Annotated in this window: 43 protein-coding genes and 1 tRNA gene (1 of these 44 running past the window's edge); 21 read left to right on the top strand and 23 right to left on the bottom strand. The window is 45.7% G+C overall.

From position 1 onward, the window contains the following. The 6 genes from AAC033_RS04340 to AAC033_RS04315 all read right to left on the bottom strand — a co-directional run. Positions 1-6 carry the start of a regulatory protein RecX gene (locus AAC033_RS04340; protein WP_339735776.1) on the bottom strand. 462 nt of this gene lie to the left of the window's left edge, so the window shows 6 of its 468 coding nt (coding positions 1-6); its start codon is at positions 4-6; its stop codon lies beyond the left edge, outside the window. A 35-nt stretch (positions 7-41) separates the two neighbouring features. After that, on the bottom strand, positions 42-1604 hold the full coding sequence (locus AAC033_RS04335) for an ATP-binding cassette domain-containing protein (RefSeq protein ID WP_339735774.1): 1563 nt from the start codon (positions 1602-1604) through the stop codon (positions 42-44). A 145-nt stretch (positions 1605-1749) separates the two neighbouring features. Next, on the bottom strand, positions 1750-2445 hold the full coding sequence (locus AAC033_RS04330; protein ID WP_339735772.1) for an energy transducer TonB: 696 nt from the start codon (positions 2443-2445) through the stop codon (positions 1750-1752). Between the two features lie 543 nt (positions 2446-2988). After that, positions 2989-7398 carry a hypothetical protein gene (locus tag AAC033_RS04325; RefSeq protein WP_339735770.1) on the bottom strand — a complete coding sequence of 1470 codons (4410 nt, stop codon included), beginning with the start codon at positions 7396-7398 and terminating at the stop codon, positions 2989-2991. A gap of 24 nt (positions 7399-7422) precedes the next feature. Next, positions 7423-12288, bottom strand: coding sequence for a hypothetical protein (locus AAC033_RS04320; protein ID WP_339735768.1), 4866 nt, complete (start codon positions 12286-12288; stop codon positions 7423-7425). Positions 12289-12806: 518 nt separating this feature from the next. Next, a tRNA-Met gene (locus AAC033_RS04315) sits at positions 12807-12879 on the bottom strand. Positions 12880-13100: 221 nt separating this feature from the next. On the opposite strand from AAC033_RS04315, the gene AAC033_RS04310 reads away from it, so the two are divergent. The 5 genes from AAC033_RS04310 to AAC033_RS04290 all read left to right on the top strand — a co-directional run bounded on the left by AAC033_RS04310 (position 13101) and on the right by AAC033_RS04290 (position 17884). Further along, positions 13101-13964: a M23 family metallopeptidase gene (locus AAC033_RS04310; RefSeq protein ID WP_339735766.1), complete on the top strand. Its 864-nt coding sequence runs from the start codon at positions 13101-13103 to the stop codon at positions 13962-13964. Positions 13965-13972: 8 nt separating this feature from the next. After that, on the top strand, positions 13973-15145 hold the full coding sequence (locus AAC033_RS04305) for a 1-deoxy-D-xylulose-5-phosphate reductoisomerase (protein WP_339735764.1): 1173 nt from the start codon (positions 13973-13975) through the stop codon (positions 15143-15145). A 7-nt stretch (positions 15146-15152) separates the two neighbouring features. Further along, positions 15153-16487 carry an RIP metalloprotease RseP gene (gene rseP, locus AAC033_RS04300; RefSeq protein ID WP_339735762.1) on the top strand — a complete coding sequence of 445 codons (1335 nt, stop codon included), beginning with the start codon at positions 15153-15155 and terminating at the stop codon, positions 16485-16487. 50 nt (positions 16488-16537) lie between these two features. Further along, positions 16538-16750, top strand: coding sequence for a twin-arginine translocase TatA/TatE family subunit (gene tatA, locus AAC033_RS04295; protein ID WP_339735760.1), 213 nt, complete (start codon positions 16538-16540; stop codon positions 16748-16750). Between the two features lie 96 nt (positions 16751-16846). Continuing rightward, positions 16847-17884 (top strand): DUF4837 family protein, encoded by a 1038-nt coding sequence (locus AAC033_RS04290; RefSeq protein ID WP_339735758.1) that lies wholly within the window; start codon positions 16847-16849, stop codon positions 17882-17884. Between the two features lie 78 nt (positions 17885-17962). Here AAC033_RS04290 and AAC033_RS04285 read toward each other — a convergent pair whose 3' ends face one another. Then, on the bottom strand, positions 17963-18538 hold the full coding sequence (locus tag AAC033_RS04285; protein ID WP_339735756.1) for a DUF3332 domain-containing protein: 576 nt from the start codon (positions 18536-18538) through the stop codon (positions 17963-17965). Between the two features lie 211 nt (positions 18539-18749). On the opposite strand from AAC033_RS04285, the gene AAC033_RS04280 reads away from it, so the two are divergent. From AAC033_RS04280 to AAC033_RS04270, 3 genes are all read left to right on the top strand, one after another. Beyond that, a complete protein-coding gene (locus AAC033_RS04280; protein ID WP_339735754.1) occupies positions 18750-19778 on the top strand; it encodes an agmatine deiminase family protein in 1029 nt (342 codons plus the stop codon). Positions 19779-19797: 19 nt separating this feature from the next. After that, positions 19798-20688, top strand: a complete 891-nt coding sequence (locus tag AAC033_RS04275) for a carbon-nitrogen hydrolase (protein ID WP_339735752.1) — start codon at positions 19798-19800, stop codon at positions 20686-20688. A gap of 443 nt (positions 20689-21131) precedes the next feature. Beyond that, positions 21132-21347: a hypothetical protein gene (locus tag AAC033_RS04270; protein WP_339735750.1), complete on the top strand. Its 216-nt coding sequence runs from the start codon at positions 21132-21134 to the stop codon at positions 21345-21347. A 317-nt stretch (positions 21348-21664) separates the two neighbouring features. On the opposite strand, the gene AAC033_RS04265 is transcribed toward AAC033_RS04270, so the two are convergent. Beyond that, complete coding sequence (locus AAC033_RS04265) at positions 21665-24007, bottom strand: transglycosylase domain-containing protein (protein WP_339735748.1); 2343 nt, start codon at positions 24005-24007, stop codon at positions 21665-21667. A 304-nt stretch (positions 24008-24311) separates the two neighbouring features. Here AAC033_RS04265 and topA point away from each other — a divergent pair, with 304 nt between their 5' ends. From topA to AAC033_RS04225, 8 genes are all read left to right on the top strand, one after another. Continuing rightward, positions 24312-26636, top strand: coding sequence for a type I DNA topoisomerase (gene topA / locus AAC033_RS04260; protein WP_339735746.1), 2325 nt, complete (start codon positions 24312-24314; stop codon positions 26634-26636). Positions 26637-26796: 160 nt separating this feature from the next. Then, positions 26797-27951 (top strand): formimidoylglutamase, encoded by a 1155-nt coding sequence (locus AAC033_RS04255; RefSeq protein ID WP_339735744.1) that lies wholly within the window; start codon positions 26797-26799, stop codon positions 27949-27951. 110 nt (positions 27952-28061) lie between these two features. Continuing rightward, entirely contained in the window at positions 28062-29006 is a 945-nt protein-coding gene (locus AAC033_RS04250) for a type IX secretion system membrane protein PorP/SprF (RefSeq protein ID WP_339735742.1), read from the top strand. A gap of 9 nt (positions 29007-29015) precedes the next feature. Continuing rightward, positions 29016-30374, top strand: a complete 1359-nt coding sequence (locus AAC033_RS04245) for an SUMF1/EgtB/PvdO family nonheme iron enzyme (protein WP_339735740.1) — start codon at positions 29016-29018, stop codon at positions 30372-30374. 21 nt (positions 30375-30395) lie between these two features. Beyond that, on the top strand, positions 30396-31367 hold the full coding sequence (gene gldL / locus AAC033_RS04240; RefSeq protein WP_339735738.1) for a gliding motility protein GldL: 972 nt from the start codon (positions 30396-30398) through the stop codon (positions 31365-31367). A 22-nt stretch (positions 31368-31389) separates the two neighbouring features. After that, on the top strand, positions 31390-33003 hold the full coding sequence (gene gldM, locus AAC033_RS04235; RefSeq protein WP_339735736.1) for a gliding motility protein GldM: 1614 nt from the start codon (positions 31390-31392) through the stop codon (positions 33001-33003). Between the two features lie 2 nt (positions 33004-33005). Continuing rightward, positions 33006-33860, top strand: coding sequence for a gliding motility protein GldN (gldN, locus tag AAC033_RS04230; protein ID WP_339735732.1), 855 nt, complete (start codon positions 33006-33008; stop codon positions 33858-33860). Positions 33861-34020: 160 nt separating this feature from the next. After that, positions 34021-35331 (top strand): SUMF1/EgtB/PvdO family nonheme iron enzyme, encoded by a 1311-nt coding sequence (locus tag AAC033_RS04225; protein ID WP_339735730.1) that lies wholly within the window; start codon positions 34021-34023, stop codon positions 35329-35331. Between the two features lie 55 nt (positions 35332-35386). Here AAC033_RS04225 and AAC033_RS04220 read toward each other — a convergent pair whose 3' ends face one another. Continuing rightward, positions 35387-36475 carry a mannose-1-phosphate guanylyltransferase gene (locus AAC033_RS04220; RefSeq protein ID WP_339735728.1) on the bottom strand — a complete coding sequence of 363 codons (1089 nt, stop codon included), beginning with the start codon at positions 36473-36475 and terminating at the stop codon, positions 35387-35389. Between the two features lie 302 nt (positions 36476-36777). Between AAC033_RS04220 and AAC033_RS04215 the strand changes: the two genes are divergently transcribed. Further along, positions 36778-37515 carry an ABC transporter permease gene (locus AAC033_RS04215; protein ID WP_339735726.1) on the top strand — a complete coding sequence of 246 codons (738 nt, stop codon included), beginning with the start codon at positions 36778-36780 and terminating at the stop codon, positions 37513-37515. Further along, on the top strand, positions 37515-38282 hold the full coding sequence (locus AAC033_RS04210) for an ATP-binding cassette domain-containing protein (RefSeq protein ID WP_339735724.1): 768 nt from the start codon (positions 37515-37517) through the stop codon (positions 38280-38282). The genes AAC033_RS04215 and AAC033_RS04210 overlap by 1 nt, the downstream gene beginning before the upstream one ends. Positions 38283-38362: 80 nt before the next feature. On the opposite strand, the gene AAC033_RS04205 is transcribed toward AAC033_RS04210, so the two are convergent. From AAC033_RS04205 to ricT, 7 genes are all read right to left on the bottom strand, one after another. Continuing rightward, a complete protein-coding gene (locus AAC033_RS04205) occupies positions 38363-39919 on the bottom strand; it encodes a bifunctional response regulator/alkaline phosphatase family protein (RefSeq protein ID WP_339735722.1) in 1557 nt (518 codons plus the stop codon). Positions 39920-39999: 80 nt separating this feature from the next. Next, entirely contained in the window at positions 40000-43683 is a 3684-nt protein-coding gene (locus tag AAC033_RS04200; protein ID WP_339735720.1) for a tetratricopeptide repeat protein, read from the bottom strand. Between the two features lie 367 nt (positions 43684-44050). After that, positions 44051-45166: an Mrp/NBP35 family ATP-binding protein gene (locus AAC033_RS04195; RefSeq protein ID WP_339735718.1), complete on the bottom strand. Its 1116-nt coding sequence runs from the start codon at positions 45164-45166 to the stop codon at positions 44051-44053. 11 nt (positions 45167-45177) lie between these two features. Beyond that, entirely contained in the window at positions 45178-45510 is a 333-nt protein-coding gene (locus AAC033_RS04190; protein ID WP_339735716.1) for an MGMT family protein, read from the bottom strand. A gap of 7 nt (positions 45511-45517) precedes the next feature. Beyond that, complete coding sequence (gene trmB, locus AAC033_RS04185; protein ID WP_339735714.1) at positions 45518-46258, bottom strand: tRNA (guanosine(46)-N7)-methyltransferase TrmB; 741 nt, start codon at positions 46256-46258, stop codon at positions 45518-45520. 106 nt (positions 46259-46364) lie between these two features. Continuing rightward, positions 46365-46820, bottom strand: a complete 456-nt coding sequence (locus tag AAC033_RS04180; RefSeq protein ID WP_339735712.1) for a gliding motility lipoprotein GldH — start codon at positions 46818-46820, stop codon at positions 46365-46367. Next, positions 46817-47950, bottom strand: a complete 1134-nt coding sequence (ricT, locus tag AAC033_RS04175) for a regulatory iron-sulfur-containing complex subunit RicT (protein WP_339735710.1) — start codon at positions 47948-47950, stop codon at positions 46817-46819. The genes AAC033_RS04180 and ricT overlap by 4 nt, the downstream gene beginning before the upstream one ends. A 221-nt stretch (positions 47951-48171) precedes the next feature. On the opposite strand from ricT, the gene AAC033_RS04170 reads away from it, so the two are divergent. Continuing rightward, complete coding sequence (locus tag AAC033_RS04170) at positions 48172-50562, top strand: PAS domain S-box protein (protein WP_339735708.1); 2391 nt, start codon at positions 48172-48174, stop codon at positions 50560-50562. A 54-nt stretch (positions 50563-50616) separates the two neighbouring features. Here the strand turns inward: AAC033_RS04170 and AAC033_RS04165 are convergent, their stop codons facing one another. Continuing rightward, on the bottom strand, positions 50617-51741 hold the full coding sequence (locus AAC033_RS04165; RefSeq protein WP_339735706.1) for a DNA polymerase III subunit delta: 1125 nt from the start codon (positions 51739-51741) through the stop codon (positions 50617-50619). A gap of 276 nt (positions 51742-52017) precedes the next feature. Between AAC033_RS04165 and AAC033_RS04160 the strand changes: the two genes are divergently transcribed. Further along, entirely contained in the window at positions 52018-53214 is a 1197-nt protein-coding gene (locus AAC033_RS04160; protein ID WP_339735704.1) for a phosphoglycerate kinase, read from the top strand. Positions 53215-53286: 72 nt separating this feature from the next. Here AAC033_RS04160 and AAC033_RS04155 read toward each other — a convergent pair whose 3' ends face one another. Beyond that, positions 53287-53964 (bottom strand): TIGR02117 family protein, encoded by a 678-nt coding sequence (locus AAC033_RS04155; protein ID WP_339735702.1) that lies wholly within the window; start codon positions 53962-53964, stop codon positions 53287-53289. A gap of 113 nt (positions 53965-54077) precedes the next feature. On the opposite strand from AAC033_RS04155, the gene AAC033_RS04150 reads away from it, so the two are divergent. Further along, complete coding sequence (locus tag AAC033_RS04150; RefSeq protein ID WP_339735701.1) at positions 54078-54530, top strand: hypothetical protein; 453 nt, start codon at positions 54078-54080, stop codon at positions 54528-54530. Between the two features lie 14 nt (positions 54531-54544). Here the strand turns inward: AAC033_RS04150 and AAC033_RS04145 are convergent, their stop codons facing one another. From AAC033_RS04145 to AAC033_RS04125, 5 genes are all read right to left on the bottom strand, one after another. Continuing rightward, positions 54545-54829, bottom strand: a complete 285-nt coding sequence (locus AAC033_RS04145; protein ID WP_339735699.1) for a hypothetical protein — start codon at positions 54827-54829, stop codon at positions 54545-54547. 59 nt (positions 54830-54888) lie between these two features. Beyond that, a complete protein-coding gene (locus tag AAC033_RS04140; protein ID WP_339735697.1) occupies positions 54889-55575 on the bottom strand; it encodes a hypothetical protein in 687 nt (228 codons plus the stop codon). Between the two features lie 90 nt (positions 55576-55665). Beyond that, the gene (locus tag AAC033_RS04135) at positions 55666-55950 is read right to left on the bottom strand and encodes a hypothetical protein (RefSeq protein ID WP_339735695.1); all 285 of its coding nucleotides are present in this window, start codon (positions 55948-55950) and stop codon (positions 55666-55668) included. A 773-nt stretch (positions 55951-56723) separates the two neighbouring features. Beyond that, entirely contained in the window at positions 56724-57065 is a 342-nt protein-coding gene (locus AAC033_RS04130) for a hypothetical protein (protein WP_339735693.1), read from the bottom strand. Position 57066: 1 nt separating this feature from the next. Next, positions 57067-57258: a hypothetical protein gene (locus AAC033_RS04125; protein ID WP_339735691.1), complete on the bottom strand. Its 192-nt coding sequence runs from the start codon at positions 57256-57258 to the stop codon at positions 57067-57069. Between the last annotated feature and the right edge of the window lie 413 nt (positions 57259-57671).

Below are 57671 nucleotides of genomic sequence, written 5' to 3'. Positions count from 1 at the left end.
TTCCATAGTAAAAAGATTCACTGGTTTAAATAAAATCAAAATTAACGATTCCATTGAAAAGCCGGACGATCAAACACTCCATTGCTCTTCACCTCGCCATTGTCCAAATGCAACAGGTGAGTTACGCAGCCAGGGATCTCCTCTTTGCGGTGAGTCACATAAATCAGTGTCGTTTTTAACTGGCTACAGAGAATATTGAGTAAATGAACGAACCGATTGGTTTGCTGCGAGTCGAGGCCCTGGCATGGTTCATCGAGAATAAGCAAGGGAGGCACCTTTACGAGGGCCCGGGCCAGCAAGACAACACGCTGCTCGCCCAACGATGCCTGCACAAACAGTCGCTTTTGCAAGTATTCCAATCCCAAAACAGCCAACCATGATAATGCATTTTTCAACTGATCGCCCGTTGGCAATGAATTAAATCCCACTTCATCGTGAAAGCCCGATAGAACAACATCGTTGCAGGTCATTGAACTATAAACCTGCCTACCCGAAGCGGCCAGCCCCGGAATCGTATTGTAGATGCCAGCTCCCCGCAGAAAATACAGGTGAAGTTCGGGTGATACAAAACCAATGCGCTTTTTAATGTCCCAAATACTTTCGCCGGTTCCACGCTGCCGATCAAATAAACACAGATCGTTCGCATACCCTTGCGGATTATCAGCGGTAATCAAGCTTAGCAAAGTGCTTTTCCCTGCTCCGTTTGGACCAAGCAAAGCCCACTGCTCGCCGAGGTTCACTTGCCAGTTGATGTCTTTTAGAATTTGCTTTCCACCCAATACCACATTCACCTTGTTCATTCGCACGACGATGCCGAACGCTTCGTCTGGCAATGGCAAACGGCCAAGGAGTCGCGTATCAATCTCAGTTTTATTTCGGACGCAGTCTACGTTCCTAGGTTGATAGGCTTCGGGCTTGACAAGCCGGCTTAGGCTTCCTTTATTCAATTCCGCTACGTAAGTTCCTGAATCCGGAATATGCTCCGGATCGGTCATGACAACCAGGCAAAGGCCGGAATCCATTTGCTGTTTTAACAAGCGACTCAAAGTAGCGCGCGAGTGGAAATCCAGCCCTACGAATGGTTGATCCAGCACCAGCAAGTCGGGTTTTTGCAATAGTACGGCCGCCAACTGTGTCCGTTTACGCTCGCCATTGCTCAATTGCAGGAGTTTCCGGTCAGCCAGGCGCTCAATCTCCACCTGCTTCAGCACGCGTCGCAAAGCTGCTTCTGAAACTCCAGTTTCGGTTTTCGCCTGTACCCGAGCCAAAAACTCCCAAACAGTTGGAACCATCTCCATGCCTTGGTTTTCATAGCGAAGCCCGTCGTGCATACTTCTTCGCCCCGAAAAAGCGACGAAATAATCCTGCTGATCAACCATCAGCCGCCTGATTTTCGGCTTGGTAATCAATTGACCCGAAGAAGGCGAAAGCTGCCCCGCCAGCAAACGCCCCAGCATGGTTTTGCCACTCCCCGAAGCACCGGTAATTACCAGTGATTCACCCTCTTTCAAAGCAAAACTAAGGGGATGAATAAGAGTTTCGCCCGCTATTTTCAAACCCAGACTAATCGCTTCGAGTACGTTTGTTGATTCCGGCTGCTTCATTTAGTGGATCCAATTTAGAATGAAAAACAAAGATAGGGAATCCAGCTGACGAAGCTTACCAGTCAACGCGGGCCGTAAAAAGAAAGACGATCTGTAGAGAATCGTCTTTCTAAAAAAAATAACCAGACAAACCGATTGACGGTTTTTATTGTAGCACGAAATGAATGGGAACGCTAAAAGCAACCCTCACCGGCTGTCCGCGCTGCAAGCCTGGTTTCCATACCGGCAGACTATTAACCACACGCAAAGCTTCTTTATCAAGCGAAGGGTCGACACTGCGTACGATCCGGGCATTGGTAACCTGCCCATCTTTCCCGACGACAAACGACACATAAACTTTACCTTCAATCCCATTCTCCTGGGCAATCACCGGATATTTAATGGCATTGGCCAAGAATTTTCGCAGGGCCAGTTCTCCTCCCGGAAACTCAGGCATTTCTTCTACAATGTAAAACACCTGCTCCTCATCTTTTTCCTTTTCCTCCTGTGCATAATCAATAACAATCGGGCTCACATCAATTTCGGTCTCCGCGTCAGCTTCGGTATCCTGAATTTCCAATTCATCTTCAATTTCAATGTTGTCGGATACAATGTTGAGCACTTCGACAACTCGCGGAGGAGGGGGCGGAGGCGGAGGTTTCACTTCTTCCTGCCGCGTGATCGGGATTACTTCACTCTCAATTTCCTGGGCGACAACGGCACCAGTAATTTCCGGTTTCTTCACATTGGTTTTAAATTCAAAAGCCAGTAAGATAACTCCAAGCGCCAAAACCAGCCCGAGTTCAATAAAAAGATTCCGGTAGCAATTTAAATCACAAGATGGATATTTCTTGATTTCCATAACTTTTGGTTTTATTTGAAATGAATAAGCAAACAAGGCTTGTGAAAAGTAATTTTAGACGGCTTTTTTCAGGAATATCCCCTGCTTAAAGGGTATGAACACGGTTCATGGCACAAGACGTCAACAGCCTTGTTTAATAAACTTGATTTCAATAATTTATACGAATATTACTGAGCCATGTTTCTATTTTGAAAGCTCATTGCACGAAACTAATCGCGTTATGCCGGGCAGAGCCCAGACCTCGTCCGATGGCATTCATCCCTTGACTAATGGAGCTTGCGCTCCCGCCTATGACATTTGACTTTCCAGGCTAAAGGAATTTTCGCCTCAGCTGGCAGAGTTCTCACTTCATGCGGAAAAACCCACGCCCAACCTTAAATATTTGGGGTTTGCCTGCTGGAATACGGGAGCATTTATGGCCGAGTGGTCGATGTTGTTCGTCTTTATTCAGCAAGAACCGAATGACGCCGAGAATAGCACAGAAAGGGCCGGTCATAGGATTGAACACATTCGACCGGCCCCTTTCTTTGTTTCGGTGAAAAGTTACAATTTCAAATCGTTTGATGCCGCCCCGGTTGCATTGACATTAAACACATCGGCATAGATCAGTCGGTCGGTTTCCTCCGACTGTTCCAGACGGTCTTTGTAGGCATTGTCCAGTCCGCTGATCTTATTCGGTCCACGTTCGTACTCTTCGATAATGATCTGGAATGGCGACCTTTTGTATCCTCGCGGCAAGCGAAACTCATTACTGATCGAATACCGGTTATTCTCAATATTGCGTTGGCTGATTTTGATTTCCACGCCTCTGTCGGTCAGGTCCTTCTCGTTGGAGCCATCGCTGACTGTTCCGTAAATGGGTTGCGCCATTTTATTGTCCAGGAAACTGATTCGCAGAAAGTTGTAATTGCCATACGCCGCAAGGCGTTCGTTGTAAATCGTACCCTCCACGGTTACTGTAAACCTGGAATTGACATCGTCGCGTTTAAACCTAACGGTTGTTTGGCGATCCGGCATTAGCTGGGTAAAACTGGCTGCAACCACCGGCGACAGGCAAACATCTTCTTCCTCCTTGCGTACGGAGTAGGGCTGATAGCGGGCTAAAATCAGTTTGACAAATGGGAAATACATGCTTCCGGGGTTAATGTTTAAGTCGCAGAACCAGGTCTGCCGGTCCTCGTCGAAATGAACCGGATAGGCTACGGCTTTGGCTTTTGCCGATCCCCTGCCCGGATATTGTAACTCTTCATCGATCACAGGATTCATCCTGAAATCAGCGGGTTGCGGAGAAAAACCAGCTGGCTGTACTGAATAAAGTAGTGGATCGATCCCCCAGTTGGTATAATAGTCCGAATAGCCGGGCGATAGCAAAGTCAGCCGGTTTAAATTGGCTTTACTGTCGGGCAAAATGACGGCCAGCATTTCATCATCGCCCGATGAAAACCAAGGTCGTTTCAGAAAAATACGTATTCCGCCACCGACTCGTTGGTGGCGAATCGCATCGTCCGACTGGGTTTTGCGCCACTCGAAGGTTGGGATGAGGTAGTCAATTTCGGGCGCTTTGGGCCGTGCCGAACTTGGGATATTATGCTTTTCTTTCCATTCGCTTTCACGTGTGGTGGTCAAACCGGAATCAGCCGCGAGTATTTTTCCGAAATATTCGCGGTAACGCGAAGCAGCCACCAGTTTGTAGTCCACCCACCGGTGTTTGGTGTCGCCAAACTGCTGCATGAGCGGCTTAATCCGCAATTTTATCGCTTTGAATACCGGAAACTTCAACTCCTGTACGTCAAACTTCACTTGGTTGACTAAGGTTTTGGGGGCGACTTTCCTTTGTTGCTCCAAGTTCTGAAACGAAACCGCCTGAGCCTTGTAGATGGCACTGATCTTTCGGGATTGAGGCTGCGGATCCGCTTCAAACTCCACCGGCGTGCGCATCTGGAATTTCTTGATGGGCATGATCTGTAAATTTTGAATTTGCGGCTGAATTAAGACGGCCGGCTGGGGAGTCGTTCCCTTGGTAATCACGTCATCCTGGTAATTGACCACAATATCGGCGATGCTGTTACGCCCCTGTTTCTCCTTGATCGTAACCGAAATACCATCGTCCATCGGCTCGGTCCACCGCGATTGCAGTTCTACCTTTTCGGTGCTTTCGCCGTGCACTTTGTAACGAATGTTGATGTTGGCGAAGGTATCGTTAAAATCGCGGTCGGGCAGTAATTGCTCTATTACGGGTTCTTCCAGCGGCTGTTGCAGCGCATGCACCAGCTCCATCTCGCGAGAAGGACTTACCATCCAATGCTGGCCCGTAAACGCCAGATCGGTCAACTCGGACAAGTTTCCGGGTGACTCATCTTTCACCAACTGCCAGATGGCGGCCAGCTCTTTCAAATCCGATTCGCGCCAAAATGTACTGAAGCGGATTTTTGTTCGCAGGCCTTTCGGCATGAAGACCGTGAGCTGACGGTCTGAAGCGCTCCACTGAACATCCTGCTGTTCACCTTCTTCCAGTCGGATCCGGATGTGGCCGGCGTTGTACCAGTCTTCCGGCCGGGGTACGGAATCCGTGTCGCCAGGCTGAATTTCCGCGTTGCTGAAAAAGCTAAACATACGGGGAGCAAAGTCCTGGGAGTGGGTATATTCGTAACCTTCAGAAAGAAAAAGAGCAACACCCGCAGCCATTGGATCAGGCAAATAAATAATTTCGACCTCGTTGGGTTGGTATACTTTTTCCTTGTTCTTTTCATCCTGCTGATACAATTCCTCGTGACTGGTGATGATGCTGTAAATTTCCTGTGCCTGTTGCGGATTGCCAAACGCATTCTCAAACATGCCATGGGTTTCTGCCATCAATTGGCTGTTTTTGGGTGGCAGCAAGTAACGCAGCGAGTAGTCGTCCAGTGTTTTCCCATCCACCGGATGAGCGCTTTCATAATCGGCCACCGACTGGTCGAAATTGGAACGAATAACCATGCTTTCCAGAAACTCGCCATCTTTCAGCTCGTTGCCGACCAAAACAATCGGGCTAGCCAGGGGATCGTACCGCAAATAGCGGATATTGCTGCGGATCGTCAGGTTGGGGGTTTCGGGCTGACTCCCGAGCGGGACGCTGTTTCCGGCCAGATCCACCGACCGGATGCGGACCCGGTAATCTTTTCCGTACCGAAGTTTTGGTAAGGTACCCGGCACAATCTTGGACTGCGCATTGATCCGGAATTCTACATCGGTATTAAATGCGTATTTCCGAGCTTCGTCGGTTTTATTTTTATACACAAAGTCTCGCTTAGTTTCTTCACCCGGCTTCAGTTCGTAGTCGTCCGACTCGTTGATGGCGTAGCCCGGCTTTCTAACCGACAGACTCCAGCCTTCCCAGCGGGCCAGCGTTTCCGGGATAAACACATCATCGGGATCATCAGGGTCTTCGGTAATTCCCAGCTGGATAAAACCCTCATCAGGTTCAATCCCTTCAATCGGATGCGGGATGTTTTGTTCGTCAAACCAAGTGTAGGAATCGTGCCGCTGGTGCAGCGAATACCAGGTGTCAGGTTCATCTTCATAGGCAATATCCATCTGGTATGCCTGAATAACATCGTTGGAATAAAGCACCTGGCTGGGTTGTTTCACTTGCAATTGGGTCATTTGAACCGTTTCGCCTTCGGTTTGCAGTTTGGGTTGAATTTGCATCATCATGGGCGAAGTGGTTACAAAGTTTTGCTTCAGTTGCAGGTTGCTCTGCACCTGGGAATACAAATATTCCGCCATCCCGTTTTTGGTAACGGCAATCCCCGCCGAACGCATGGCCGGCAGACCCTCCTCTTCGGGAGGTTCGACCTCGTCCATTTCCTTCAACCTAAAATTATTACTCACGCGCAATTCAGACCGGAGTTCATAAAAACGGGCGATTTGCTGCACCTTGTTTTCGGCCATATTTGAAGTTTTTAGCGCCGCCCCGTCGGCATCAACCTGGATTACCGAAAACTCGTTGGTATTTATTTTGACAAATCCCTGCTTGAAAATTGCATTGTTTTTATCGCCAATGTAAAAGCCGGTCTTTGTGATTTCATAAGCGGTTGCCGGCGTCGAAACGGTCGTTCCCGGCTCGTCAAAAACCAAGGCGTTGGGCACCAGCTGAATGGTGCCCTTGTTTGGGATCGCTGAATCATAAGGAATGGTGAAATCAAGCACGATGGCCAGCTTCCGCATGATCTGCGGATAACTGTTAACCACCGCCAAGATGTCATGAAATTCGAATGAAGGTTTTTGCAACTCCAGCTTGGGCTTGGTCCGCACCCGGTCAACCTGGTGAAACTGCCGCAACTGAGTGAAATCGTCCTTCGGGTTCATTTGTAACTCAAACCGCTTGAATTTATCCTGCTGCAACACCCGTTGGATCGTTTGATCCTCATCGGTTTGCTTAAACATCATTCGTGACGCCTGTATTTTTGTCGTCCGGCTCGGCTGAACAGCCTGTTGAACGGCCTGCAAATTCAGTTTCATCCGCGAAATCGCACCAAGGTTGGTTTCATCCACAAACTTTTCGGGTGTCACCCGCTTCCTGGGCTCAACAATCGCTTCCTGTTTATACGACTGGATTATAAAATCCTGAATGTGTTTGGACGGAAACGAATGGATGCGTTTTTCCACCAGGTTCTCTTCCTCTTTAAAATCATCGACCTTGACATCCGGGTGAAAAATATGCTGAAAAAGTTCCGGATCGATCGGTCCGTCAAGCATGGCCGGATCGAGCACGGTACCGTTTTGCAAACGGAACTTAAAATCAGCATTCAACACTTTTTGCGGCCAGTCCAAAATGTCTTCAAACTGGGAGAGCGTGGTGTCGCTTGGCGTGTTTAGTTTGATGGAAACAAACACAGAAAGTTTCAATATTTCTTTGCCCTCAACCGTGGTTCGCTGATGAGGTAACGTGGTAAATATAATTTCTTGTGGCATATCGTTTGATTTTCTGAATTCAATTTAACTTGCAAAAGCCAGACAGTATTCCTGCCAGTCATCCTGGTCAATCATTTCAATAAACTTCGGATCGGCATCAGCGCCCTTCAGTTCGCGGCGCACGGTAACCGAAACGGTTTTGCTAAAGAACAGCACTTCTACTTTCACTTTCAGCGTAGCCAGGCCTTCCAGCTTTTCAACCTTGTCGCCACTGAATACGGCGGTGAATGCGAGATAGAATTCGAGCGAAACGGTGATCAGTCCAAGGATGGAAAGGTGACCGTTGATCCGCAGGTAGCCGGTCAGGGTCGATTCGGCAATTTCTTCGGTTTGCCCGTTCACCTCAATATTAACCAGCTCCATTTTGAAATAGAAACCTCCCATGACCGATACGCCGCCTGAGGCAACCCCTACATTCAAAGACATGGCTGCCCCAAACTCAAACGCCGCCTCAATGGATTGCAATCCTTTTAAGGTCGTTACCATCATGAAGAAACCGCCGCCACCAAAGCACGAAACGGTGAGCAGGAACGGATTCTCGCGTTTGCAAAAGTTGAAACCAATCGTTAGTGGCGCTCCTGTGAACGGTAGTGTAACGCTAGCACCCAGGCTGATGTTGGAGATCATACAAATGCCCACTTCCACATTGGGAATGCTCATGTCGAAACCGGCAATAACCCGTGTCGGTTCCAGCTTGATGTAAGGGCCGTCATCGGAGAAGCCAGTGCTGGGAATGATGTTTTGCAAGTTATTGACAAAACTCAGCACTCCTTTAAAGGCAATTGGTTTGTCCTGGTCAATATCCACTTTGACGTCCGCTTTCTCCGAAGCGCCGGTTTTAAACTCGAGGTAATTGAAATTGACTTCGAGCAAGGGAACCAAATCGATCCCAAACTTGTTGAAGCGGGCCGAGCCATTCATTGTGGCCGATTTCGAACTGTCAAAAGGTTTCTCGAACTTGGTGGTGATGGTCAGGGCCTCATTCGGGTTACTGACATTCACATGCAAAATATCCGGAATTACCTGGATCGGATTCTGTTTGAACTCCGGCTGCCATTTGTATTCGGCGTAAAAAGCCTCTGTGGTTACATAGGTCTTAAAGTTTGGGATCTTGGGAATGTTCCCGTTCAGGGCATCCAGCAGTTCCTGCACTTTATTCTGCAATTCCTGTTTCAGGTTGTTCACCTGATCCTCGACATTTTGTTTCGTTTCCCTGGCCAGGTTTTCCAGATACAGAATATCATTCTTGATCTCCTCAATTTCTTTTTTTACCTGGTTAATGGTGTTGATCAGCCCGTCAAATACGCCATCCATGTTAAGTCCGCCCAGCAACAGATCGAATATTTTAATTACCCCGAAAATTTTGGCCACAGGAAATTCTTCCAGCGCTTCGAAAAACTTTTCCGGATTGAATGTCAAGGCTTTCATATCACTCACCTCACCACCAACCGGCCCCTGCAACTTACTCAGAGCTGTGATCGCCATATTGGGTGACAAAAATCCGCCGGACTTGTCGGATCCACCACTAAAATCGACTACGGCATCAGCCACCTTGGCAAACACCATACCGGCGTTTTGATCGTCCTCCAGCGTAATGTGAGTCGGCTTGCGCACACCGGTCATTTCATCCAGTTGTTTGATGAAAACCTGGGCTTCCTGCATCATCGGATGGAATTTCAGGTCGGCTTCGCCACTAGCCGGATATGTTTGCGCTCCAAAATTGAGCCATTCGGTTTCAAAAGCGGTATCGCCATCCACCAAGCTTTCAGCATAAGCCACATCCTGCCCAAAAAAATCCATCTGGGTGTAAGCGGTATTGTTCGGATTGTATTTGGAAATCACCTGCTGCATCAGGTTGATGTCACGGGCAATGCGGTTTTCCATAAACGCCAGCGGCATTCGAATGGCATGATCAATGCCCTCTTTGTCGGTAACCAGCAGATCAAACGGAAATCCCTTGTTTCCCACATTGATATAGAAATTGTAAACTGTATTTCCTCCAGTAGCTGCCCTGATAAAGCTAATCATTCGGGTTCCGCCGGACGGTGGAACCGTGATGATAGTCGAATCTGCCGGATTGTCAATATCAGGTGTTGTGCTATTTTTTACGCGGACAGCCTGAAACGGAAACTCAATAAATGCATTCTGCGGATCAGTTCGCGAGTACAATACCTCCTTTTCGAGCACCACAATGTACATGCGCTGCCGGTTAACCGCCGATTTAGTTTGCTTGTGGAACTTCCGTTCTGTAATTTTTACCAAGGCAGCCCGGTGTCCAAACGGAAACAGGTAACCTTCGCGCACGACTTTCACGTAGTGGTCGCGCCCCAGGGTGGCCAGGTGTTCCCATTCAATGATGTTCAGGTAATTGTCGGCCGGTGACGGCACATCAAAAAAGGCATGCCAGTCAAGATAAGCTCCCAGGCTGGTCAGCATCAGGTTATTGACGGGAACCGCCTTGGGCGAATAGTCGGGAATGGTATAATTGGAAGTGGTATGTACCAGGATGTGCCGATCACTGGCATCCAGCGAAGTCATAAAAGGTTTGCCCAGTTCAGCCAGCTTTTGGAAATCTTCATTGGCTTCATCAGCCCATAAGGCACGAATGGTTTTAAAGTTTGACAGTGTGCGGGTGGTTTTGCCGTCCTTTAGGCGAACCCCCAAAGTTGTGTGCCATAATTCGGCAACCTGTCCTTTGTTCGTCGACAAGGGATCCAGCACCCGGAATTGGGTCGAAATAACCTGACCTTCCAACACTTTTTGCTCCTCGATATCCCGCAACTGAACTTCTTTTTGGTGGAAGAAATCGTTGATTTGGTTTGGTGAAATGTAAAGGAGCGTCGGGGCTTCGATGGAGGTATTGAAATCGGGGATGGGTTCAACCTTCCAACTAATATTTTGGATAACAGCTGCATTAAATGAGGGCCTCACCGTTTGCATTTCCATGGGCTGCAACACCTTGGCCAATTGCGTTTCATCGTAAACGGTGCGCTGGCTGGCTTTCACCTTCGAGTGCTGCACCAGCTTGATTGCATAGTCTTTGGTGTTGGAATCCAAAAACCGGCTGCTTGTTGGTGCCTCAACAGCCTGGGTTCGCCCTTCCAGATACACGGGCGTTTTGAGCCGCGTAATTTGTGGAATTTTAATCCAGGCTCGCGGATGAACCTTCAATTTGAATTTTGACCAGTCGAGCAGTTCTTCCAAAATAACAGGAAATCCCCCATGACCTGCGGGTAACTCATACACCAGCCGGCTTCTACGGGCTCGCAAATGCTTGGCCGGCAATTTCACTTCGGTGTTGGTTCCGGTTCCCGGGATCTGATTCGACTCAAAAAACGCTTCTTCCAAAGTATGCTGGCTCGTAAAATAGACGATTACGACTCCTGCTTTTTTGCTGTTGTCCAGCTCCAGATAGGGCGACTGCCCCCGGTTGGTATAGTTGAAGTTGTGAAATTCAAACTCAAGCAAAATCAGGTCTTCCGGACGAAGAATCCTGATTGTCAGCGCCCGCTTGGGACGAAATCGGATTTGTTCAAATTGCAGGTCTAGCTGAGGCTGCCCCACGGTGGCCTTTCGGATTGGTTCCTGAGTTCCGGGTTTGGCAACCGTTATTGTTGGAACGTTCCGAACCGGTCCTTGCGTGTCTATGGAATCCGTCGGTTGTGTTGCGTTGCGGGAAAGAATTGCCCGCTTAACTCGTCTTACCGGTTCCTGCATATCAATCCGGATTGTTGGTGCGTCCCGAAAGACGGAAGTCAGACTGATGCCATGTGCCACATGCGACTGAAATGCCCGCATGCGGGGCTCGATCACCTGGCCATCTAGACTATTGGCATCACCGTAGGCCTCGAAATCGGGTAATTCAGACGACGGCTCAAATTTGAATGAGCCCAATGCCGTCGTAAACCATTGCCCCTTTTTCGGCAAGCTTGCCGAAAGGTACACTTGGGGAGCTCCTGAATTGGGATACTCGGCATAGTAAAAATATTTTTCGAATTGGAGCTTAGCTCGTCCAAAGTGTTGGTCGCTGATCTCCAGTTTACCCTTTTTACCGGATACCCACAGCATGTTTGAGTCGGAGAGGAAAATGTTTACCCCCGGGAGTTCGCCAGTATCCTGAAAAACCCGCTGCCCGTTTAACTTTACGTCTTTAATCATTTGGCTCCAGCCCTGAAAATCCGCCAATTCCAGCAGGGTCCCACGCCGTACCCGCGTTTTCATAAACTCAGGCGGTGTGTGCCCGCCTGAAGATAAGCGGAGCTGATCGGTCTTGTAATTCCGATTGTTCAGTTGCACGCTCACCTTTTTTCTGCCGCTGAAGCCCAGATTCCATTTCTGATCCAGTGTGGTATTCAGTTTTCCTTCCAAGTGCACACCGTCCTTATCGTTTAGCTGAACTAACTGGCTGGCTCTGCTGACGCTTCCTTTAGCCTGGACATTTCCATCGAGCCAACTGAGAAAATTAAGCCTTTGATTAATTCCGAGTTCAGGCACGTCCAGGTCCATGAGCCAGTCGCCTTGTTTGAAAAAAACCTGCAAATCCATCGAAAACCGGAGATCTGCTCCTGGAAACCGGAGTGAATCGGCACGAATCTCAAGCTGATTCCCATCGTTCTCATAAAGGAGAGAATAACCTGGCTCGAACTGTTTAGTGGAGAATTCCCAGCACAGCTGGCCTCCACGAAAAAACTGAAGTTTGTTTTTTGCGTGTTTTATGTCAAATGCCCCCTTGGAAAGAGACCTGACGGACTCCACGACCGGATTCCAAGCGATGGCGCCCAAGCCTATTGCTTTTACAAATTTTCGCCGTCCGGGAGACCGGACACCTTCTTTGTCATCCGAAAGGACAAATTGGTGGGACTTTTTTAAGTTTAGGTAATGAAAGTTCATGACTTCAGATATTTGGGAGTTGCAATACAAGTTACTACAATTCGAGCTTTTTGTAAATAGCTCTAAAACATCTTCATGCAGACGGAATCACGAAACCCGCACAAATTAGGACTTTCAGATCCTATTTTTTTGATTTTTTCTCTCGGTTTTTAATGGGATCTGTTGATATCCTTCGGGAGGAACTCAAAAACAAGTCGTTTATGGAAAATGCTTCAGCAGAATCATTCCATGCAAAACTGAAAGCTTTTAGAGCGACTCTGAGAGGTGTGACTGATGCTTCATTCTTCTGTTTTCGTGCCGCTCAAACTCATGCTTAAAACCTTAATCCCCCAGAAATATGAAATGATCCTCTAAGAGGAGTGACAGACACTAACTTTTTCCTGTATAGAGTAGCTAAGATATTTGCCTGAAAAATAATCTCCACAGAAATTTAAAGTGAGCCATAATATTGAAGTGAGCCATGATAAGTCAATGGCTGAAAAAAAAAGGAGAACCAATTTCTTGATTCTCCTTCAATGTAGCGGGGACACGACTCGAACGTGCGACCTTTGGGTTATGAGCCCAACGAGCTACCAACTGCTCCACCCCGCAATATATTTTTAAATATTTTTTATCTGTTTTGAACGTTCATCTTTGGCGTTCCTGCCTCAAATGCGGATGCAAATATAAACCATGTTTTTCGATAAACAAAAATATTCAACTATTTTTTATTTTTTCTCCCCGAATGAATCCGTTAAAAAGTATTAATTTCAATCCGCTACAATAGGCATTCATGGAATTGTTGCTAATTTTGTTGCTTGCAAAATCGGAACATGGCAAATCAGGACAAGAAAAAAAAATTAATCGACAAACTCAAAAACCGCTACCGGTTAATCATCTATAACGATTCGACCTATCAAACGGTGTGGAGCATGAAATTAAGCCGCATCAAAGTCTTTTTCATTGTCAGTTTTGGAGGATTGCTTTTAGTCCTATTTACAGTCCTGATGATTGCCTACACCCCTATTCGCGGGTTTATCCCGGGTTATCCGTCGGCCGAAGTGCGCCAAATGATCGTACACAACGCCATGCTGGTCGATTCGCTGGAAGAACAGCTCCAAATTCGTGACAACTATTTTGAAAAAATCCGCGCTTTGATAGAAGGTGAAATTCCTCATGACCCGGATTTTGTAGCCGATACCAGCATACCATCCAGCGAGCTGCAAATTAATTACTACAACCACGACTCGGTTTTTCAGCAAAAAATTCTTGAAGAGCAACTCGACCTTTCGCTTCAAAAAGAAACTCCAAAATCAAAAAATATTGCCAACCTTCATTTCTTCTCACCCCTGCAAGGAATGATTACCAATAAATTTGACAAACAAACGGATCATGTCGCCATTGATGTAGTTGGCATGCCCAATTCCCGGATTTCAGCGGTGCTTGACGGCACGGTGATTTTTGCCGGATGGACCGTTGAAACAGGCTACATCATCTACCTTCAACATCAAAACGACCTGGTGTCGGCCTACAAGCACAATGCCGAGCTGCTCAAAAAAGTAAATGAGCATGTCAAAGCCGGAGAAGCCATTGCCATCATGGGTAACACCGGCGAACTGACTACCGGCCCGCACCTTCATTTTGAATTATGGCACCAGGGAATAGCTCTTGACCCCGAAAAATACATTGACTTTTAAACTGTACTATGAAAAAACGGATTGCCATTTTGGGGTCTACCGGATCCATTGGAACGCAAACGCTGGAGGTGATTGCGCAACACCCGGATCATTTCGAGGTGGAAGTACTGACTGCCAACAACAATATCGAGTTGCTCGTGCAACAAGCCAAGACTTTTCAACCCAACATGGTGGTGGTTGCCAATCACTGCCGCTATCAAATGCTGGTTGAAGCACTGAAAGATGAACCTATCAAAATTTTCGCCGGCAAAGAAGCATTGGAACAAGTCGTTCAGCTCGATACGGTTGACCTGGTGGTGACCGCGATGGTTGGCTATTCCGGGCTGATTCCGACACTGAAAGCCATTGAAGCGGGCAAGCACATTGCGCTGGCCAACAAGGAAACACTTGTTGTGGCCGGAGAAATTATTACACGCGAAGCCGTTAAAAACAAAGTCAACATATTCCCGGTCGATTCGGAACATTCTGCCATCTTCCAGTGTTTGGCTGGGGAACACATGAATGAAATCGAAAAAATCTACCTGACCGCTTCCGGGGGACCATTTCGGAACCTGACGGAAGCGCAACTGGAAAAGGTGACCCGTGATGATGCCCTGAAACATCCGAACTGGGATATGGGGGCCAAAATCACCATCGACTCGGCCAGTATGATGAACAAAGGATTTGAAGTAATTGAAGCGAAATGGCTGTTCGACCTTCAACCGCATCAGATTGATGTGATTGTTCATCCGCAGAGCATCATCCATTCCATTGTCCAATTTTGCGATGGATCGATGAAAGCCCAAATGGGTCTTCCGGATATGAAATTACCGATTCAATACGCGCTGAATTTCCCGTTGCGTTTGCCGTCGGACTTTAAGCGTTTCAACTTTCTGGATTACCCAAAACTGACTTTTGAACAGCCGAATACAAAAAAATTTCGTAACCTTGCACTCGCTTTTGAAGCATTGGAAATGGGAGGAAATTTACCTTGCATCCTCAATGCCGCCAATGAAGTGGTGGTTCAGGCATTTCTGAAAGAGAAAATTCGATTTGTCGACATGCCCGGACTGATTGAAGAAAGCATGCAAAAGGTGACGAATATTAAAAACCCGGTTTTGGACGATTATATTCAAACCGACAAAGAGACCCGATTGTTAACAACTTCATTGATTAAACAAAGAAGTAAAATAAAGACGTAAGAAAAGAATGGAACAAGTACTGATAAAAGCCGCTCAATTAATCCTAAGCTTATCGATTTTAGTTGTGCTCCACGAGTTTGGGCACTTCGCTTTTGCCCGGTTGTTTAAAACCAGGGTTGAAAAATTTTACCTCTTCTTCGATCCATGGTTTGCACTTTTTAAGTTCAAACGGGGCGAAACCGAATACGGAGTTGGCTGGCTTCCTTTGGGCGGCTATGTGAAAATTTCAGGAATGATAGACGAATCGATGGATAAGGAGGCGATGAAATTGCCACCGCAACCGCACGAGTTTCGCGCCAAAAAAGCTTACCAACGATTGCTTATCATGTTGGGTGGTGTAATGATGAACTTCATTTTTGCCTTTGTCATATATGCCGGCGTGCTATACGCCTGGGGCACTCAATACCTGCCAACCGAAAATGTGACCCATGGCATCATGGTGTACGAAACCGGTGAACAAATTGGCCTTCAAAATGGCGATAAGATTCTGTCGGTCGATCAGCAATACATCGAAAACTTCGACAAAATTATCCCAACCGTGATTCTCGACAACGCTCATGCAATCCAGGTTTTACGCGATGGCAAGCAAGTGGAGGTTGAAATTTCGGATGAAGACCTGGCCCTCTTAATAAAAAGCAGGGCAGTTATTGCTCCGCGACTCCCTTTTGAGTGTAGCGCAGGAAAAATAATAGAAGATTCTCCGGCCGAAAAAGCAGGACTTAAAAAAGGAGATGTTTTTGTGAATATTGATGGTGAGACCTTCACTTTTTACGACCAGTTCACGAACTACATCAAAGCCAATAAAGAAAAGGAGATTACCCTGAATATCTTACGCGACGGTCAGGCACAATCGCTGGCTTTGACTGTGTCAGAAGATGGAACCATCGGTTTTTACCCTGCCTTTTTGGAAAGCGCTTACGAATTCCTCAGCTACGAAACCATCAACTATGGTTTTTTCGAAGCCATTCCGGCTGGTTTTAATCGCGGAATTTCAACCATTAAAGATTACCTGAAACAGTTCAAGCTAATCTTTTCGCCTAAAACAAAAGCTTACGAATCCTTGGGTGGGTTTATTGCCATTGGTAATATTTTCCCCGGCGCATGGGATTGGTTTCAGTTCTGGAACATGACCGCGTTTTTGTCCATCATTTTGGCCGTCATGAACCTGTTGCCCATTCCGGCCTTGGACGGCGGGCATGTGACTTTTCTACTCTACGAAATCGTTTCGGGACGCAAGCCCGGCGATAAATTTTTGGAGTATGCACAAATCAGTGGAATGATTATTTTGCTGACTTTGGTACTTTATGCGAATGCAAATGATATTATCAAGCTCTTTACTTAAGAAGCGATTAAATTTTTCCTATTTTTGCAGAAACCATTAAACTTTGGACTATGTACTTATCGATTATTTGCGGCATGTTTGGCCCACAAGAGATTGTCATCATACTAGTCATTGTACTTCTCTTATTCGGCGGGCGGAAAATTCCTGAGCTCATGAAAGGATTTGGAAAAGGAATGAAGGAATTCAAGAAAGCCACCAGCGAAGATGATGATGATGATGATCAAACAAGTGAAAAGAAAAACACTGAAAAAATTAATAAATAATCAGTTTTGCTTGACCTGAAATCCCGTCCACAGAGGCGGGATTTTTTGTGGTAGGATTTTTGTTGGACTTGGCTACACACCAGAGCATTATTAATTATGAAACGAATTGTTACCCTTGGATTCTTGTTGGCAGGCCTTTCACTCATCCTTAGCTCCTGCCAGGATTATAACACCAACATGCGAAAAAAAATTACCGGAAAAGCCGGTGAGTTGGTTGTTATAGTTCCCACACCAACATGGGAAGGCGCCACCGGAAAACGCTTTCGCGAAGTGATGGCCCAACCTCAGCTCGGCTTGCCGCAGGAAGAACCAATCTTCGATTTAATCGCGGTTCCACCGTCTGCTTTCAAAGAAATCTTTAAGACCAGCCGAAACATTGTGCAAATCAAGATTTCAACGACCATTGATTCATCCAAAGTCGAGTTTAAGAAAGACATCTGGGCATGGCCACAAGCTGTAGTAAACATCCAGGCCCGGTCGACCGAAGACTTCCACCAACTATTTGATCAGTATTCAGACCGAATAGTGGCCTACATGCTGCGTGCCGAACGCGACCGCCTGCAGATCAACTACAAAAAATACCACGACAAAGCGGCAAAAAATGTCATCCGCAATAAATTCAATATTGAATTGAATGTTCCTCCGGGTTTTAAGGTTACGAAAGAACGCGACGATTTCGCCTGGGTGCGCTACGAAACACCTGACATTAGCCAGGGGATTCTCATTCATACTTATCCCTATACTTCCGACAGCACCTTTACGGAAAACTACATCCTGAATAAACGGGATTCAATTTTGAAGGCTCATGTTGAAGGGCCGGCAGACGGTAGTTATATGACAACCGAACACCAGGTACCAACAATCTTCAACGTGTTTGAATTGCGAAAAAATTACGCGGCCGAAACGCGCGGTTTATGGAAAGTGGAAGGCGACTACATGGGCGGCCCCTTCATTAACCTGACCGTTCTGGATGCTGCCAACAACCGCATTGTCATGCTGGATGGCTATGTGTACGCGCCGCGTTTCGACAAACGGAACTTGCTCCGGCAGGTGGAGGCCATGGTACATTCCGTACAATTGCCAGATCAGGACAAGAATGACAAAATAGCCAGTCAAGTGAAAATGGGGAATTGATACCCCCAGAACGAGCAAGAGCGGGAACTGTATCTTTTTACTATTCCCGCTCTTGTTTTATGTTTTCAACAGCAAGTTCTACGGTTGCAAAGCCATTTGCCCGGCAAGCTCCAACTGCTCTTTCACTGCCAACTGGTCAAATCCGCTTTTTACATGCATGGTTCCTTCAGGCAAAACAACGCGATAGGAAGTTTCCTCCATCGTTTCTCCCAGTTCCACTTCAACCAATTTCTGATACTTGTTACCCTTTTTCAGATACCAGCTTTGATCAAGCTCACGAAAAACCAACTCCATTGATTCCTTGTTTTCACCCAACTCTTCAATCGTCATCTTATGCTTCTCCGAAGTTAGTTGATACATTTTACCCTCTATTTCAACAATTTTTTCACGCTTCTCCCCCGCTTTCATCGACATGGGGTTTTCGTCGGTCCAGAATTCGATCGTATTCAGAACAACCGCGTCCACAAAAACAGCAACACTGTAAACCGGCACGATGTTTAACGCTAAAAACACCAACTCGTTTACGAATTTATCACCAACCGATCTGTTCCAATCTAAAACAGTCCGGGTCAAATTAAAACTACCGATACAGCTACTCAGCAAAAAAACGGCTGAAATCAGTGCCACAAAAGTAACTTTTCTAACTTTTTTCATAATTTTTAAATTTAAATGACTGACTATTTATCAAAGATATTAAAGAGTTACCAAAACAACACCTTAAAAAACATCCAACATTTCGACTTGTTCTACATCAATCATTTTTATTCTATTTTTGAAGCTGGAAATAAACGAAGTATCCGGAGACACAATTCCGCCACTTAAGGGAGGAACAATTCCATGCAACGCATAAAAAACTGTGATTACAATGAACCAACAAGTTTCTTTTTTACCTGCCGAATGGCATCAACAGAGCGGAGTGCAATTGACCTGGCCTGACGAACAGACTGACTGGGCTTCCATCTTGGAAGAAGTGCTTCCTGTTTATGAGGAAATTGCCCGGGAGGTCTTGAAGCGCGAGAAACTGCTCGTGGTGTGTCGCGACAAAAGCAAGCTACCCGCTTTTCTGCAAAAGGAAACCGCCAAGCTGGTGATCCGCGAAATGCCGGTTAATGATACCTGGGCACGCGATCATGGTGCCATTAGCTTGATCCAGAATGGAAAACCCAGTCTGCTGAACTTCCGCTTCAACGGATGGGGAATGAAGTTTGCCGCAGCCCACGACAACCAAATCACCCCTAATTTAGTGCGCCATCAATCGTTTGCCGAAGGAATCATCACCCAGGACTTATCCTATTTTACACTCGAAGGCGGAGCCATTGAAAGCAACGGCGCGGGCTGTCTGCTCACCACAAGAGAATGCCTGCTTTCAAAGAACCGGAACGAGCATCTGAGCCAGGCCGAGATAGAATTCTTTCTACAAAAAATACTGTATGCCGAAAAGGTGCTCTGGCTCAACCACGGGTTTCTGGAAGGCGATGACACCGACAGCCACATCGATACGCTGGCCCGCTTTTGCAGCACAGATACCATAGCCTACATCCGCTGCACTGATTCGAGTGACATCCATTTTGATGCTCTGCAAAAGATGGAAGCGGAACTCAAGCAGCTAACCAATCAGAATGGGCAGCCGTTTAAGCTTGTACCACTGCCTTTTGCCGATCCTGTCTATGATGAAAATGGCGAACGTCTGCCTGCCACCTATGCCAATTTCCTGATTCTGAACCAAGCGGTACTGCTTCCTGTTTATGGAGTAAAACAGGATGCCGAAGCCATCGAAATCATGAAAAACCTTTTCCCCGAAAGGGAAATTATCCCCATCAACAGCCGGGTGCTCATCAAGCAGCATGGCTCCATTCACTGTATCAGCATGCAGTTTCCCGAAGGGGTTTTGTAACTCTTAAAACGAAGCACAGATGACAAAAAATAAGCTACACATTGGATTGGTCCAACAACAAAATACCGGAAATACCGACGAGAACCTCAGCAAACTGGCCGCCAACATTGCCGATTGCGCGCGGCAGGGTGCGGAATTGGTGGTGCTGCAGGAACTGCACAACAGCCTCTATTTCTGCCAGGTTGAAGATGTCAACCTATTTGATTTGGCTGAACCGATTCCCGGACCTTCGACCCAATTTTACGGCGAATTGGCCCAAAAACACCAGGTGGTGCTGGTGACCTCCTTATTTGAAAAACGGGCCAGCGGCATTTACCACAACACGGCGGTGGTGTTCGACAAAGATGGCAGCATGGCCGGAAAATACCGGAAGATGCACATTCCCGATGACCCTGGTTTTTACGAGAAGTTTTACTTCACCCCCGGCGACCTGGGCTACCAACCTATTGATACTTCGATCGGCAAGCTGGGCGTGCTGGTTTGCTGGGACCAGTGGTATCCAGAGGCTGCCCGCCTGATGGCCATGGCCGGCGCCGAACTGTTGATTTATCCAACAGCAATTGGCTGGGACCCGCGCGACGATGAAGACGAGAAAGATCGCCAGCGCAATGCCTGGATCACCATTCAGCGCTCGCATGCCGTTGCCAACGGCGTGCCGGTTGTTAGTGTCAACCGGGTGGGGCACGAAGCGGACCCCTCAATGCTTTCCGAAGGCATTCAGTTTTGGGGAAACAGCTTTGTCAGCGGCCCCCAGGGTGAGTTTTTGAGACAGGCCAGTACCGAGGCAGAACAAAACCTGCTGGTTGAGGTCGATTTAAGCCGATCGGAAGACGTGCGGCGCATCTGGCCCTTTTTCCGAGACCGCCGGATTAGCAGCTACAGCAACCTGACCAAGCGTTTTCTCGATTAAGTATTCACCGACAAGGCGAGTTTGAATGTTGATAACGGGATTTTGACTGTTGCCCGTAAGATTTTGAATGTGGACAACAGTGAAATGATTGCGAACAGCATCTTTTTGATTGCTGACAACACAGAAATGACTGTTTACCGTACTTTTTTTATTCGTGGCAAGAAAAGAATGCATCACGGTTGATTTTCTTTATTGCGTTTCGGCCAGGTATTGGTTTTATCCGGAATTATTCAAAAAATTTGGGGTTCAATTCGAGAACGAAGGTTACGCCCTCAGATCCCGTTCGCACAAACGGAATCACAAGAGGATGTAACAAGCTGTCATTTTAATATCAGAAGGCCATGGAGAATCAACTAAATTTTAACAAGGAGGCGATCCGTCTCGTATGTGAGAAGATGTAAGAACGGGGTTGGAACCAGGCCCAACCGGGTCAGCGACTCAACATGAAACCCAGCTTCATCCATCGGTTAATCAATGCCAACACCATGATGGTCGAAAAGCGGAAGCAATTGTCCCTGGTGTTTAACCACAACTTTCTCGAAGTATTGGCTGATGAACTCAACCTGCCTGAGCCAAAAAGAAAATCATTGATCCGGTGGACTATTCCGAATGCCGGGAGCGTGTCCGGGAGCTGGAGATCCAGAACCGCACCTTGCTAAAAATCCATAAGTCGGAGGGTTGAGGGGAGAGGGTGAGAGAGTGGGAACCGCAAAGGCGCGGAGACGCGAAGTAGATCGAATGACCCCGTACCCTGGGGTTGATAAAGTTTGCTGGAGGTATTGCCGGCTTTAGTCTACGAATCGTGGAAACAGCACCGAAAAAAGGCTTTGGCAGCATTCTCTGATGCGGCTAAAGCCCCGAAAAAACAGCGCACCATCCAAGCCGCTGGATAAATCCAACGGCAACACACAAGCCCACATGTGATTCGCCTCTCAGCACCGGGGAACTTGATAATTATTTCGTAGATGCTTGTCGCCTAAAAGAAATCGTCAAACTCGGCCGGTTTTTGTTCAGGGCTGTTTTCTTCATCGCAATCCAGGTTCATAATGAAGTTCATGGGCCTTTCAAACTCGTGATCGGGCCCGTACTCCAATGATTCGTCTGCATATACTTTCTGCATGAACCGCCCCCAAACAGGTAAAGCCATGTTGGCGCCCTGCCCGGTCGAAATGTCATCGAAGCGAATGCTCCTCAAGTCGGCCCCGGTCCAAACCCCACCAACCAATTGCGGGGTAACCCCCATAAACCACCCATCGGAATGGTTCTGTGTTGTTCCGGTTTTTCCGGCTATTGGTCCTTCAATCTGTCCGTAAACCGGATGCCAGCGAACCCGGCGTCCTGATCCGCTATCGACCACGCCTTGCAGCAGATTAACCATCAAATAGGCGGTCTGCTCGTCAATGGCATCGCGCCGATCAGGCCGGAAGCGGGAAATGACGTTGCCATGCTTGTCTTCGATATGGGTAACAAAAATAGGCTGCGTGTACACTCCTTTATTGGCAAAAGTACCATAGGCTCCAACCATTTCATACAAAGTAATATCCGATGTTCCCAGAAACATGGATGGAACAGGGTCAATGCGGCTGTAGACTCCCATTTTATTCATCACGTTTACCACCGACTTTGGGTTGAACTGCTTCATCACCCAGGCCGAAATCTGGTTTACCGAGTTCGCCAGTCCCCACTTCAGGGTGACCATTTCGCCTTCGCGGTCGCTTCCGGCGTTTTTTGCTTCCCAAATGGTTCCGTCGGGCATGACAAATTGCTGACGCACATTGGGGACCTTGGTGCACGGAGACAAACCATTTTGCATGGCCAGCGTGTACAAAAAGGGTTTCACCGTTGAGCCCACCTGCCGTTTACCGCCTTTCACCATGTCGTACATAAAATGCTTGTAGTTGGGGCCTCCCACATAAGCGCGAACCTGTCCGGTAGCCAAATCCATCGACATAAATGAAGAACGAAAGAACCCCAGGTAATGCCGAATAGAATCCAGCGGACTCATAATCGTATCCTGATCGCCCTGCCAGGTAAATACTTCCATTTCTACCGGCTGCTCAAATACTTCCTTGATTTGATCAAAATTCTTTCCTTCCAATCGCAAGACCCGGTAGCGTTCGCTTTGCCGGATGAACCGATTCAACAAATCGTCCACTTCGCTGGTGCTCATATCTCCCGAGAAAGGTGGATTAGCCAGCCGTTTCAGGTGCTTATCAAAGGCTGGTTGCAAATCCAGTTTCAAATGATCTTCCACCGCTTCTTCGGCGTACCGCTGCATGCGGGAGTCAATGGTTGTATAAATTTTCAGCCCGTCCTCATACAGGTCGTAGTTAGTCCCGTCAGGTTTAAAATTCTTTTTGCACCAGCCAAACAGCGGGTTGGTTTCCCACTCCACCGAATCTTCTTCAAATTTCACCTGTTGCCACGATGCATAGCGGCTGCGCTCAGGTTTTGATGCTCCCATGGTGATTCGCAGATACTCGCGAAAATAAGGTGCCAACCCGCGCTTAAAATCTTCTTTCTGGTAATCCAGCCCAAGGGGCAAAACCTTGACCGAATCATAAGTTTGCTGATTAATATACCCATATCTCCTCATTTGAGCCAGCACAACATTTCGCCGTTGCTTGGTCAGTTCGGGTCGCCGCACCGGGTTATAAAGCGATGAATTTTTGGCCATCCCAACGAACATGGCCACCTGGTGCAACTGCAACGAATCGGGCTCGACATTAAAATAAATCCGCGAGGCTGATTTAATTCCGACGGCCAAATTCAGAAAATCATACTTATTTAAATACATGGTCATGATTTCCTCTTTGGTATAGCTTCGTTCGAGCTTGACGGCAATCACCCATTCTTTAAACTTCCGGAACACCAACTGCAGTTTATTCTCGAAATCCTGCCGCGGGAAGAGCATCTTGGCCAACTGCTGGCTGATGGTGCTACCTCCCCCCGAACTTTCATCTCCTGTCAAAACCCCTTTTGCAACACGAAGTAATCCCCGAAGATCAATGCCTGAATGCTTGTAAAAGCGAACATCTTCGGTTGCCACAAGTGCTTCAATTAATTCGGGCGGTAATTTGTCAAAATCGATGTAACTTCTGTTCTCTCTGAAATATCGCCCCAAAACAACGTGATCGCGCGAAATGACATCCGAAGCCAGCAAACTTTGAGGATTCTCCAACTCCCTGAAGGTGGGCATTTCACCCAATTTCCCTTTGGCGATAAAAAAGAAGAGGGCAACAACCACAAGCAGACCTGCCAAGTACAGTGACCAAAAGAAGTAAGCGTATTTTCCAAATTTATTTTTCTCTTTTTCCATGTGGTGTTTTAAGAAAGTTTGGGGCAAATATAACGAAAGGAATAAGAATATTATTTTTCCCCTTCGAAAACAAGTTTAGAAGGGAAAATCCTTTTTAACATCATCATTCGGCGAAGAACGTGCTCATGCCAAACTTTTATTTTCTAAGCTGATTTTTCTCATCCAGCAAGCTATCAATGAGCATCGAAGCGCAATAAAATAATCATTATCAAACAAATATGAAACTAAAAATATTCATCTAAAATTTGAAGATGGTCAAGCATTTTCTTTTATTTGCAGAAATTTTTAGAAAACAGGAGGTTTTATGCACGAGAATCTGGTTATTGTTGAGTCCCCGGCCAAAGCAAAGACAATCGAGAAATTTTTAGGGAAGGATTATTTTGTTACATCCAGCATGGGGCATATCAGAGACCTCGAGAAAAAAGATTTTGGGATTGATATGGAAAACAACTATCAACCCAAATACATTGTCTCACCCGACAAAAAGAAGATTGTAGCTGAGCTGAAGAAACAGTCCAAGGATGCCAAAATGGTTTGGATCGCATCGGATGAGGACCGCGAAGGAGAGGCCATTGCCTGGCATTTAAAAGAGGTACTGAAACTGACACCGGAAAAAACACGTCGGATTGTCTTTCATGAAATTACCAAAGAAGCCATCTTAAAAGCGATTGCCAATCCACGCCCCATTGATGAAAACCTGGTGAACGCCCAGCAAGCTCGCCGGGTACTCGACCGCATCGTGGGTTTCGAAGTATCGCCTGTTCTCTGGAAGAAAGTAAAACCCTCACTGTCTGCAGGCCGGGTTCAATCGGTTGCTGTGCGTCTGATTGTGGAGCGGGAACGCGAGATTATGAACTTTGAAAGCAAATCGAACTTCCGCGTAACGGCGGTTTTTCTGGTGCCTGATAAAAACGGAAATGCTGTTGAACTCAAAGCAGATCTGAAAAAAAGATTCGAAACCAAGGAAGAAGCACAGGCTTTTCTTGAGAAATGCAAAACTGCCGAATTCAGTATTGCCGATATTGTTACCAAGCCATCGAAAAGAACTCCGGCAGCGCCGTTCACCACTTCAACCTTGCAACAGGAAGCCAGCCGCAAACTCGGATTTTCCGTATCGCAAACCATGTCGGTAGCCCAACGCTTATACGAAGCCGGAAAAATTACCTACATGCGTACCGACTCGGTCAACCTGTCATCGCTGGCTATCAATACGGCAAAAAGTAAGATTATTCAGTCTCTTGGCGAAAAATACCATAAAGTACGTCAGTACAAAACCAAGTCGAAAGGTGCCCAGGAAGCGCACGAAGCGATCCGCCCAAGTTATATTGACCAGGAAGATGTGAGTGGCTCGAATCAGGAAAAACGCTTGTACGAACTGATTTGGAAACGCACCATCGCCTCACAAATGGCCGATGCCGAGTTGGAACGAACGACCATTAATATCGCCGTTTCAAACAGTCCTGAACTATTCCAGGCAACCGGCGAGGTGATCAAATTCGATGGTTTCCTGCGTGTTTATATGGAATCGACCGATAATGAAGACGAAGCCGACGAAAACGCCAGTTTACTTCCGCCGGTAAAAGAAAAGCAAGCCTTGCGTGCCGAACTGGTTGAAGCCACTGAACGCTTTACCCAACGTCCTCCGCGCTACACCGAAGCCAGCCTTGTAAAAAAGCTGGAAGAACAAGGCATCGGACGACCCTCTACCTACGCACCAACGATTACCACGGTTCAAAACCGGGGTTATGTCGTGAAGGAAGACCGCCCGGGTGTTGAGCGTCAATTCGTTCACATGATGCTGGTCAACAATGAATTGAAAGAAGCGGTAAAAACTGAAATCACCGGAGCCGAGCGTTCCAAGCTTTTTCCAACCGATATTGGCATGGTTGTGAATGACTTTTTGATCAAATATTTTGACAAAATCATGGACTACCGGTTTACAGCAAAGGTTGAAGTTGAATTTGACGAAGTGGCTGACGGAACCCGCGTGTGGAGCGATGTGATTGATGAATTCTACAAGCCATTTCACGAGAATGTGGAAAACGCTCTGGAAGTTTCGGAGCGCACCAATGGCGAACGCATTTTGGGAGATGATCCGAAAACCGGGAAACCAATTTCGGTTAAAATTGGCCGTTATGGCCCACTGGCACAACTGGGCGAAACCACCGAAGAAGGCGAAAAACCGCAATTTGCCAGCCTTCGCAGCGGGCAACACCTGGAAACCATCACCTTGGAAGAGGCCTTGGACTTGTTTAAACTCCCGCGTGACCTGGGTGAATACGAAGACAAAAAAGTGAGCGTTGCCATTGGTCGCTTTGGACCGTATATCCGCCATGACAACAAATTTGTATCGCTTGAAAAAGATGTAGACGATCCTTATACCATTAAGCTGGATCGTGCCATTGAACTGATTGAAGCCAAGCGTGAGAAAGATCGCAAAGCTCTGATCAAAACCTTTGACGAGGAGCCCGAGCTTCGCATCCTGAATGGACGGTGGGGACCTTACATCTCGTATAAAAAGAAAAACTACAAAATCGCAAAAGGAACCGAGGCTGAGAATCTTTCACTCGAGGACTGTATGAAGATCATTGCAGAAGGTCCGAAGCCGAAAAGAAAAAAGAAAAAATAATATCCAAAGGCAAACCTCATAATGTTTGCCTTTTTTATTTATTTTCATCCGGGCAAAACTTTAGGTCATTGGCTATTTTGTTATTCACAAAGGTCTTGGCTGATACAAAAAAGTTTTGAAACTTGAAATACGACTATAATCACAGCACAGCACTTAGCGAATGGACACGAAGCTTTATCTGAAACCGGTTGATTTCTCGAAATTTAAACTTACGCCCTGGACACAGGCAAAATTCAGTTTGGGAACGGTTCTTGAAAAGAACCAGCTCAAACTACCTCTCGATAAAGCAGAGCTAGTGCTTGTTGGAGTTGAAGAAGACCGTAACGCCGTAATCCGGGGCAGCGCCAAGGCGCCGAACAAAATCAGGCAGCATCTCTACAATTTAAATCGCATTTCGCCCCGCTTTAAGGTGCTGGATTTAGGCAACATCAAAGTGGGAAAAACGGTTAACGACACCTATTTTGCATTGCGCGACGTATGCAGCAGCTTGGTAGAGCAAGGCAAAACCGTTGTTGTGCTGGGCGGCAGCCAAGACTTGACTTTTGGGATTACCAAGGCCTTTGAAGAAAATCTCTTTAACCTGGCCAACATCGATCCAAAATTTGATTTCAAAAAAGGAGTAAAGTCCATAAATTCAGAAACCTATCTGAATTTTATCATTGAAAAACAACCAAATCTTTATGCGCAAACCATTTTAGGTTACCAGAACTATTTTGTGGATGGCCTTGAGCTGGACCACAGTTACGAACTTGGGGCCGAAGTGAAGCGACTGGGCGAGATCCGGTATGATATGAACAATATTGAACCCTACCTGCGTGATGCGGATGTGCTTAGCTTCGACATCAATGCCATCAGGCTGCTGGAGGCTCCGGGACAGTATTTTGGCTCACCAAATGGCTTATATGCTGAAGAGGCTTGCCAAATTGGACACTATGCGGGCATGGCCGATCAGCTAAAAGTGGCTGGATTTTTCAACCTGATCCCCCGACTGGATCGTGAGGATCTGAGCAGCAAACTGATGGCACAGGTAATCTGGCATTTCCTGGAAGGCTTTTACTTCAAAAAAAGTGAAGCACCCGGAGGCAACAACGAGAACTTCAACGAATTTTTACTTGAAATCGATGATATTGACTTACCACTAACGTTTTACCAAAGTCAAAAAACAGGACGTTGGTGGATGAAAATTGCGGACGAAGAAGAGACCAAAGAGCATATTATCTCGTGCACCGAGGAAGATTACCGTATGGCGGCACAAAACGAAATACCGGATCGTTGGTGGCGGAACATTCGCAAATTAAACCGGCTGGTAAAATAAAAAATGACGGAATCCGTTGAAAAACATGACAAAACGTTTAATAAAACGGAAGGGAGAAATTATTATTTTCGCTTACTTTGGCCTGAAAACACGGCAGTAACAGCCAATTTATGAAAAAAATATTTTACTTTTTATTTTTATCAATATTCATTACCTTAGCCGCATACGGGCAGCAAGACCCTCAGTTCAGTTTCAACCGTGAAACTCAGTTGTTGGTGAACCCGGGCTTTGCTGGAAGTAATGATGCAATAACTGGATTAATATTGAACAGATATCAATGGAGTGGCTTCGATGGAGCTCCCAAAACACTGTTATTCAGCGTGGAGACTACTGCTAACATATTTGGCGGAACAAGTGGGGTAGGATTGAATATCATCAGTGATGAACTGGGATATGAAAAGAATGTTTTAGTCAATCTAAACTATGCTTACCATACAACAACCAGCATCGGAGATCTCGGTATTGGTGCTTCTTTTGGAGCATTTAACAAGGCCATTAATGGTGATTGGGTAGTTCCACAAACCGATTACACCACACCTCCCGGATCCGACCGGCTTATTCCGGACGGTGAAGTAAGCCAGTTAGCGCTGGATGTAGGATTTGGTCTATTTTTAAAATCAAATAATTATTTTGCAGGCATTTCTGTCACCCATTTAAATGAGGCCAAAATTGACTTTTCTGATTTGGCTTATACGTTTTTTGTGAGGCACTATTATTTGTCTGGCGGATACAATATTAGCCTCTCTAACCCGTTATTTGAGTTGCGACCAGCGATCTATGCAAAATCGGATTTGGCCAGCACCCAAATCGATTTTACGATGGGTTTGGTTTATAACGAACGGTTCTCTGGGGGACTAAGCTATCGGTTAGATGATGCGATTGCCATTTTAGTTGGCGTTGAAATGCTCAATGGCCTGAATATAGGCTTGGCCTATGATATCACGACCTCTGCCCTGGGGCGATATGGATACGGATCGCAGGAAATATTCCTGCGATATGCTGTTGATTTTGGGAAGGGTAGATTAAAAAAATATAAAAGTATCCGATTTTTATAAGCTAAACTTATGAAAGCAATACGCGTAGCTATGAAAAAAATATTTTCTTCAGGATTGATCCTCGCAACAATTTTGGCCTTGTCCAGTTGCGGCAAATCCGGCAGTGGAGAGCTGACCGGAGTTCAGGGAAGGGGCAAATGGTTCGAACCTGCCCCTTATGGAATGACCTTTGTCCATCGTGGAAGCGTGAATATTGGTCCGAATGATGAAGATCCAACCTGGTCGTCGACCCCAACCAAGACGGTATCGGTTGATGCTTTTTGGATGGATGACACGGAAATCACCAACAATGAGTATCGGCAGTTCGTCAATTGGGTGCGCGATTCCATTGCGCGCACATTGGTAGGGGAACAATATCCGGAATTCATGATTAGCGAAGATCGTGATGGCAACATCATCGATCCGCCAAGAATAAACTGGGATGAACGACTGGAATGGGATGATCCCGACTATATGGATGCTTTGGAACCCATGTACATTCCTAGTAATGAGCGGTTCTTTGGTAAAAAGGAAATCGATTCCAGAAAACTTTTCTACACCTATTATTGGATTGATTATCAGCAGGCAGCCAAAGGTGCCAACCGGTACAATTATGAAACCGAAAGCTACGAAGGTACTATAATTGATCAGGATGGTGAGGAGCGGCCAATCGAAAACCGATCATCGTTTATTTTCGGCGAAACGGCCAATGTTTATCCTGACACGCTGGTTTGGATTCGCGATTACACCTATGCCTATAACGAACCTTGGACAACCAAATATTTTTGGCATCCGGGATTTGACGATTATCCTGTTGTGGGGGTTACCTGGCAACAAGCAAAAGCCTTTTGCCATTGGAGAACCAAATTGCACAACGACTATCTGACAAGTCACCGGGAGCCTGAAATCCAGGATTATCGGCTGCCTACCGAAGTTGAATGGGAGTATGCTGCACGAGGCGATAAAGATATTTCCATGTATCCATGGGGGGGGTATTATACCCGTGATGATGAAGGCCGATTTTTGGCCAACTTTAAGCCCCTTCGTGGAAACTATGTAGAAGATGAGGGGCTCGTTACCCTCAAAGTTGGAAACTACGATCCCAATGGTTTTGGGCTTTACGACATGGCAGGCAACGTCGCTGAATGGACCATCTCCGCCTACGATGAATCGGCCTACATGTATGTTAATGATTTCAACCCAAATTTCGAGTACAATGCCCGTCCCAACGACCCTCCGGTAATGAAACGCAAAGTCATACGCGGAGGCTCATGGAAAGACATTGCTCCCTATTTACAAGTTTCAACGCGGAGTTTTGAATATCAAGATACCGCAAAATCATATATCGGATTTCGTTGTGTTAGATCCTCTTTTGGTAATGAATTTTAGTCGAACCTTAATTCTGAAAAAATGAACATCGGTGAAATAATACAAAGTAAACGTTGGAAAGTATTTACAGGCTATGTTTATAACCTGGGAGCCTCAGTCGTCTTGCTGGGTGCATTATTCAAACTTCAACATTGGCCCTACTCGGGACCAATCCTGATTATTGGGCTGACCACTGAAGCATTTATCTTTCTCATTTCAGCCTTCGAACCACCGATGGAGATGCCCCATTGGGAGAAGGTATATCCGCAGCTGAAAGAAGATTATGTGCTGGAGGAAGATCAGTATATGGAAGAATCCAAAAACGGGTTTGGCGACTTATTTCAAAAAGCAGATATCTCTCCTGAGTTGATCAACAAGGTGACTAAAGGGCTGACCGATTTGAGCAATACAGCCTCAAGTATCAGCGACATCAGCACAGCAACGCTAGCTACGGACATGTATGTAAAAAATCTGACCTCGGCTTCCGAATCGATGAATACCTTTTCAGAAATCAGTAACCAAGCCAACCACCAAATCAATGAGTCGGTGAGTCACCTGGTGAGTTCCTACGCGACAACAGCCAAAAACCTTTCAGAAAACGGAAATCAAATGCTCAACAAGCTGGCTACTTCCGGAGAAGAATTTACCAATCAACTGGCACAAGCAAGCAACAAATTGGCTTCTTCGTACCAAAAAGTAGCAGGAACCATTGACTCGGGCATGGAAGAGTTAAGCAAAAGCTCGGCCAGTTATGGAGACAATCTTTCGAAGCTGAATAAAAACCTCGAATCGTTAAACTCATCTTACGAAAGTCAGCTCAGAGAAACGAACCAACAACTCCAGTCTTCGCAAAATTTCTTTAAAGAAATGGCCCAAATGAATGAAATGATCGCCTCATCTACAGAAGAAATAAAGAAATACAAGAACAACGCTGAAGAACTGAATAAACACCTGGAAGCCCTAAACTCCATTTATGGCAATATGCTGGGAGCAATGAACTATAAAAATAAATAAAAACCGATAAGCTCATTAGCATATGGGAACCAAGAATTGTCCGGAAACTCCACGACAGAAGATGATCAACATGATGTACTTAGTGCTGCTCGCAATGATGGCACTAAATGTTGCATCCGAAGTGTTAGATGCCTTCCGAGTGGTTGATTCAAGCTTAATGCAGACACTCAAAAGTGTTGACTCAAAAAATAACCAACTTTATGCATCCTTTGCCCAGGCATATGAAGAAAATCCGGCCAAAGTGCAAGAATGGAAAGATAAAGCCGACCGGGTTAAAGCACTTACCGATGGTTTGACCAATAAAATTACGGATCTGAAGGAAGAGATTATCATGAAATCAGGTGGTACAAACCTGACAGAAGAAGGAGAATCGGTTAACCTAAGCAACAAATCATTCATGGTCAATACCAAGGGAGATACGATCGTCATTAAGAAAGATGACGAGCTGAACATTCCTTCCGAAGTCATGATCAGGATGAAGAAAGCAGAAGACCTGAAAACTGATATCGACGAATTAAAGGGGGCTTTCCTGTCCTTTCTTGAGGAAGATTCGCCCGTTCGCAAGTCGATTGAGCAAGAATTAGATACTTCTGATCCCAAAGTGCGGCTAAAAGACGGTGCAGAAAAAAAAACCTGGGAAATTCAACACTTCGACAATAAACCATTAATTGCCGTAATTGCTCTTTTATCGAAAATCCAGATTGATGTTCAAAATGCCGAATCCAACATTTTGACCTATCTCTACAGCCAGATTGATGCCAGTTCGTTCAAGTTCAACAAGCTTGGCGCACGGGTAATTGCAAAAACATCGTATGTACTTGAAGGGGATGTTTACCGTGCCGAAGTATTTTTAGCCGCAGAAGACACGACACAGCAACCCATCATTCTAGTAAATGACAGGCCGCTGAATATTGTGGATGGGAAAGGAATATATGAAGTACCCGCGACTTCGGCCGGAACATACAAATGGGGTGGAATCATCAAATACAAAACGCCAGAGGGAGGCTTTAACTCCTACCCTTTTGAAGAAGAATACATCGTCAGCGAACCTTCGGTAACCATTTCGCCTACGAAAATGAACGTATTCTACATGGGCGTTCCCAACCCGGTTAGCGTCTCGGTTCCCGGCGTTCCTTCCGAAGATTTGCAAGTAACTGTTACCAACGGGAAGATTCAGCAAGACGGAAAAGACTACTTGGTTTTTCCAACGGCTGAAGACATCAATGGACGTAACACAAAAGTGACTGTAAACGCGAACATTGGTGGACAAATGCGCTCAATGGGTTCCATGGTCTTTCGGGTAAAACAAGTGCCTGATCCCGTGGCAACCATCGCCGGACAAACCAGCGGTGTCATCCGAAAAGAAGATCTCCTGGCGGAAGATGGAATCTTTGCCGCCTTAATCGATTTTGATTTTGACTTGAAGTTTACGGTGACCCAATTCGACATTACTTTTACCGGAGCCGGAGGATATACCAACACCTGGTCATCCACTTCAAATCGATTTACGACTGATCAGACCAGACAATTCAATACCCTGACAGTCGGTAGTATTATTTACATTGATAACATTATGGCTCGTGGTGATGATGGAACTGACCGGCAGTTGTCACCAATTAGCTTCAAAATAAGATAAGCATGAAAAAGTTTTTGATTGGGATAGGAATTGTTTGCGTTGCATTTTGCTTCTCAGCAAAAGACACGCAAGCTCAGGTAATAGATGGTGCATTTAAACGGACCAACATCGAAAACAGAAAACCCATGGCTTTTGCCCCGATACGGGAAGCTGATGTGATGTGGTCGAAAAAGATTTGGCGCATTATCGATCTGAGGGAAAAGATGAACCAGATTCTGTATTTTCCAACCACTAATATGGATGGGCGTACAAATCTGATTAACCTCTTTTTACAAGGAATTGAAAACGGCCAGCTGACTGCTTACGATGCCCGAACAGATGATGAATTTAAAGTTCCTATGACCTTTGAACAGGTGAAGGAAGCTTTTGGGGCGACAACCCGTACCCGTCAGGTTCGCAACCTGGAAACCGGCGAAATGGAGACCCGTGACATTGTTGGTGAAATCCGTGCCGAGGAAGTCAAACAGTTCATGGTGAAGGAAGAATGGTTTTTTGATAAGCAAACCTCAACGCTGAATACCCGCATCATTGGTATTTGCCCCATTCAGGAGTATTACCGCGACGAAGATATAAACCGGCAGAATGTCCAGCGCCGCCAGGTCTTCTGGATTTATTATCCCGAAGCACGCGACTTGTTGGCAACACATTCTGTTATTAATCCAAACAACACAGCCCAAAGCATGTCGTTTGACGATCTGTTTATCAAACGTAAATTCAACAGTTACGTGGTCAGAGAATCGAATGTGTATAACAACCGGGCCATTAGCCAGTATTTAAGTGGCCGGGAGGCCATGTTGGAGTCTAAACGAATTGAAGCCGAGATTTTCGACTTCGAGCAGGACCTGTGGGAATATTAAAAAAATAAGCGTGAAAAACTAAGTGCCTTATGAGTTTGCCTCGTAAGGCTTTTTTCAATTCACACCTTACAATATTAGATTTTCAGGAAACGTTAAATCAAAGCAGTTTTTTTGGTAACAGCAAATGAGCAAAAGCTTCTTCATATTAGTTTTCCTGGCTTTGATTCTTCTCGTGTCATGCAAAAAAGATCAGACCCTGAGCTACCTCTATCCCGAGGATTCCAGGCCCTTTTATGAACCTTCGCCCTTCGGAATGTCGTACATTGACCGCGGAAGCTATGTCATGGGAGCCGAAGACGACGAACTTCAAGGATTTAATACCACGACCAAACGGGTTTCGGTTGAAGCCTTTTGGATGGATAATACCGAAATTACCAACAACGAATACCGCCAGTTTGTCTATTGGGTCAGAGATTCTATTGCACGAACACTGCTTGCAGAGACCTACCCGGAGTTTATGCTGACCGAAGACGACCGCGGCAATTTTTACGAAACACCACATTTGAATTGGCGCGACCCGGTTGAATGGAGAAACCCGGAATTCCAGCTGGCACTCGAAGAATTATACATCCCGGAGGAAGAACGCACCTATTTTTCAAAATCAATCGACACCCGGAAGTTTTCTTACAGCTATCAATGGATTGATTACAAACAGGCAGCTAAAAGAAAAAACCGCTACAACTACGAAACACAGTCTTACGACGGGACAATTATTAATGCTGAAGGAGAAGAAGTTCCGATAGAAAACCGGTCTTCCTTCATTTTCAACGAGCGTGTTCCCATCTATCCGGACACCCTTTGCTGGATTCGCGATTACACCTATGCCTATAACGAACCGCTCACCAAAAACTATTTTTCACACGTCGCGTTCGACGATTACCCTGTAGTAGGCGTAAATTGGCACCAGGCCAAAGCCTTTTGTCATTGGCGTACCAAGATGCTGAACAGCCACCAGGCACTTCTGTTAGAGCCATCAACGCATGCTTACCGCCTGCCAACCGAGGCCGAATGGGAATATGCCGCACGTGGAGGGCACGAGCGCACCTTATACAGTTGGGGAAGCTATTATACCCGTAACATCATGGGTTGCTTTAAAGCCAACTTTAAACCACGCAGAGGCAACTATGTGGCCGACAGCGAGTCGAGTACGACAACCATGAAGGTTGGTAGCTTCGATCCAAATGACTATATGCTTTACGATATGGCCGGCAATGTAGCCGAATGGACCAGCACTGCCTTTAACGAATCCGCCTATGAGAATTTAAACGATTTCAACCCTTCCTTCGAATACAATTCATTACCCGGTGATGCCCCCGCAATGAAAAGAAAAGTCATTCGGGGCGGATCGTGGAAAGATATTGCCTACTATATTCGCAACTCAACACGAAGCTATGAGTATGAAGACACCACCAAATCATACGTCGGTTTTCGTTGTGTTCGCACCTCGTTTAAAGACGAATTCAGGCAATAAAAAAAAGCTTCCTCATTCCTGAAAAAGCTTTATAGAATAGGACTCGACTTGCCTTTTAAACAAATTCGGTCCCTTTAACCATCTTCACATCGCTTACAAACTGACGAATTTGCTGTTCATCTTCTTTTTTACAAATCAACAAGGTATTATCTGACTCAACCACAATGTAGCCGTTCAGTCCCTGCAACACCACAATCTTGTCATGCGGCATATTCACGATGCAATTTTCGGTTTGATAGGTAAACACATCACCCCCCTTGATCGAATTATTGAATTCATCTTTTGAACTATTCTCATACAACGACCCCCAGGTTCCCAAGTCACTCCAGCCAAAATCCGCGCACAGCACATGAACATTCTCAGCCTTTTCCATAATCCCATAATCCAACGAAATATTCTGGCATTCAGAATAAGTCTTGTTAATAAAATGCACTTCATCGTTGGTTCCATAAAGCTTTTCACCCTTTCGGAACAAACTGGAAACACCGTCCAAATACTGATCAAAAGCCGACAGAATACTTTTCAGCGACCAGATGAAGATCCCTGAATTCCAGAAAAATTCGCCACTCGACACAAAGATTTCTGCCATTTCAAGGTTGGGCTTTTCGGTAAAAGTCTTCACCTTGAACAAGTTATCGAAATCTTTGTATTTAGACTTCCCATCAACCTGAATATAGCCATAACCTGTTTCTGGCCGGCTGGGAGTAATTCCCAAGGTTACCAGCACATCGTTGTTTGCAGCAAAATCAATCCCTTTTTGAATCTCCGCTATGAACTCATCTCCTTTTAAAATGATATGATCGGACGGGGCAACAATAATATTAGCTTCGGGGTTGATACTTTTAATTTTATAGCTTGCATAAGCAACACAAGGCGCAGTGTTACGCCGCAAAGGCTCTAATAAAATCTGGTCTTCACTTAATTCGGGCAGCTGATCCAAAACCAGGGCTTTATAATCGACACTGGTAACGATATAAAAATTTTCAGAGGGACAAACTTTTTTAAAGCGGTCGTATGTCATTTGGATGAAGGTACGTCCTGTTCCTAAAATATCTAAGAACTGTTTGGGCATTGAGCTTTTACTCATCGGCCAAAAGCGGCTCCCAATTCCGCCTGCCATGATAATACAAAAATTATTCTTCATTCATTTTATTTTTGAAGTCCGTTATCAAATATACCTATTTTACCTATAAATTATGCCCAAATTCGAAGGTTTCCTGAAAATAGAAACCGGGCTTGTATATATTCAAACGACAAGATTTGCTTTTTCATATCTCTGTTTTACACAATAATCAATTTTAAATTTGTTCTGTTCTCTTCATGCTATTGTGTTTACTTTTGCTATCATTGTTGAAGTAGGCGGGATTCGTAATGACCAAAAGAGAAACTTTCTCGCATGGCTCTTTTCATACCCAATTATTTGTAACTTTATGCTAAAGTATTGCTATGAATCTTTTTTTTCATGTAGGACGCTATTTCTCGTTACTTGGCCGGGCCTTTTCGCGACCGGAAAAGCATCGCATCTATTTTCGCAAGCTGTTTGTTGAGATTGAGCAACTCGGCCTGGATTCGGTTGGGATTGTCGCGATTATTTCCATTTTCATGGGTGGTATTATTACCCTACAGGTGGCTTACAACATGTCCAGCCCATTATTTCCGAGCTACCTTATTGGCCTTGGAAACCGGGACACGCTAATTCTGGAGTTTTCATCCACCATCATGGCGCTAATTATGGCCGGTAAGATTGGCTCAAATATCACCTCTGAAATTGGAAGCATGCGGGTTACCGAGCAAATTGATTCCCTCGAAATTATGGGAATCAATTCGGCCAGTTACTTAGTTCTACCTAAAACACTGGCTGTTGTCTTTATTTTTCCCTTTCTTTTTGTGCTAAGCGTGTTTTTTGGGCTCATTGGCGGCTTAATTGTTGGCCCCGCGGTTGGAGCAGTTACGGCGCCCGATTACATTAATGGGATCCAATACCTGTTCACCCCTTACTATGTCACGTTCTCGATGATAAAAACCCTCTTTTTTGGTTTTCTTGTGGCGACGGTACCTGCTTATTTTGGCTATTATGTTGACGGTGGAGCGTTTGAAGTTGGTGCTGCCAGTACACGGGCAGTCGTCAATACCAACATCTTGATTTTGGTTTTCGACTTGATTTTAACCCAACTCTTATTCTAATGATTACAATTCAAAACATCAGTAAATCGTTTGAAGACAACCTGGTATTGAATGATGTATCAACTGTGTTTGAGCCCGGAAAAACCAACCTGATTATTGGCCGCAGCGGAAGCGGAAAAACGGTTCTGCTCAAGTCAATTGTAGGCTTACACGACGTAGATCAGGGAGACATTTTTTATGATGACCGCAACTTCACGAAAATGAACCACAAGCTTAGAAAAAAATTGCGGCAGGAAATGGGCATGGTTTTTCAAGGTGGCGCTTTGTTTGACTCATTTTCAGTGGAAGAAAATGTACGTTTCCCCCTGGATATGTTTACGAATAAGAGTCAGAAGGAAAAGCAAGAACGGGTTGACTTTTGTCTTGATCGCGTCAATATTGAAAAGGCCCATAAATTATATCCGGCCGAAATTTCGGGAGGAATGCAAAAGCGGGTGGCCATTGCACGTGCCATTGTTATGAACCCCAAGTACTTGTTTTGTGACGAACCAAACTCGGGACTTGATCCGGAAACCTCGTTGGTGATTGATGAACTTGTTCATGAACTGACCGTCGATTTCAATATGACAACAGTAATCAATACCCACGATATGAACTCGGTGATGGAGATCGGCGACAAGATTCTGTTCATTAGCGAAGGTGTGAAAACATGGGAAGGCACCAAGGAGGAAATTCTACACGCGCAGAACAAAAAACTGCAGGAGTTTGTCTTTGCCAACAAAACCTATCGCCAGATTCGCGATGTGAAAATCGAAAAGAAAAGCTAATGTACTGCACTCTAAGGCATCAGAAACCCTTTCAATTGTCGACTAATGTTCGCCCTTCGTGATAACCAACATTCAGAAAATCATCCCCGAGGTGTCATCGTTATAATGGGTATGACCATTTCCTCCAATGAGATCCCTCCATGCTGATAGGTGTCGCGGTAATACTGCACGTAATGATTGTAATTATTCGGATAGGCAAAAAAGTCATCATTTAGAGCAAAAATGAAGCTGGAACTCACATTTCGCCCGGGCAAATAAGCTTTTTCTGGATTGGTTATCTCAAACACCTGCTTGTGGTTATAGTTTAAGTTGCGCCCCAACTTATAGCGCAGGTTGGTATTGGTTTCGCGATCGCCAATGACTTTCAGCGCATTATCTACCCGAATGGTGCCATGATCGGTTGTCAGAATCACCTTCACCTTATTTTCAGCCAACGACTTTAACAACTCGAACAGCGAAGAATGGTTAAACCAGCTTAAAGTGAGCGAACGATAAGCTTTCTCGTCACTGGCCAGCTCTTTCATCATATCCATTTCGGTTCGGGCGTGCGACATGACATCGACAAAGTTAAAAACCATGACCGACAAATCATGTTGCATGATACTGCCCAGGCTGTCGCTCAACTTTCTGCCCGACCGCCAATTGGTGATTTTCTCAAAGTTTAACCGTTCACTCCTGCCCCGACGCTTCATTTGGGTCTGCATCAGTTCGCGCTCGTGAATGTTTTTATTTCCTTCGTTGTCATCATCTTCCCAGTATTCGGGGTGCAAACGTGCAATCTCCAAAGGCATTAAGCCAGCAAAAATCGCATTGCGGGCATACATGGTTGCCGTTGGTAAAATGCTGCAATACAAGTCTTCTTCTTCGGTCAGGTAGTATTGATTAAGCACCGAATTCAACACCCGAAATTGATCGTACCGCAAATTATCAATCACCAAAACCAACACTTTGTGTCCTTTGTCAAGCTGGGGAAACACCTTAGCCTTGAAAATATCGGGCGATAGCAAGGGGCGATCTTCAGCTCCCTTTTCAAACCAACGGAGGTAATTTGTTTTAATATAGCGGCTAAAAGCCTTGTTGGCCTCTGCTTTTTGCATTTTCAGCACTTCGTCCATGGTGCTGTCTTGCGAAGCGCTGAGTTCAAGCTCCCAAAAGACCAATTTGCGGTAAACCTCGGTCCAGTCTTTCCAATCGAGGCGCTCATTCAGACGCATACCAATTTTCGCAAATTCGCTTTGATAAGCCGAAGTTGTTTTTCGCGTAACCAGTTCTTCCTGGCCAACATTCTTTTTAATTGACAGCAATATTTGTTTCGGATTGACGGGCTTAATCAGATAATCGGCCATTTTGGAACCAATAGCCTGGTCCATAATATCTTCTTCTTCGCTTTTGGTAATCATCACTACCGGCACATTTGGATTGATCTCCTTGATTTCATCGAGGGTTTGCAATCCAGTTAGACCCGGCATATTCTCGTCCAGAAAAATAATATCGAAGTGATTACCGCGAACCAGGTCAATCGCATCGGCTCCATTATTGGTGGTTGTTACATCGTAACCTTTCTCTTCCAAAAAGATAATATGGGCGCGCAATAAATCAATTTCATCATCGGTCCAAAGTATACGTATTGTCTTCATGCTTTCTCTTGTTGCTTTAAAGTAAAGTCTCGCTTATAGGAACAAAAAATATTCCTAAAAGGGTATGCTCTTAACAAAGTTTAACGCGACGGGCGGGTCAAATAGCTGGCTTTGTATAGTTCGAGGTATTCGCCAATGTCTTTGGTACGCATCAAAATGTCGTAGTTCGCCGGCGAAATTACAAAGTTGCGGTAGTTCAAGTCCATCAGGGGCTGGTAAACCTGCTGATTTTGAACCACACCTCTGAGGTAATTCATCCCCGCCTCCTTGTCCTCAATTCCAGAGACTTTCAAAATCAGATTTTCGGCATCAAACTCCAACGCCTCGACGAGCAGATTCACTTCCGGGAATTCCTGTTGATGATGAGTCTCAATCGCTGTTTTTACAGCTTCTCCGTCAACACCGGTTTTTGGGATCATGAGTATAAAAAACTGCTCCCCTGCCACATTTGGGTTAAACGGACCATCGTAAGCTGGTTTGTCAGGCTCAACCGGTGCTTCATTTTCAGAAGAACCCGGTTGTGGTTGACCGGCAGTAGCATCTACTTTCGCAAAACTACCGCTGATATAATAGTCGCGGAAAAACTCGATGTACTCAGCAATGCTGCTTTCATTCATCATTTTTTCCAGATTCCGGTCTGTAATAATGAAATTTCGGTAAGTTCTGGTCTCCAGACTTTTATACAGCGCCCGATTGGCTACCACATTGCCAAAATACCCCATGGCCGCTCGAATATCACGCATCGATTTAACAACCATCAACTGGTAATCACCAAATTTCCGCTGCTCAATTGTTAGGTTCAAATTGCCAAACGTCGAGCGGTTGTAGCTTGCGAATTCGGTGACCAGGGTCCGCAGGTTAAAATCAGGATCATCGACGGCAATCACGAAGTTTTGAGGCACTTCGGTCTCGCGCGAAAACAGGCCCTCGGTTTCATCAGCCTTCACCACCACAAATGAACCCCGTTCTTGCAATTCATCCTCCTCGGCTCTCACCCGGGCCATCAACTTTTCCGGGTCATCCAAGGCATCAGATGGAAAATCACTTGTAATGAAACGACTGTAGTTTTTTACGAAATATTTCAGGTATTCCAGGTAGCTTTGATCCGACAAAACCTCGCGATAGTTGTAAGACGAAGCCACAAAGTTGATGTACTGCACTTCACCCAGTGACTGGAATACCTCGCGCTCCCGGATAATGGAGCGAAAATAAATCAGGCTCTGCTCTTTGTCGGACAACGAACGCACAACAACCAGCTGTGTTTCAGGGTTCAGGCTCTCTGTTTCGATATCAAAATCCATCCGGGTATAATGGTCGATGTTGTAGTTGGCAAGGTCAAATTTTAACCGGTTCAGATCCACGTTGGCGCTGCATGGAAAGGCAATCACGAAGTAATGCAGCAATTCATCATCATAGGAAAATTTGCCTCCAAACTCGTCATTGGCTGCCTGATTTTCCGGCAGCAATTCGGCGTTCTGAATCTGATCGTTCAGATAGCCGATTTCAACCAGCTTCTGATAATCAGCCAGCGTGCTGTCTTCGATGAGCTTCAGTACTTGACGGGCCAGGGGCACCGTTCCACTTTCAGGATAGGCCTGGATATGGTCATTCAGCTTCCGTCCAAACTGGTTCAAGTCGGAATGAACACCTTCTGCAATGGTCTCGATGAATGAAATTTTAGGCAAGAGCAAAGTATCCGGCTCCAGCTTCCTGATTTGTTGAACAAACTCACCGGCAGTTTGATAATTTCCCTGCTGATAATTGTAATACGCTTGCTGGTACAGGTTATTCACGCTATCCCGTCGAGCCTCCAGCTCAATGAAGAAATTTGGATTTACCAGGTACCTGGCGTATTTGCTATCAGGATAGTTTGCGACAATCAGGTTTTTGTAATCGTCAGAACGTTGCTGGTTACCCACCTTTTTGTATAAGTCCCACAACTCGAAATAGCTGGACAACTGATAGGTATTCGGATCATATCGTTTCAACAGTTCTTCGTACTGCTGAATGGCACGCTCGTAATTTTCAAATTCTTGTTTGAAAATCCGCCCGGCATTAAACAAGGCATTGCGGATTTGCTGATGCGATTCAGCCATGGCTTCTTCAGTCAGCGGAACATCCTGTAAATAATATTCCCTTTCCATCGGGTCGTCCACACGTATTTCGGTACTGTCAACGCCGGCTTCAATCTGCTCCAGCTCTTCCATCTCAAACTGCGAGGCCGAATTTTTGTTGCCGCGCCTCCAGTCATCTTCCAACTTCCGCTGTCCCCAAATTTGTTGGAATTCAACCTTGCCGTAGGCCACCGTTGTGGGATTGTAAAAATACCAGCCACTTCCCTGTTGGTTTCGGTTCAGCCCCATGCGCGATTGGTTCATGCGAAAGAAGTTGCGATCACTCATCTCCTGGCTGGCTAACTGGCGCTGGCGCTGTTCTTCAATACGTGCTTCATTAATCCATCGGGACACGAGTGCATTCCGCTCTGAGTCACTCAGTCCGGCAATTCGCTGCAAGCTGTCTTCCCGAACCACCGTATATAAATTATCTGTCAGACGTGTCAAGCTATTATATCGCTCGGCAATCGATTCGTACTTTGGGTAGGTTTCGTCAATCACCACCATAGCACTGTCGTAGTAACTTTGCGCATTCATGTAGAGCTTTTCCTCGAAATAGATGTCGGCCAGGGTCAGACAGGATAGCGCCCGCTGAAACAAATTGACACTGCTGGCTGAAGCTGATTGAATGTAGTGATCAATGGCCGCGCTTTTGTTGCCTTCAGTCATGGAGATATTCCCGAGAGCGAAATAAATTTGGTCACGAAATTCGTAATTTTTACTGTCGCGAAGCATTTTACGCAACTCCTTCTTTAGCTTGTCAACATCTCCTTCACCCGAGAAAGAACCAGCCGCATTGATTCGGGCATTGAAAGCCATTTCATAGGGAGGATTCATCTTTGCCACCTCACGAAAAGTCTCAGTTGCCAAATCGTGCTGCCTGGTTTCCTGGTACAACTGGGCCAGGATATACTTGAGGCGTACCTTATTTTTCCTCCAGAATGTGTTATGAATCGCCACCCTCAAGTGTGGAATCGCCTCTTCAAACGCGTTTTGCCGCACATGAAAGTCAGCCACGGCCAATGCAAATTCCTCGTCATACTTTTTGGGAAAGTCGACACTGGCATCTACACTCTGAATCAGTTCGAGAGCTTCATTGTAGCGTCCCAGCTCAGTGTACGATCGAATCAGCCAAATGTAAGCCTCAAACTTGGTGTCCTCTTCACTGAATTTACGTACCACATAGTTCATATTTTCAATGGCTGCCGGGAAATTTTTCATGTAGAAATAAGCTTTCCCCATCAAAATATAACTGTCGTCCACCCACTTGTTGTATTCCTCCTTGCTGGCCATCCGAATGTAGGCCTGGCTCCGGTTACCACGTCTTCTGGGCTTTTTGGTAATTGAGTGTACTTTAATCAGTTTCGAAGCTTTCATAATGGCATATTCCATGTCAGATTGTGCCACACGGCCGGTTCCCGGATCACTCGACTTAAAAATAGGAAGCATGCGGGTGAAGTCGTCTTCAACCGACTCATTGATGCGTTCAACCCCTGCATTCAAACTTTCTTTTCCGTTGAAATAGATGTTGTATTGCGAGGTGATGTTGTGGTAAGTTCGCGATAAACGCGTGTTTTTCTCGGTTGAACAACCACCGATAAAAATCAGGAGAAATACACCGAATAAGGTATGTCGAAAAATTCTGCTCAAACGAGTATATTTTAACACTGTAGGATAAACTTATTTATTCCAATAATATTGCTTTTTCTGAAGGGTAAAAGAGGCCCCGATGAGCAGTCATTGTCTTCCTTTTAGCTGCCATGGCAAATCCATCCTATTTTCCCCGTCTCCCAAACTCAGAAAGCTTACAATATTACAAAAAACAAGCTAATTTATTGGGACTTGACGATAAATTGATTTACCTGACAAATCGAAAATCACCCTTCCGGAGCAGTTGGAACACCTCCTTTTTGCTCCGGAGCGTGTTCCAGGCAATTTCTTTAGTGTCCGGATTGCTTTTTCTTCGTTTCAAGGGCCCGACAAACCATTTGAAGTACTATTTCTCGTTTCCCAAGTACTATTTTCGGCTAACCTTGACTTTTTTCGTCGGGTCCAATTGAGCGTTTCTGTTTTCAACTTGCTTTACCGTATTCGCAGCCAGTGCGAGAAAAGCTTTTCCCATAGGCGACTGCTCATCAGTGGCAGCGGGCACACCGGAGTCGCCGCCTTCCCGGATTCCCTGAACCAAGGGGATTTGTCCCAACAAGGGAATATCCAGTTTTTCGGCGAGGTTTTTGGCTCCGTCTTTTCCAAAAATGTAGTATTTGTTGTCGGGCAATTCCTCGGGTGTAAACCAGGCCATGTTTTCCACGAGCCCTAGCACCGGGACATCGACATTCTTTCCACGGAACATGCTCACCCCTTTCACCACATCGGCTAAAGCTACATCTTGCGGAGTAGAAACAATCACTGCTCCGGTTACCGGAACCGTTTGAACCAAGGTTAAATGAATATCGCTGGTGCCCGGAGGAAGGTCAATCAGCAGGTAATCCAAGTCACCCCAATTGCCATCAGAAATCAGTTGTTTTAAGGCATTGCTGGCCATGGGCCCGCGCCACACCAAGGCATCGTCTCCAGCTACAAAAAAGCCGATCGACAAAATTTTCACCCCATGCTGAACCACGGGCTCAATCATTTCGCGTCCATCAACATTCACTCCAGCAGGCCGGATTTGCTCTGCTCCAAACATTTTGGGAATTGAAGGCCCAAAAATGTCGGCATCAATCACACCCACTTTAGCCCCCGTTTTCGCCAGCGCTACGGCCAAGTTAACTGCCACTGTCGATTTTCCGACGCCTCCCTTTCCAGACGAAATTGCCAGGATATTTTTTACTCCTGGTAAAATGGGCCGCTCCATCTGATGAATGGCCTTGGGCGTAATATTTCCCTTGATTTCGACATCAGAGCCCAGCTCGCGCACGATGGTTTCTTCACAAAGCCGGATGACTTCTCCCATGCTGGGATCGTCGGAACGCTGAAAAACCAGCGAAAACGTGACTTTCTTGCCGGCAATCCGGATTTCCTGAACCATGTCGAGGGCAACAATATTTTCTTTTCCTCCCGGGAACTGCACCGAGCGTAACGCGTCGGTTACATCTTTGGGAACGATAAATTTTCGTGGTGTATCAGCCATATTCTTTTGTTTTAATGTATTCCTAATTCTTTTACCGGGTCCCAGAAGACCACTTCAAAATCAACCACCTGGTTGTCCTCCACCCGCACGCCTTCGCTTTCAAGCAACTCCTGCATCACGTTGGAACCTGAAAAGTGGTGCTTGCCCGTCAGCAATCCGCTGGCGTTGACCACCCGGTGCGCGGGGACATTCACTTTTGAAGCCCGCGAGTTGCTCATGGCCCAACCGACCATCCGGGCCGAGCGCGTTGCTCCCAGGTAACGGCCAATAGCGCCGTAACTTGTAACCCGCCCCACCGGTATTTGGCAGGCCACCTCCCATACCTTCTCAAAAAAGTTGTCCATGTGCTTTTTATTCCCTCGCCGTTCGGCCAAAACTACGGTAAGGATCTTTTTCTATCTCAACATCGGGCTCGCACAATGGTTTATCCCGGTTGATATGAAAGGCCAGATACTTGATGGGCAGGCCTCTTTCGCGCCATTGTTTTTCGTAAAAAGTCTGAATGGAAAGTACTTCGTCCAACAAGGCAGATTTATACAAATCATCGGTCTCAGCCACGATCGGAAAGCCATTCTCTTTGGCCATGGCCAAGGTGTATTGGTATTGAAAATTGCTATCGGTTTTTAAATGGACAATGCCTCCCGGCTTCAGAAAATGCTGGTACTTATTCATGAAATTGGTTGATGTCAACCGTTTGGTATATTTCTTCATTTGTGGATCAGGGAAGGTCAGCCAAATTTCATCGACCTCACAGGCACCAAAAAATGCATCGATGATTTCGATGTTGGTGCGCAAAAAGCCCACATTTTTCAAGCCTTTGTCATAAGCCAGTTTAGAGCCTTTCCACATCCGGGCCCCTTTAATATCGACGCCCAAGAAATTTTTGTCCGGAAAATACTCAGCCAGCGAAACCGAATATTCACCCTTGCCGCATCCCAATTCCAGTATAATGGGATGGTCATTTTTAAAGAATTTCGCAGCCCACATCCCTTTCAGCTCATGATTTTTTTGATCGAGCTTGTTGTATGGTGCCTGAACGACATGTTCATAGGTAGCCATTTCTGCGAATTTGGCCAATTTGTTCTTTCCCACTTTCCTTTTTTATCTGCTATGCGTTATCTAATCTTGTGTTTCGAGGGCCTGCTACCCGGAGGGAAACAGCGATCAGAAAAAATTTAACCGGTCGATGACCTTAGTTTTATTTTTCAATCCGAAGCCCAATATCATGAATGCCTTTCAATTGTTCGGCTCGCATACCCTGACGAATGAAGAATTGGTATTCGCCCGACTTTTCGAATCGGACATTTTGCCGGTATAAAAACTGGTTATCGAACAAATCGCCAATACCACTGCCTCTCCATTTACCTGATTTTTCAGCCAGGATATACTCAACAGTGTCGGTCAGCATCTGACCATCCGGCGATTCAATGTCAAGAAACAACCAGATGTTGCTGTTCGGATAATTTCCTTGGTTTCGGATATTGATGTAGAGATTGTATCCTGGTTCTGCTTCATTAATCTCCACATTGAAACTTGCAACCGAGTCTTTATGCCACCCCCCTGGGTCGATGGTTTTATATTCCTCGTACACGCGGTTGGAATCGCAAGCTGCGAGCATTATCAGAACGATTATTCCTTTGAAGATATTCTTCATGATTTATTTCTTGGTCTTCTCGAAGAATTCTGTTTCGAAAAACGTTTTTTCTTCCGGTGACGTGACTTGGGTTCATCAAAACGGGTCAGGCTTTCTTCGGCAATCACATTTTCGAAACCAGGTGATGTTTTAGAGGAAACGCTGACCACCTTGTCAGCCAGTTTTTCAACCTTTTTCCCTTTTTTATTCAGGCGAATCACTTCTTTGGCCCGCTCTACCGAAATTGCAACCGGAGCTAAGGGCTTGTGCCCGTTGGCACCGTAGTACAATATCCCGTTGAAAATATCGGCTTTCTGAAAATAGTAACGACCGTCTTCGGTATCCAACGGCACATTGCTCGGCGGAAAATCCTTTTGTGCATCAATATAAGAATCTACTTCGAAATTCAGGCAACACTTGAGCTTTCCACACTGGCCAGCCAGTTTTTGAGGATTCAATGATATTTCCTGATATCGGGCAGCATTGGTGGTAACCGAAACAAAGTTTCCGATCCAGGTAGCGCAACAAAGCTCTCGTCCGCAAGGTCCAATACCGCCAATGCGTCCTGCTTCCTGCCGGGCACCAATCTGCTTCATTTCGATGCGGATGCGGAAGGTTTCAGCCAGCACCCGAATCAGTTGACGAAAGTCGACTCGCTCATCAGCAATGTAATAGAAAATGGCCTTCGTGCGGTCTCCCTGGTATTCCACATCCCCTATTTTCATGTTCAATTTCAGGTCAGCAGCAATCTTCCGGGTCTCGATCATAGTCGTGTGCTCCAGGCTCATCGCTTCACGCCACTTATCAATATCAACTGACTTTGCTTTTCGGTATACCTTGCGAAATTCTCCATTGATCAGGGTCGCCTTATGCTTCTTCATCTGGTGTTTCACCAAAGCACCGGTTAGGGTAACAATGCCTATGTCATGTCCCGGACTGGCCTCGACGGCGACAATATCACCGGCGGCCAGCTTCAGGTTATTGACGTTCCGGTAGTAGTCCTTGCGGGTATTTTTAAATCGAACTTCAACGATGTCATCATCTGCCGACTTGTTTACCACATCATTCAGCCAGTCATAAACTTCCAGCTTGGAGCAGGTTCCGGCAGATTTCTTACAACAGCCCCTTTCGATTGATAGTTGATCATCCATAGTCTAACAATTAATACCGGATTGGTCTATTCCGGCTAAAGCTCATTCACTTTACGACACAAAAATAATTAATAATGCTGACAAACAAAGTAGTAGCGACACATGTCAATAAAATTACAAAACATAAACCTTAAACCAACTAAAAACGAGAATTCAGCCGCCGAAAAAATAGCTTTTTTACTTAAAATGAGCTAAATTAGATTTGCATTGTTTTACCAATTATGGACACGCAAGAAGAATATCCGGAAAAGATCAGGCATCACAAAAAACAAAATCAAGCATTGAAAGAACAATCAAATAACGGAGCAGAAGATTTTGAGGCCAAAAAGCAGATTTATCAGTCGATTTTCGAAGAGTTGCCCTTGGGCTGTTGCCTGAATAAAATCCAGTATGACACAAATAAAAAACCGGCAACGTTCATCATTCTGGAAGCCAATCAAGCCTTTGAAAAAGCGACAGGCACAGAAGGCCTCCAACTGCAGGGAAGGCCCGTTCATGAAGTATTTGATCAACTACCCCGCAAGTGGCTCTCAAAATTTGCAGCTGTTGCCAAATCAGGCGAGAAAAGAGAATTTACTGAATTCTCGTTCGATGGGAATACCTTTTTCGACATTCAGATCCATTCGCCAAGGCCATACTACTTTACCCTGACCTTGACCAGGAAACTCAAAAAAAATCAGGAAGACGATAGTCCCATTCATTTCTATGAACGACTCATGGATCATCTCCACGAAGGAATATGGGTGACAGACAAGCATGACACCATTTTTTTCAGTAATTCCGGAATGACTTTTAATACCGGGTCAAAAAAAACAGATCTGATTGGCAAAAACATTCTCGATTTCAAAAAACCAAATCTTGGAAACTTTCTGGAGGATTATTTATCGGCAAAAAAAAGCTTAAAAGCCAAGAAATACGAAACTCAGCTCCTTACTCTTGATGGCAAAGAGGCTGTTTTGGCGGGTTGGCTGGTTCCGCTGATCAAAAATTACCGATTCGACGGAATGATTTGCACGACCCGAAACATAAGCGATGAAAAGAAAAACCGGCAAATCATCCGCGAAAGCGAACAGAAGCTCCGCAACATTATTGAACACAGCACCAACGTTTTTTATTCCCATTCAACCAACCACCTACTAACCTATATCAGCCCGCAAATAGAAAAACTATTGGGTTATTCGCCCCATGAAGCCTTGGTGAAATGGACCACGCTCACTTCTGACAATCCGATCAATCAAACAGGGTTGCAGATGGTTGAAAAAGCGATTGAGACCGGCCAGGTTCAAGAGCCCTACGAGTTGGAGCTGGTTCATAAAAATGGGAGTTTGGTCTGGGTTGAAGTCAGGGAGGCACCGGTTGTTGAAAACGGCAAAACAACATCCATTGTTGGCGCTTTAATTGATGTGACCGAACAGCGAAAAATTGCAAAGCAACTCCAACAGAGCCAGGAAGGCTTAAAAAATTTGGTGGATGAGTCGCCCATACCGATTGCCATTAACGATGAAGAAGGGAAGGTGGAGTATTTAAATCGGGAGTTTACCCGCACCTTTGGCTATACCGTTGAGGATATCCCCAATGCCGATCGATGGTTTGAGCTGGCCTATCCGGATAAAGCCTATCGTGAACGCATGAAGCGCCTGTGGACACTTGATCTTGGAATCCCACACAAATCCAGATCTTCAGAAAACCCCTTTGAAGCCCGAGTCACGTGCAAGGACGGGTCCGTCAAGTTTATCCAAATTCTTTGGAGCAGCGTTGGCAACAAGCTGGTATTGATTCTCAATAACCTGACCGAACACAAACAGCTGGAAGAGCAAATTCTACATAAGAACGACGAACTGCAAAATGCCTTGAATGAACTTCAAAAGTTGAACGGCGAACTGCAGATTGCCACTAAAAAGGCAAAGGAAAGCGATGAGCTCAAATCCGCTTTCCTGGCCAACATGTCGCATGAGATTCGTACGCCTATGAACAGTATCATTGGCTTTTCGAGTCTTTTGGCCCAACCAAATGTCAGCTCCGAAAAACAGCAACAATACACCAATTTTATCCAGAAAGCAGGAAAACACCTTTTACGGATTATTGATGACATCATCGACATTGCCAAAATTGAATCGAACCAGTTAAAAATCGAAATGAGCTATTTTTCAGTCGTCCCGTTTCTGCAAAACACTTACGACTACCACCGCCAGAGCTCGCTGCTGCAATCCAAAGCTCAACTCAAACTTAAGCTCAACTACCAAAAGGCCGATAAGCCGGTAGTCATGTTCACTGACCCCATTCGCCTGAAACAAGTTTTCGACAACCTGTTAACCAATTCGATCAAAAATACCAACGAAGGATTTATTGAGATGGGAATCCATGCATTGGAAGGAAACAGCATTACTTTTTATGTCGCCGATACCGGCATTGGCATTCCCGAAAAATTCAAGCAAGCTATCTTTAAGCGCTTTACACAGGTTGAATCTAAAACTATCAAGCCGGGAACAGGATTGGGTTTGAGCATCATTAAGGGCATCACCAACTTGCTGGAAGGCGAAATCTGGTTCGAATCAACCGAAAAAAAAGGAACCACCTTCTACGTTAAATTTCCTATTATCCCGAAAGAATAATCCAACGAATCGAAACAGAAGTTCAATCAATCCATGTAGAGCTGACGTGAGCTTTTATTTTCGGATCAACTTCACTATTTTCAATGACATATCCGTTAAGATAATTCGCGGATTACCGTTCATGGCAATGTGTTGGTAAGCCTTTTCCAATTCTTCACTGATAGGCACAATGTTGCGTTCGTTGATAAAAGGGGAGAAACGTGCCGAAAAAGCCTGTTCTTCCTCGTGCATAAACACCAGGGCCGGGTTTTTCAGGTTGTACACAAAGTTTTCTCGGATCAGCCCCATCGCATATTGCAGAAAAATCTTCTGGCGTTCGCGGCCCATACCCGACACCTCATTGATCCACTGAAACAGCTCCAGAAATTTTCGTCCATAAGAAAAGCGCATCAGTTCCTTAAATCGCTCCAGGTTGTAGCGAGTGCTTTCGTTCAGCTCCAGCAAGTTGATGGCCTGCCGGTAGTTGCCACGACTCAAATGCACCAGGTTGTCCACATCTTTGCCTGCTGCTGCCTCCAGTTTCTGAAGGGCAGCTTTCATGGGCTCCGGCTGAATGCCCGGAATTTTGATCAACTGGCACCGCGACCGGATGGTGGTAATGATTTCCTCTTCACTTTCGGTGACCAGCAAAAACAAGGTTTTTACCGGCGGCTCCTCAATCATCTTCAACAGCTTGTTGGAGCACGAAACATGCATCTTCTCCGGCATCCAGATAATCATCACCTTGTATTCGGCTTCAAACGACTTGAGATTCAGCTTGCGAAGAATCTCCTCGCTTTCGTGCGAGTAGATGAGGCCCTGTGCATTTTCAACACCAATATAGTTAAACCAGTCTTCCAGGTTGAAATAGGCATTCTCAAGAACCAGCTTTCGCCATTCGGCTAAAAAATTGTCGCTCACCGGATCCTTAAACTTGGGAGTTTTAACCACCGGAAATACAAAATGCAGGTCGGGATGAATGAGTTTGGCATACTTCTTACACGAAGAACAATGTCCGCACGAATCGCCGTTTTGTTTATCCAAACACGAAATATACTGCGCATAAGCTAACGCCAAAGCCAACTTACCCGAGCCTTCGGGCCCGGCAAAGAGTTGCGCATGGCTGATCCGCTCTTCCTTAACCGATTGAATTAATCTCTTTTTGGTGGCTTCCTGCCCAATAACATCCTGAAAAAACATAGGCTTAATTTGTGCAAACAAAAATAATAAAACCTCCCGCCTTTCCATCTTGTTCGTCCGGAAGTTTGTGAATTCTGTATGAACCCAGCAAAAACACCAGGAAAAGTCTGCGAAAATGAAACGGTTAAAACGGGAGCCTGCTTCCCGGAAGTTTCACACCCAAAAAAACACTTTACCTCTGCATTAATTATTCCAGATTAAGCAGATGAAGCAAAGCCGAACGTGATCTTTTTTGTACCTTTGAGTTCGATTTTTAAGAAACTAAAAAATACAATTATGCAGACTATTGAAACCTATGATTTCACAGGGAAAAAAGCGCTGATCCGTGTGGATTTCAATGTTCCTTTCAACGAAAAATTTGAGATCACTGACGATACCCGTATGCGTGCCGCGTTACCAACCATCAACAAAGTGATTGAAAAAGGTGGTTCTCCCATTATTATGTCTCACCTGGGACGTCCGAAAGATGGCCCGGAAGATAAATTCTCCTTAAAACACCTGGTAAACCACTTGTCGGAGCTGCTGAACGGTGCAACCGTAAAGATTGCTCCCGATTGTATTGGCGAGGAAGCCAAAACCATTGCCAAAGGCCTGAAGCCAGGCGAAGTGTTGATTCTGGAAAACCTGCGTTTTTACAAGGAAGAAACAGCCGGCGATGAAGAATTTGCCCGGAAACTGGCTGAAAATGGCGACTGCTGGATTAACGATGCCTTTGGAACAGCACACCGTGCCCACGCCTCAACAGCGGTGATCGCCAAATTTTTCCCGAACGACAAAATGTTTGGTTACGTAATCGGTAGCGAGCTGGAAAGCCTGGACAAAGTGCTGGCCAGTCCCACCCGCCCAATGACGGCGATTATGGGTGGAGCGAAAGTTTCATCAAAAATTACCATCATCGAAAACATGTTGGATAAGGTGGACAACCTGATTCTGGGTGGCGGTATGACTTACACTTTTGTGAAAGCCAACGGTGGAAAAATCGGCAGCTCGATTTGTGAAGACGACTACCTGGAAACTGCGCTGACCATTCAGAAAAAAGCAGCTGAAAAAGGTGTAAAGCTTTACATTGCCAGCGATGTGGTTGCAGCTGACGCCTTTAGCGAAGATGCCAACACCCAGCCGGCTGCTGCCAATAATATTCCTGACGGATGGCAAGGGCTTGATGCCGGTCCCGAAAGTATCAAGACGTTTAAAACCGTGATTGAAAACTCAGGAACCATTCTGTGGAACGGTCCCGTTGGCGTATTCGAATTCGATAAGTTTGCGGTTGGTTCACGCGCGGTGGCTGATGCCATTGCCGCAGCCACTAAAAAAGGTGCTTTCTCATTGATTGGTGGTGGCGACTCGGTTGCCTGCATCAACAAATTTGGATTGGCCGACGAGGTGTCCTACATCTCAACTGCTGGTGGCGCGTTGCTCGAATACCTGGAAGGAAAAACACTTCCCGGAATTGCTGCCGTTCGTGGCGAATAGAACACACAAAAAATCAAGATACAAGCCCGGGGAGTTTTTTCTTCGGGCTTTTTTTGACCTCTTTTGTTTCAGCTACCGGTAATGAAAAAGCGTTCCTTTATCGAATGGAGTCCACACGCTGGCTTTGAGCCCGGCCTCTTTCAGGCTTTGGTTGGTCCAGGTATTGCTCGTGTAAAACAAGTTGTAGGAGCCTGTTGCCTCATAAAACGCATCAACTGCTGAGTACCGAAAACCTTCAATGCGGATGGGCTGGCCATGCGCATCACGGGCAAAGCTTCTTTCAACATACGCAACAATGGACTGATATTGGTCCCGACGAACGGCAATCCGCTTGCAATCCTCATTGGTGGATAAACTTCGGTAATAGTCAACGTGCATGGCCGAACGGCTATTGACCAGCAAGGCTTTTGCTGCGGTCTTCACCGTCAGGTCCGACCACTGAGGAGTGTTCAAAAAGAAGTTCCGGTCTCCCCAGCCAAAGCTCACCAACCGCGCCTGGCTTGCCACCGCTTCATCGATCGCCAGAAAATCGGTCCAATCCCGGATCTCATTCCGCAAGGGTACGACCAATTCCAGGTGGACACCGTTCGACCGGATGTAGATATCAACATCGTCGCCTTGCGCGGTATCCACATTGACCGGCACCAGCGACAAAACAACAGCAAACACCGTATAGCAGGCCACCACAAGCAGCAGTGCCACCAACAGCTGTTTTATCCATCGAAACACCATACGAATCATTCGGCTCATGTCCTGTTTTTTTTATGCCGGAGTGAACGTAGTCTCCAAACAAGCTTTATTTGTTGAACATTCGGCTGGCGCTAATGGTTGTTGCAGATAGAAATGACAAAAGCAAGCAAACGATGGAGCTGAAGATTGAACGAATGACATTTGGCGCGCGGCCAAACAAATACATGCCCGACCAGGATTTATATCAATACCTGGGCGAAGCGGGTGTGCGAAAAATGGTGAGCGATCATTACGACTTGCTGGCACAAAGCACCATCAAACACTTATTCCCTAAGAACCCGGTGGGGCTTGATGCGGCGAAAGAACGGTCGGCCGACTTTTTTATTCAACGGTTGGGCGGGCCTGACTATTTCAACCAGCACCGGGGCAGCCCCATGTTGGTGCGGCGCCACCTGCCCTTCAAAATTAAGCCCGACGATCGCATTGTATGGCTCGAATGTTACCGCGAGGTGCTGCTCAAAATGGATGCGCCAGAACACCTGGTGATGGCATTCTGGCGCTACTTGCATGATTTTTCCAACTGGATGGTGAACACCCCCGACGGTTCGTATTCGATCATGCGTTAGGATTTATATCCGGCTTATTCTTCTATCAATTCCACCTCGACTTCAATGCCGCCAATCCAGCCCGAAATCAGGTTGTAAATGGCGCAGCCCAAAGCGGTGAAAAGGAAAAAGACAATTCCATAAAGAAAAGGCAGGAAGACAAACATCAACCCGCTGAACGGGAAATGGCTTCCAAACATCCCGCCAACGATGCTGCCAATGATCCCAAGAGGAATCATAAAAACTGCCATGATCAAAAAATACATCAGGGAAACGACCTTGGCCGTTTGCCATACATTAAAACGTTTGATTCGTTTCATACTTCATTTTTAAAATTGATTAGACTTTTATTATTGGTTTTTATGAGTGATTCTGCTTTTCAACTGAAAATGACCAAGGCGTCCTGACCAGGAGCAGCATCCATCTTTTGCTCGGCCCAATCGATGTTCGTATCCGTTTCCAGTCTGTTGCCGCTGACCCGGTAATTTTTAAAATAGCTGTGTTCAACAGGCGCATGTTCTTTTTGATGCCAGAATTCAACTCTCGCCCCTTTAGCCGACAAAATCTTCAGCACAGAGGGCGATTCGAGAATACGACCTGGTTCATCAATGATCAGCCTGGTGTTCTTCGAGAAGCTTATCAACATTTGCTTTTGCCGTTTGTCATAGTCAATTTGCCGGATCTCCAGAAAATTTCGGTACGGTCGTCCATGCCAATCTCCAAATACTTTAAGTGTTCCCCCTCGACACACATGCCCGTCCTTGCGAACCAAGCTTGCCAGTTGCCCGGGAGTAAGCTGCCTGGTTTTAGCGTCGGTCGTTGGTTCCAGGTTATCCAGATCCGGCGATGCAACAACAACGCTCATAAAGTCGCCAATACCTACTCGTTGCACTTTTTGAAAGATCTCGAAGCCCAGCCAAATTGCGAGCAGCGCAAGAAGTACACTGATAAAAATACCTGCTCCATTTGGAAGCTCATTGTAAACTAGCACCCCAAATAGTCCTGCGATCGCCAAAGGTGCCAGCCCGGCGAGAATACCAGTTAAAAAATTGATTGGTTTGTTCATGGTCTTCTATTTTCGAGATTAAGTGTGTGAAACTTCAATATTCATTACCCGCTTCCCGGCCCTTAGTCATCTCTTTCAGAAACAATACATCTACGCTGTTTTTTCCCTTCCTTTCGATTTCCTTTTGACGACCAGCGCGTGCTGTGACGTTTTTATATCTTCTTCCGTAAAATTTCGCCCTTGTGCTCTCATGCCCCGTTTTTGCGCCGTCACTGTTATCCACGACATCAGGACACCAAAGAACACCGTCATAAAACCCAGCTTCAAGAAATCGACTTCTCCTTCGTCCAGGTATTCCCAAATGGCCAGGACAAGGCCGTATATCAAACCTGATCTCAAAAACACCTTCCAATAAATTTTGGCTACAGTGTTCATGTCTGTTTGCGTAGGTTTCTGTTTATTACCGTATACTCCATAACTCAGTCATTATTCTTAGCAAACAAAAAAGCATTCCCAGCACAGCAAATACCCTGAGCATATTGAAAAGCTTAATCGAAATTAATTGCCTGCCAGCAAACAACAAGCCGAATAAAACCATCCATAATACGATGAAGTAATCTCGCCCGGTGTCCCAAAGAAATGCCGCAAACGATAAGCACACCAAAGTATCTATTGACCAAAAAACGTCTACCCTTTTACAAGAAGAAGTTGTTTGTGCTGTCATCGTATTTTTTTGTATTGTACGTTACATTCACCTATTCTCATGCTCCTTCAGACTTGCACCCACCCCGGCCCTTCACATGTAGGCAGTAAGAGAGGAGCAGAACTTCATTCTGCGGAGGGAGGGCCAGGAGAAATACTGGCCGGTCCTCCCAAAACACGTCCAATTTAAATAAAATAACTTAGATTAACATCTGCTCAGTTGATCAAAAGATCAAAAACAATCATCAAAACGGCTTTCCCAACCCGGAGACTCTATTTAACTATTTGGGGGTACCTCTAACAAGCAAGCGAGCACATCGAAACCTCAAGCATAAAACAAAAAGAATCAAGCGAGAAGCTCAGAGATCCTCGCGAGGATCTAAAACATGGAAGCATGTACCTCCAAGTGTATCGGTTGCGATAAGAAGGTGGGCCTTTTCGAGAAAAACAGGGGCGATAAACACCCCTGCCTTCTTTCTATAACACACTCATTTGAACCTTCACGCTCAAACAGTTTCATCGCTGGAATTAGCGGTTTTTTTAGTAAACCGGTTCTTTATGTCTTCATAAACGGCTTTTGCGCCCGGAATTCCGCTCCGGTCAGTGTACTTTACCGAGTTGTAATAACTGAGTGCAGCCATATAGCTTTTGGCACCAGCCTGCATGGTGGTGTTGTCATCAAGGGCGTCATACAGTTGCTTAATGGGCCTTACACCGACATCAGTTGCGACCAGGCTTCCATATCGCTTACAAACCCATCCTGATCCAGAAATGGTGGCGCATACTCCGGATCTGGTTTCCCGTAACTCCGGGCATTCCATGACAGAAAGCGTGCCTGCTTCGCCCATTTTAGGTAGGTTTTGCCGGTCTTCGGGCGTTAAACCCACTAAAAAAAGAATTGAGGATCTGATCAATCTCTGTTACTTTCTCCACAAGCTGGGTGATGGTCTCACTTGCAATTTGAAAACTGATTTTATTTTCCACAACAGCTTCGTTTGATTTATACTTCTCAAAAGTTAAAACACAAGATTCACTTTTCATCGGTTTTTTTAAAGAATTTCATGAGCTACACTTTTTAGGGGGGTAAAAACCCCTGTCGGACTCACGAACGATACTTTTGGGGTCAAGAATTCACGAAAATTGAAGGGTTTTTTGGCTCCTTTTTAGGTCATTTTCGTGTCCAAAACGCCAATTTTGGGTCAGCTTGTCCAAAAAAGTTACGACCTGCCCTGTTTTGCAGATCAATTCAAATTCTTGTGGACAATTTGCGTTGTCCTCTTCAAGAACCTTATTTCCGGCACTGACCTAATTTCTTTACAGGATCCAGATCATGCGCCAGAAACCGCCCAGATTCTTCAGAGAAGCTAGGATGATATCAGGAATAAAAATTAAGGATTTCTATTCACAAGATGATTTGATTTGTTGGTCACCCCGCAAAGAAGAAGAAGAAGAAG

Source organism: uncultured Sunxiuqinia sp. (assembly GCF_963974515.1).
Taxonomy (GTDB): Bacteria; Bacteroidota; Bacteroidia; order Bacteroidales; family Prolixibacteraceae; genus Sunxiuqinia.
The sequence above is the reverse complement of the archived record's forward strand: the minus strand, read 5'-3'. Positions and strand labels throughout refer to the sequence as shown.

What these genes read in the sequence shown, in the direction of transcription:
- AAC033_RS04335 (WP_339735774.1), bottom strand. Translation starts at nt 1,604, where the DNA reads ATGAAGCAGCCGGAATCAACAAACGTACTCGAAGCGATTAGTCTGGGT.
- AAC033_RS04330 (WP_339735772.1), bottom strand. Translation starts at nt 2,445, where the DNA reads ATGGAAATCAAGAAATATCCATCTTGTGATTTAAATTGCTACCGGAAT.
- AAC033_RS04325 (WP_339735770.1), bottom strand. Translation starts at nt 7,398, where the DNA reads ATGCCACAAGAAATTATATTTACCACGTTACCTCATCAGCGAACCACG.
- AAC033_RS04320 (WP_339735768.1), bottom strand. Translation starts at nt 12,288, where the DNA reads ATGAACTTTCATTACCTAAACTTAAAAAAGTCCCACCAATTTGTCCTT.
- AAC033_RS04310 (WP_339735766.1), top strand. Translation starts at nt 13,101, where the DNA reads ATGGCAAATCAGGACAAGAAAAAAAAATTAATCGACAAACTCAAAAAC.
- AAC033_RS04305 (WP_339735764.1), top strand. Translation starts at nt 13,973, where the DNA reads ATGAAAAAACGGATTGCCATTTTGGGGTCTACCGGATCCATTGGAACG.
- rseP (WP_339735762.1), top strand. Translation starts at nt 15,153, where the DNA reads ATGGAACAAGTACTGATAAAAGCCGCTCAATTAATCCTAAGCTTATCG.
- tatA (WP_339735760.1), top strand. Translation starts at nt 16,538, where the DNA reads ATGTACTTATCGATTATTTGCGGCATGTTTGGCCCACAAGAGATTGTC.
- AAC033_RS04290 (WP_339735758.1), top strand. Translation starts at nt 16,847, where the DNA reads ATGAAACGAATTGTTACCCTTGGATTCTTGTTGGCAGGCCTTTCACTC.
- AAC033_RS04285 (WP_339735756.1), bottom strand. Translation starts at nt 18,538, where the DNA reads ATGAAAAAAGTTAGAAAAGTTACTTTTGTGGCACTGATTTCAGCCGTT.
- AAC033_RS04280 (WP_339735754.1), top strand. Translation starts at nt 18,750, where the DNA reads ATGAACCAACAAGTTTCTTTTTTACCTGCCGAATGGCATCAACAGAGC.
- AAC033_RS04275 (WP_339735752.1), top strand. Translation starts at nt 19,798, where the DNA reads ATGACAAAAAATAAGCTACACATTGGATTGGTCCAACAACAAAATACC.
- AAC033_RS04270 (WP_339735750.1), top strand. Translation starts at nt 21,132, where the DNA reads ATGAAACCCAGCTTCATCCATCGGTTAATCAATGCCAACACCATGATG.
- AAC033_RS04265 (WP_339735748.1), bottom strand. Translation starts at nt 24,007, where the DNA reads ATGGAAAAAGAGAAAAATAAATTTGGAAAATACGCTTACTTCTTTTGG.
- topA (WP_339735746.1), top strand. Translation starts at nt 24,312, where the DNA reads ATGCACGAGAATCTGGTTATTGTTGAGTCCCCGGCCAAAGCAAAGACA.
- AAC033_RS04255 (WP_339735744.1), top strand. Translation starts at nt 26,797, where the DNA reads ATGGACACGAAGCTTTATCTGAAACCGGTTGATTTCTCGAAATTTAAA.
- AAC033_RS04250 (WP_339735742.1), top strand. Translation starts at nt 28,062, where the DNA reads ATGAAAAAAATATTTTACTTTTTATTTTTATCAATATTCATTACCTTA.
- AAC033_RS04245 (WP_339735740.1), top strand. Translation starts at nt 29,016, where the DNA reads ATGAAAGCAATACGCGTAGCTATGAAAAAAATATTTTCTTCAGGATTG.
- gldL (WP_339735738.1), top strand. Translation starts at nt 30,396, where the DNA reads ATGAACATCGGTGAAATAATACAAAGTAAACGTTGGAAAGTATTTACA.
- gldM (WP_339735736.1), top strand. Translation starts at nt 31,390, where the DNA reads ATGGGAACCAAGAATTGTCCGGAAACTCCACGACAGAAGATGATCAAC.
- gldN (WP_339735732.1), top strand. Translation starts at nt 33,006, where the DNA reads ATGAAAAAGTTTTTGATTGGGATAGGAATTGTTTGCGTTGCATTTTGC.
- AAC033_RS04220 (WP_339735728.1), bottom strand. Translation starts at nt 36,475, where the DNA reads ATGAAGAATAATTTTTGTATTATCATGGCAGGCGGAATTGGGAGCCGC.
- AAC033_RS04215 (WP_339735726.1), top strand. Translation starts at nt 36,778, where the DNA reads ATGAATCTTTTTTTTCATGTAGGACGCTATTTCTCGTTACTTGGCCGG.
- AAC033_RS04210 (WP_339735724.1), top strand. Translation starts at nt 37,515, where the DNA reads ATGATTACAATTCAAAACATCAGTAAATCGTTTGAAGACAACCTGGTA.
- AAC033_RS04205 (WP_339735722.1), bottom strand. Translation starts at nt 39,919, where the DNA reads ATGAAGACAATACGTATACTTTGGACCGATGATGAAATTGATTTATTG.
- AAC033_RS04195 (WP_339735718.1), bottom strand. Translation starts at nt 45,166, where the DNA reads ATGGCTGATACACCACGAAAATTTATCGTTCCCAAAGATGTAACCGAC.
- AAC033_RS04190 (WP_339735716.1), bottom strand. Translation starts at nt 45,510, where the DNA reads ATGGACAACTTTTTTGAGAAGGTATGGGAGGTGGCCTGCCAAATACCG.
- AAC033_RS04180 (WP_339735712.1), bottom strand. Translation starts at nt 46,820, where the DNA reads ATGAAGAATATCTTCAAAGGAATAATCGTTCTGATAATGCTCGCAGCT.
- ricT (WP_339735710.1), bottom strand. Translation starts at nt 47,950, where the DNA reads ATGGATGATCAACTATCAATCGAAAGGGGCTGTTGTAAGAAATCTGCC.
- AAC033_RS04170 (WP_339735708.1), top strand. Translation starts at nt 48,172, where the DNA reads ATGGACACGCAAGAAGAATATCCGGAAAAGATCAGGCATCACAAAAAA.
- AAC033_RS04165 (WP_339735706.1), bottom strand. Translation starts at nt 51,741, where the DNA reads ATGTTTTTTCAGGATGTTATTGGGCAGGAAGCCACCAAAAAGAGATTA.
- AAC033_RS04160 (WP_339735704.1), top strand. Translation starts at nt 52,018, where the DNA reads ATGCAGACTATTGAAACCTATGATTTCACAGGGAAAAAAGCGCTGATC.
- AAC033_RS04155 (WP_339735702.1), bottom strand. Translation starts at nt 53,964, where the DNA reads ATGAGCCGAATGATTCGTATGGTGTTTCGATGGATAAAACAGCTGTTG.
- AAC033_RS04150 (WP_339735701.1), top strand. Translation starts at nt 54,078, where the DNA reads ATGGAGCTGAAGATTGAACGAATGACATTTGGCGCGCGGCCAAACAAA.
- AAC033_RS04145 (WP_339735699.1), bottom strand. Translation starts at nt 54,829, where the DNA reads ATGAAACGAATCAAACGTTTTAATGTATGGCAAACGGCCAAGGTCGTT.
- AAC033_RS04140 (WP_339735697.1), bottom strand. Translation starts at nt 55,575, where the DNA reads ATGAACAAACCAATCAATTTTTTAACTGGTATTCTCGCCGGGCTGGCA.
- AAC033_RS04135 (WP_339735695.1), bottom strand. Translation starts at nt 55,950, where the DNA reads ATGAACACTGTAGCCAAAATTTATTGGAAGGTGTTTTTGAGATCAGGT.
- AAC033_RS04130 (WP_339735693.1), bottom strand. Translation starts at nt 57,065, where the DNA reads ATGGGCGAAGCAGGCACGCTTTCTGTCATGGAATGCCCGGAGTTACGG.
- AAC033_RS04125 (WP_339735691.1), bottom strand. Translation starts at nt 57,258, where the DNA reads ATGAAAAGTGAATCTTGTGTTTTAACTTTTGAGAAGTATAAATCAAAC.